This is a genomic window from Polynucleobacter sp. HIN9, from assembly GCF_030297635.1.
Taxonomy (GTDB): domain Bacteria; phylum Pseudomonadota; class Gammaproteobacteria; order Burkholderiales; family Burkholderiaceae; genus Polynucleobacter.
The window spans coordinates 682,251-738,779 of sequence record NZ_AP028140.1 but is presented as its reverse complement, the minus strand read 5'-3'; the positions used below and the strand labels follow the sequence as shown (position 1 = coordinate 738,779).

The 56,529-nt window shown below is 46.9% G+C and carries 61 protein-coding genes (1 of these 61 cut by a window edge); 18 read left to right on the top strand and 43 right to left on the bottom strand.

The window, feature by feature from the left end:
• A protein-coding gene (locus QUE62_RS03875; RefSeq protein ID WP_286224528.1) for a CoA transferase subunit A crosses the window boundary here: on the bottom strand, positions 1 to 655 show its 5' portion. It extends 41 nt beyond the left edge of the window; only the first 655 of its 696 coding nucleotides appear in the window; it begins with the start codon at positions 653 to 655; its stop codon lies beyond the left edge, outside the window.
• A gap of 103 nt (positions 656 to 758) precedes the next feature.
• Here QUE62_RS03875 and QUE62_RS03870 point away from each other — a divergent pair, with 103 nt between their 5' ends.
• Entirely contained in the window at positions 759 to 2,429 is a 1,671-nt protein-coding gene (locus QUE62_RS03870) for an electron transfer flavoprotein-ubiquinone oxidoreductase (protein WP_286262389.1), read from the top strand.
• Here QUE62_RS03870 and QUE62_RS03865 read toward each other — a convergent pair.
• From QUE62_RS03865 to QUE62_RS03855, 3 genes are read right to left on the bottom strand one after another with little or no spacing between them, the layout of a single operon-like run.
• Positions 2,418 to 3,578 (bottom strand): MFS transporter, encoded by a 1,161-nt coding sequence (locus QUE62_RS03865; protein ID WP_286262388.1) that lies wholly within the window; start codon positions 3,576 to 3,578, stop codon positions 2,418 to 2,420. The genes QUE62_RS03870 and QUE62_RS03865 overlap by 12 nt on opposite strands.
• Before the next feature lie 6 nt (positions 3,579 to 3,584).
• Positions 3,585 to 4,688: a chorismate synthase gene (gene aroC / locus QUE62_RS03860; RefSeq protein ID WP_286224525.1), complete on the bottom strand. Its 1,104-nt coding sequence runs from the start codon at positions 4,686 to 4,688 to the stop codon at positions 3,585 to 3,587.
• A gap of 15 nt (positions 4,689 to 4,703) precedes the next feature.
• On the bottom strand, positions 4,704 to 5,555 hold the full coding sequence (locus QUE62_RS03855) for a YihY family inner membrane protein (RefSeq protein ID WP_286224524.1): 852 nt from the start codon (positions 5,553 to 5,555) through the stop codon (positions 4,704 to 4,706).
• A gap of 47 nt (positions 5,556 to 5,602) precedes the next feature.
• On the opposite strand from QUE62_RS03855, the gene wrbA reads away from it, so the two are divergent.
• From wrbA to QUE62_RS03835, 4 genes are read left to right on the top strand one after another with little or no spacing between them, the layout of a single operon-like run.
• Positions 5,603 to 6,208: an NAD(P)H:quinone oxidoreductase gene (gene wrbA / locus QUE62_RS03850; protein WP_286262386.1), complete on the top strand. Its 606-nt coding sequence runs from the start codon at positions 5,603 to 5,605 to the stop codon at positions 6,206 to 6,208.
• 3 nt (positions 6,209 to 6,211) lie between these two features.
• Entirely contained in the window at positions 6,212 to 6,598 is a 387-nt protein-coding gene (locus QUE62_RS03845) for a DUF2069 domain-containing protein (RefSeq protein ID WP_286262384.1), read from the top strand.
• Between the two features lie 9 nt (positions 6,599 to 6,607).
• Positions 6,608 to 8,026 (top strand): FAD-binding oxidoreductase, encoded by a 1,419-nt coding sequence (locus QUE62_RS03840; protein ID WP_286262382.1) that lies wholly within the window; start codon positions 6,608 to 6,610, stop codon positions 8,024 to 8,026.
• 38 nt (positions 8,027 to 8,064) lie between these two features.
• The gene (locus QUE62_RS03835; protein WP_286262380.1) at positions 8,065 to 8,577 is read left to right on the top strand and encodes a histidine phosphatase family protein; all 513 of its coding nucleotides are present in this window, start codon (positions 8,065 to 8,067) and stop codon (positions 8,575 to 8,577) included.
• On the opposite strand, the gene QUE62_RS03830 is transcribed toward QUE62_RS03835, so the two are convergent.
• From QUE62_RS03830 to QUE62_RS03815, 4 genes are read right to left on the bottom strand one after another with little or no spacing between them, the layout of a single operon-like run.
• Positions 8,570 to 8,905 carry a P-II family nitrogen regulator gene (locus QUE62_RS03830; protein ID WP_286262379.1) on the bottom strand — a complete coding sequence of 112 codons (336 nt, stop codon included), beginning with the start codon at positions 8,903 to 8,905 and terminating at the stop codon, positions 8,570 to 8,572. The two genes, QUE62_RS03835 and QUE62_RS03830, sit on opposite strands and share 8 nt — an antisense overlap.
• Positions 8,902 to 11,997: an efflux RND transporter permease subunit gene (locus tag QUE62_RS03825; RefSeq protein WP_286262377.1), complete on the bottom strand. Its 3,096-nt coding sequence runs from the start codon at positions 11,995 to 11,997 to the stop codon at positions 8,902 to 8,904. Before QUE62_RS03825 ends, QUE62_RS03830 begins: the two co-directional genes overlap by 4 nt.
• A gap of 11 nt (positions 11,998 to 12,008) precedes the next feature.
• Positions 12,009 to 13,355: an efflux RND transporter periplasmic adaptor subunit gene (locus tag QUE62_RS03820; RefSeq protein WP_286262375.1), complete on the bottom strand. Its 1,347-nt coding sequence runs from the start codon at positions 13,353 to 13,355 to the stop codon at positions 12,009 to 12,011.
• Positions 13,355 to 14,623, bottom strand: a complete 1,269-nt coding sequence (locus QUE62_RS03815) for a TolC family protein (RefSeq protein ID WP_286262373.1) — start codon at positions 14,621 to 14,623, stop codon at positions 13,355 to 13,357. Before QUE62_RS03815 ends, QUE62_RS03820 begins: the two co-directional genes overlap by 1 nt.
• Before the next feature lie 279 nt (positions 14,624 to 14,902).
• Between QUE62_RS03815 and QUE62_RS03810 the strand changes: the two genes are divergently transcribed.
• From QUE62_RS03810 to QUE62_RS03800, 3 genes are all read left to right on the top strand, one after another.
• Positions 14,903 to 15,862: a sodium-dependent bicarbonate transport family permease gene (locus tag QUE62_RS03810; protein WP_286225994.1), complete on the top strand. Its 960-nt coding sequence runs from the start codon at positions 14,903 to 14,905 to the stop codon at positions 15,860 to 15,862.
• A gap of 89 nt (positions 15,863 to 15,951) precedes the next feature.
• Complete coding sequence (locus tag QUE62_RS03805; protein ID WP_286225993.1) at positions 15,952 to 16,959, top strand: MBL fold metallo-hydrolase; 1,008 nt, start codon at positions 15,952 to 15,954, stop codon at positions 16,957 to 16,959.
• 214 nt (positions 16,960 to 17,173) lie between these two features.
• Positions 17,174 to 18,427 (top strand): patatin-like phospholipase family protein, encoded by a 1,254-nt coding sequence (locus QUE62_RS03800; protein ID WP_286262371.1) that lies wholly within the window; start codon positions 17,174 to 17,176, stop codon positions 18,425 to 18,427.
• 2 nt (positions 18,428 to 18,429) lie between these two features.
• On the opposite strand, the gene QUE62_RS03795 is transcribed toward QUE62_RS03800, so the two are convergent.
• The 12 genes from QUE62_RS03795 to QUE62_RS03740 form a co-directional block, all read right to left on the bottom strand.
• Positions 18,430 to 18,675 (bottom strand): hypothetical protein, encoded by a 246-nt coding sequence (locus tag QUE62_RS03795; RefSeq protein WP_286262369.1) that lies wholly within the window; start codon positions 18,673 to 18,675, stop codon positions 18,430 to 18,432.
• A 7-nt stretch (positions 18,676 to 18,682) separates the two neighbouring features.
• Positions 18,683 to 20,032, bottom strand: coding sequence for an FAD/NAD(P)-binding protein (locus tag QUE62_RS03790; RefSeq protein WP_286262367.1), 1,350 nt, complete (start codon positions 20,030 to 20,032; stop codon positions 18,683 to 18,685).
• 22 nt (positions 20,033 to 20,054) lie between these two features.
• Positions 20,055 to 23,132, bottom strand: coding sequence for an efflux RND transporter permease subunit (locus QUE62_RS03785; protein ID WP_286262365.1), 3,078 nt, complete (start codon positions 23,130 to 23,132; stop codon positions 20,055 to 20,057).
• A gap of 3 nt (positions 23,133 to 23,135) precedes the next feature.
• On the bottom strand, positions 23,136 to 24,371 hold the full coding sequence (locus QUE62_RS03780) for an efflux RND transporter periplasmic adaptor subunit (protein ID WP_286262363.1): 1,236 nt from the start codon (positions 24,369 to 24,371) through the stop codon (positions 23,136 to 23,138).
• Between the two features lie 7 nt (positions 24,372 to 24,378).
• Entirely contained in the window at positions 24,379 to 25,584 is a 1,206-nt protein-coding gene (locus QUE62_RS03775) for a TolC family protein (RefSeq protein WP_286224505.1), read from the bottom strand.
• A 147-nt stretch (positions 25,585 to 25,731) separates the two neighbouring features.
• Positions 25,732 to 26,109, bottom strand: coding sequence for a hypothetical protein (locus QUE62_RS03770; protein WP_286225986.1), 378 nt, complete (start codon positions 26,107 to 26,109; stop codon positions 25,732 to 25,734).
• Between the two features lie 112 nt (positions 26,110 to 26,221).
• Positions 26,222 to 26,503, bottom strand: coding sequence for an HU family DNA-binding protein (locus QUE62_RS03765; protein ID WP_108508243.1), 282 nt, complete (start codon positions 26,501 to 26,503; stop codon positions 26,222 to 26,224).
• Positions 26,504 to 26,773: 270 nt separating this feature from the next.
• Positions 26,774 to 27,655, bottom strand: a complete 882-nt coding sequence (locus QUE62_RS03760; RefSeq protein ID WP_286262361.1) for a DMT family transporter — start codon at positions 27,653 to 27,655, stop codon at positions 26,774 to 26,776.
• Positions 27,656 to 27,716: 61 nt separating this feature from the next.
• On the bottom strand, positions 27,717 to 27,908 hold the full coding sequence (locus tag QUE62_RS03755) for a hypothetical protein (RefSeq protein WP_286224502.1): 192 nt from the start codon (positions 27,906 to 27,908) through the stop codon (positions 27,717 to 27,719).
• A gap of 94 nt (positions 27,909 to 28,002) precedes the next feature.
• Entirely contained in the window at positions 28,003 to 28,362 is a 360-nt protein-coding gene (locus QUE62_RS03750) for a Rap1a/Tai family immunity protein (protein WP_286262359.1), read from the bottom strand.
• 35 nt (positions 28,363 to 28,397) lie between these two features.
• Positions 28,398 to 29,498, bottom strand: a complete 1,101-nt coding sequence (locus QUE62_RS03745) for a DUF3300 domain-containing protein (RefSeq protein ID WP_286262357.1) — start codon at positions 29,496 to 29,498, stop codon at positions 28,398 to 28,400.
• A gap of 46 nt (positions 29,499 to 29,544) precedes the next feature.
• The gene (locus QUE62_RS03740) at positions 29,545 to 31,242 is read right to left on the bottom strand and encodes a cation:proton antiporter domain-containing protein (protein WP_286224499.1); all 1,698 of its coding nucleotides are present in this window, start codon (positions 31,240 to 31,242) and stop codon (positions 29,545 to 29,547) included.
• Positions 31,243 to 31,639: 397 nt separating this feature from the next.
• On the opposite strand from QUE62_RS03740, the gene QUE62_RS03735 reads away from it, so the two are divergent.
• Positions 31,640 to 32,188, top strand: a complete 549-nt coding sequence (locus QUE62_RS03735) for a GNAT family N-acetyltransferase (RefSeq protein WP_286262356.1) — start codon at positions 31,640 to 31,642, stop codon at positions 32,186 to 32,188.
• Between the two features lie 8 nt (positions 32,189 to 32,196).
• Here QUE62_RS03735 and QUE62_RS03730 read toward each other — a convergent pair whose 3' ends face one another.
• The 9 genes from QUE62_RS03730 to hemP all read right to left on the bottom strand — a co-directional run bounded on the left by QUE62_RS03730 (position 32,197) and on the right by hemP (position 40,128).
• Positions 32,197 to 32,589: a VOC family protein gene (locus QUE62_RS03730; RefSeq protein WP_286262353.1), complete on the bottom strand. Its 393-nt coding sequence runs from the start codon at positions 32,587 to 32,589 to the stop codon at positions 32,197 to 32,199.
• Positions 32,590 to 32,609: 20 nt separating this feature from the next.
• On the bottom strand, positions 32,610 to 33,107 hold the full coding sequence (locus QUE62_RS03725; RefSeq protein ID WP_286224496.1) for a Dps family protein: 498 nt from the start codon (positions 33,105 to 33,107) through the stop codon (positions 32,610 to 32,612).
• A 76-nt stretch (positions 33,108 to 33,183) separates the two neighbouring features.
• On the bottom strand, positions 33,184 to 33,942 hold the full coding sequence (locus QUE62_RS03720) for an ATP-binding cassette domain-containing protein (RefSeq protein WP_286262349.1): 759 nt from the start codon (positions 33,940 to 33,942) through the stop codon (positions 33,184 to 33,186).
• Position 33,943: 1 nt separating this feature from the next.
• On the bottom strand, positions 33,944 to 34,987 hold the full coding sequence (locus QUE62_RS03715; RefSeq protein ID WP_286262347.1) for a FecCD family ABC transporter permease: 1,044 nt from the start codon (positions 34,985 to 34,987) through the stop codon (positions 33,944 to 33,946).
• Positions 34,984 to 35,886: a heme/hemin ABC transporter substrate-binding protein gene (locus tag QUE62_RS03710; RefSeq protein ID WP_286262345.1), complete on the bottom strand. Its 903-nt coding sequence runs from the start codon at positions 35,884 to 35,886 to the stop codon at positions 34,984 to 34,986. Before QUE62_RS03710 ends, QUE62_RS03715 begins: the two co-directional genes overlap by 4 nt.
• Complete coding sequence (locus QUE62_RS03705; protein WP_286262343.1) at positions 35,883 to 36,965, bottom strand: hemin-degrading factor; 1,083 nt, start codon at positions 36,963 to 36,965, stop codon at positions 35,883 to 35,885. Before QUE62_RS03705 ends, QUE62_RS03710 begins: the two co-directional genes overlap by 4 nt.
• A 9-nt stretch (positions 36,966 to 36,974) precedes the next feature.
• A complete protein-coding gene (locus QUE62_RS03700; protein ID WP_286262341.1) occupies positions 36,975 to 39,278 on the bottom strand; it encodes a TonB-dependent hemoglobin/transferrin/lactoferrin family receptor in 2,304 nt (767 codons plus the stop codon).
• 141 nt (positions 39,279 to 39,419) lie between these two features.
• A complete protein-coding gene (locus QUE62_RS03695) occupies positions 39,420 to 39,923 on the bottom strand; it encodes an energy transducer TonB (RefSeq protein WP_286262339.1) in 504 nt (167 codons plus the stop codon).
• Positions 39,924 to 40,008: 85 nt separating this feature from the next.
• Positions 40,009 to 40,128, bottom strand: coding sequence for a hemin uptake protein HemP (hemP, locus tag QUE62_RS09130; protein ID WP_353506840.1), 120 nt, complete (start codon positions 40,126 to 40,128; stop codon positions 40,009 to 40,011).
• A 208-nt stretch (positions 40,129 to 40,336) separates the two neighbouring features.
• Between hemP and QUE62_RS03690 the strand changes: the two genes are divergently transcribed.
• The 4 genes from QUE62_RS03690 (at position 40,337) to QUE62_RS03675 (ending at position 43,309) form a co-directional block, all read left to right on the top strand.
• Positions 40,337 to 40,675: a hypothetical protein gene (locus QUE62_RS03690; RefSeq protein WP_286262337.1), complete on the top strand. Its 339-nt coding sequence runs from the start codon at positions 40,337 to 40,339 to the stop codon at positions 40,673 to 40,675.
• Between the two features lie 82 nt (positions 40,676 to 40,757).
• Entirely contained in the window at positions 40,758 to 41,951 is a 1,194-nt protein-coding gene (locus QUE62_RS03685; RefSeq protein ID WP_286262335.1) for an MFS transporter, read from the top strand.
• Positions 41,882 to 42,907 carry a selenoneine biosynthesis selenosugar synthase SenB gene (gene senB, locus QUE62_RS03680; RefSeq protein WP_286262333.1) on the top strand — a complete coding sequence of 342 codons (1,026 nt, stop codon included), beginning with the start codon at positions 41,882 to 41,884 and terminating at the stop codon, positions 42,905 to 42,907. Before QUE62_RS03685 ends, senB begins: the two co-directional genes overlap by 70 nt.
• A 30-nt stretch (positions 42,908 to 42,937) precedes the next feature.
• Positions 42,938 to 43,309 (top strand): DUF2784 domain-containing protein, encoded by a 372-nt coding sequence (locus QUE62_RS03675; protein WP_286262330.1) that lies wholly within the window; start codon positions 42,938 to 42,940, stop codon positions 43,307 to 43,309.
• 8 nt (positions 43,310 to 43,317) lie between these two features.
• Here the strand turns inward: QUE62_RS03675 and QUE62_RS03670 are convergent, their stop codons facing one another.
• From QUE62_RS03670 to QUE62_RS03620, 11 genes are all read right to left on the bottom strand, one after another.
• Complete coding sequence (locus tag QUE62_RS03670; protein WP_108508218.1) at positions 43,318 to 43,620, bottom strand: Na+/H+ antiporter subunit G; 303 nt, start codon at positions 43,618 to 43,620, stop codon at positions 43,318 to 43,320.
• Between the two features lie 14 nt (positions 43,621 to 43,634).
• Positions 43,635 to 43,904 carry a K+/H+ antiporter subunit F gene (locus QUE62_RS03665; protein WP_286225967.1) on the bottom strand — a complete coding sequence of 90 codons (270 nt, stop codon included), beginning with the start codon at positions 43,902 to 43,904 and terminating at the stop codon, positions 43,635 to 43,637.
• Positions 43,898 to 44,386 carry a Na+/H+ antiporter subunit E gene (locus QUE62_RS03660; RefSeq protein WP_286262328.1) on the bottom strand — a complete coding sequence of 163 codons (489 nt, stop codon included), beginning with the start codon at positions 44,384 to 44,386 and terminating at the stop codon, positions 43,898 to 43,900. The genes QUE62_RS03665 and QUE62_RS03660 overlap by 7 nt, the downstream gene beginning before the upstream one ends.
• A complete protein-coding gene (locus tag QUE62_RS03655) occupies positions 44,383 to 45,924 on the bottom strand; it encodes a monovalent cation/H+ antiporter subunit D (RefSeq protein WP_286262327.1) in 1,542 nt (513 codons plus the stop codon). Before QUE62_RS03655 ends, QUE62_RS03660 begins: the two co-directional genes overlap by 4 nt.
• Positions 45,921 to 46,313 carry a Na+/H+ antiporter subunit C gene (locus QUE62_RS03650; protein ID WP_286224474.1) on the bottom strand — a complete coding sequence of 131 codons (393 nt, stop codon included), beginning with the start codon at positions 46,311 to 46,313 and terminating at the stop codon, positions 45,921 to 45,923. Before QUE62_RS03650 ends, QUE62_RS03655 begins: the two co-directional genes overlap by 4 nt.
• Positions 46,314 to 49,091 (bottom strand): monovalent cation/H+ antiporter subunit A, encoded by a 2,778-nt coding sequence (locus tag QUE62_RS03645; RefSeq protein WP_286262324.1) that lies wholly within the window; start codon positions 49,089 to 49,091, stop codon positions 46,314 to 46,316.
• Between the two features lie 193 nt (positions 49,092 to 49,284).
• Positions 49,285 to 49,677 (bottom strand): hypothetical protein, encoded by a 393-nt coding sequence (locus QUE62_RS03640; RefSeq protein ID WP_286262322.1) that lies wholly within the window; start codon positions 49,675 to 49,677, stop codon positions 49,285 to 49,287.
• The gene (locus tag QUE62_RS03635; protein ID WP_286224471.1) at positions 49,674 to 50,003 is read right to left on the bottom strand and encodes a heavy-metal-associated domain-containing protein; all 330 of its coding nucleotides are present in this window, start codon (positions 50,001 to 50,003) and stop codon (positions 49,674 to 49,676) included. Before QUE62_RS03635 ends, QUE62_RS03640 begins: the two co-directional genes overlap by 4 nt.
• A gap of 7 nt (positions 50,004 to 50,010) precedes the next feature.
• Positions 50,011 to 50,655, bottom strand: a complete 645-nt coding sequence (locus QUE62_RS03630) for a hypothetical protein (protein ID WP_286262320.1) — start codon at positions 50,653 to 50,655, stop codon at positions 50,011 to 50,013.
• Complete coding sequence (locus QUE62_RS03625) at positions 50,652 to 50,933, bottom strand: copper-binding protein (protein ID WP_286224469.1); 282 nt, start codon at positions 50,931 to 50,933, stop codon at positions 50,652 to 50,654. Before QUE62_RS03625 ends, QUE62_RS03630 begins: the two co-directional genes overlap by 4 nt.
• 54 nt (positions 50,934 to 50,987) lie before the next feature.
• Positions 50,988 to 51,320 carry a hypothetical protein gene (locus QUE62_RS03620; protein ID WP_286262318.1) on the bottom strand — a complete coding sequence of 111 codons (333 nt, stop codon included), beginning with the start codon at positions 51,318 to 51,320 and terminating at the stop codon, positions 50,988 to 50,990.
• 80 nt (positions 51,321 to 51,400) lie between these two features.
• Between QUE62_RS03620 and trxC the strand changes: the two genes are divergently transcribed.
• On the top strand, positions 51,401 to 51,826 hold the full coding sequence (gene trxC, locus QUE62_RS03615; RefSeq protein ID WP_286225960.1) for a thioredoxin TrxC: 426 nt from the start codon (positions 51,401 to 51,403) through the stop codon (positions 51,824 to 51,826).
• A 4-nt stretch (positions 51,827 to 51,830) separates the two neighbouring features.
• Here trxC and QUE62_RS03610 read toward each other — a convergent pair whose 3' ends face one another.
• Positions 51,831 to 52,463: a class I SAM-dependent methyltransferase gene (locus QUE62_RS03610; protein ID WP_286262316.1), complete on the bottom strand. Its 633-nt coding sequence runs from the start codon at positions 52,461 to 52,463 to the stop codon at positions 51,831 to 51,833.
• Positions 52,464 to 52,545: 82 nt separating this feature from the next.
• Between QUE62_RS03610 and QUE62_RS03605 the strand changes: the two genes are divergently transcribed.
• Positions 52,546 to 54,093: a cryptochrome/photolyase family protein gene (locus QUE62_RS03605; protein WP_286262314.1), complete on the top strand. Its 1,548-nt coding sequence runs from the start codon at positions 52,546 to 52,548 to the stop codon at positions 54,091 to 54,093.
• Here the strand turns inward: QUE62_RS03605 and QUE62_RS03600 are convergent.
• Positions 54,078 to 54,560 carry an MEKHLA domain-containing protein gene (locus QUE62_RS03600; protein WP_286225957.1) on the bottom strand — a complete coding sequence of 161 codons (483 nt, stop codon included), beginning with the start codon at positions 54,558 to 54,560 and terminating at the stop codon, positions 54,078 to 54,080. The two genes, QUE62_RS03605 and QUE62_RS03600, sit on opposite strands and share 16 nt — an antisense overlap.
• Positions 54,561 to 54,842: 282 nt before the next feature.
• On the opposite strand from QUE62_RS03600, the gene QUE62_RS03595 reads away from it, so the two are divergent.
• Together QUE62_RS03595 and QUE62_RS03590 are read left to right on the top strand one after the other, a co-directional pair.
• Complete coding sequence (locus QUE62_RS03595; RefSeq protein WP_286262312.1) at positions 54,843 to 55,112, top strand: GNAT family N-acetyltransferase; 270 nt, start codon at positions 54,843 to 54,845, stop codon at positions 55,110 to 55,112.
• Positions 55,112 to 55,975 carry a ChaN family lipoprotein gene (locus tag QUE62_RS03590; RefSeq protein ID WP_286262310.1) on the top strand — a complete coding sequence of 288 codons (864 nt, stop codon included), beginning with the start codon at positions 55,112 to 55,114 and terminating at the stop codon, positions 55,973 to 55,975. Before QUE62_RS03595 ends, QUE62_RS03590 begins: the two co-directional genes overlap by 1 nt.
• Here QUE62_RS03590 and QUE62_RS03585 read toward each other — a convergent pair.
• The gene (locus QUE62_RS03585) at positions 55,945 to 56,256 is read right to left on the bottom strand and encodes a hypothetical protein (protein ID WP_286225954.1); all 312 of its coding nucleotides are present in this window, start codon (positions 56,254 to 56,256) and stop codon (positions 55,945 to 55,947) included. The genes QUE62_RS03590 and QUE62_RS03585 overlap by 31 nt on opposite strands.
• Before the next feature lie 104 nt (positions 56,257 to 56,360).
• On the opposite strand from QUE62_RS03585, the gene QUE62_RS03580 reads away from it, so the two are divergent.
• Complete coding sequence (locus tag QUE62_RS03580) at positions 56,361 to 56,498, top strand: hypothetical protein (RefSeq protein WP_286224460.1); 138 nt, start codon at positions 56,361 to 56,363, stop codon at positions 56,496 to 56,498.
• Positions 56,499 to 56,529 lie beyond the last annotated feature (31 nt).

Genomic DNA, 56,529 nt, shown 5'->3' with positions numbered 1-56,529 from the left:
GAGGGTTGAGCACAATCCGATGGGCATAAATACCAGGGGTATGAATTTGATCTGGAATGAGATCTCCGTTTTCCACGATCTCTTCGACTTCCACCACAGTGATCTTTCCTGCCATCGCGACAACTGGATTAAAGTTGCGTGCTGTTAAGCGATAAAGCAAGTTACCTGCTTTATCCGCTTTCCATGCTTTAACGAGCGAGACATCGGCAACCAATGAGCGCTCTAGGATGTACTTTTCTCCATCAAATTCACGCTCATCCTTACCTTCAGCCACAATCGTTCCAACGCCGGTCTTGGTATAAAACGCTGGGATACCGCAGCCGCCTGCACGCAACTTCTCTGCTAACGTACCTTGAGGGGTAAATTCCAATTCGAGTTCACCAGCTAAATATTGACGCTCAAACTCTTTGTTTTCTCCAACATAAGAGGCAATCATTTTTTTGATCTGCCGAGTCGCCAGCAAAATCCCCAAGCCAAAATCATCTACTCCAGCATTATTAGATATTGCTGTGAGATTTTTGGTACCCAAGTCTTTAACCGCAGCAATCAGTGCCTCTGGAATGCCACACAAACCAAAACCGCCAACCGCGATGGTTTGCCCATCTTTCATAATGTCCTCAAGAGCAGCGCGGGCATTGGGAAATATCTTGTTCATTCGCCTAACTTTCTTTCACGTTCTTTAATCAATACCGGATATCACCTAAATGATAACCGCTCTGCATGACCGATTCATGGCTTAAAAGCACTAAACTAGAGTGATGAATACCGAGGAATTACTTGCTCAATACGGCCCGCGCGAGGCCATGGACTATGACCTCGTGATCGTCGGGGGTGGCCCCGCTGGGCTATCGGCAGCAATCCACGCCAAACAAATTGCCCAGCGCGAGGGTCGTGAGATCTCCGTTTGCGTATTAGAAAAGGGTTCTGAGGTCGGCGCTCATATTTTGTCGGGCGCCATCATGGATCCACGCGCCCTCAAAGAATTATTTCCTGATTGGCAAGCACTGGGGGCTCCGCTCGAGACACCAGTTAGTAAAGATGAATTCATCTTTTTGACCGAATCGAGCTCGTTCACGGTACCCCATCTTTTGCTACCAGAGTGCTTTAACAACCACGGTAATTACATTTTGAGTTTAAGTAATTTCACGCGCTGGCTCGGTGGCCAAGCGGAGCAACTGGGCGTTGATATTTTTCCAGGGTTTGCTGCGGCAGAAATTTTGTTTAATTCCCAGGGTGCGGTTTGCGGAGTCGCTACCGGTAATTTAGGAATTCATAAAGATGGGCAGATCTCAGAACAGTTTCAGCTTGGCATGGAATTGCGAGCCAAGTACACCTTATTTGCTGAAGGCTCACGCGGTCATCTCGGCAGACAACTGATCACTAAATACCAACTCGATCGCCAATCCGATCCACAGAGTTACGGTATTGGCATTAAAGAACTCTGGGAAGTAACGCCCCAGAACCATCGCCCGGGTTTAGTGATTCATACGGCAGGATGGCCCTTAGATCGTCAGACCTATGGCGGATCTTTTTTGTATCACTTTGGTGAAAACAAGGTGGCCGTCGGCATGGTGGTTGGCCTCTCCTACCGCAACCCTTATCTCAGTCCCTTTGATGAGTTCCAACGCTATAAATTGCATCCTGCGATTCGTCCGACGTTCGAGGGTGGTAAGCGCTTGGCCTATGGTGCACGTGCCATTACCGCTGGCGGCTTAAATAGTTTGCCGCAAACGGTGTTCCCTGGCGGCGCCCTGATTGGCTGCGATGCGGGCTACCTCAACGCATCCCGCATTAAAGGCAGTCATGCAGCGATTAAATCCGGCATGTTAGCGGCCCAGGCAGCCATGTCTGCGCTCTCTGAAAATCGGGCCAATGATATTTTGAGCGCTTACCCCAGTGCCTTTAAAAATAGTTGGCTGTATACCGAACTCAAGCAGGCGCGTAACTTTAAAGCATGGATGTCTAAAGGTTTATATCTCGGCACCCTCATGGTTGGTATTGAACAAAAAGTGTTTGGTGGAAATGTGCCATGGACTATTCATCAGAAAAAAGCCGACTACGAATATCTTGAACCGGCGCGCTTACATCAGGTGATTGAATATCCAAAACCCGATGGCAAAATTACTTTTGATCGACTCTCCTCGGTATTTATCTCCAATACCAATCATGAGGAGAATCAACCAGCTCACTTAACCCTCAAGGATGAAAGTGTGCCGGTGGCCATTAACTTAGATATCTATGCGGGCCCTGAGCAACGCTACTGCCCAGCCGGTGTTTACGAATACATCGAGGTGGAAGGTAAGCCCAAGCTCCAAATCAATGCCCAAAACTGCGTGCATTGCAAAACCTGTGACATCAAAGATCCTACCCAGAATATTGTATGGGTCACCCCTGAAGGAGGCGGTGGTCCGAATTACTCAGGAATGTAAAGCAGTTTGTTTGGTTTTAACCTGCGCAATCGCAACACCGGCCAAGGCGCACGCCACCGCTGCCATACCAAACACTTGATTGGGGCCCCAATGATCCCAAATCCAGCCTGCGCATAAGCCACCCAAGGTTCCTCCAAAACCATAAGCAACCGTCGTAAAGAGTGCCTGACCGCGCGCTTGCAAGGGACCGCTGAACCAACCCTGAATTAATTTGGTACTTGCGCTATGGTGTGCTGCAAAGGTCGCGGCGTGCATTAGCTGCGCTAAGATTAATAGACTAGTACTGGCAAAGTAGCCGATTAATACAAAGCGGATCACCGCAATCATGAATGTTGCTTGCAACACACTCGTTGGTGAGTATCGCGACATGACCTTACTTTGAAAATAAAAGAAGATGACTTCTGCGGTCACTCCCAATGTCCAGAAAAACCCGATCTCGGATTTGCTGTAACCTAGATCTGCAAGGTAAAGGGAATAAAACACATAGAGTGCAGCATGGCCAAAGATCATGGCAAATGCGGAGACTAAAAACCAGCGCACCTCTACCCGCCGCAATACCGTACGAAGCTCCCCGCGCACCAAGGGGCGACGCTCAATCTTAGGCTCTCGAATTAAAAAGGTGTCGATCGCCAGTGCAATTAATACACCTAAGCCTAACCAAGGGAAGACTTCGATACCCCACCATTGAAATACTTCACCAGCGAGCAAAACCATGGCAATAAAGCCAATCGATCCCCATAGGCGCAGCCGTCCATAGCGATGGTCAAACGAGTTATCTTTAAATAAGGCGTGTACAGTCGCCGCCTCCCCTAAGGGCACCATGCTACTGAGAATAGTGTGCAGAATAAACATCCAGATTAAAAATGGGATGTACTGCTCCAAATAGAAAATGATCAAGAAACACAGAACCGCCAGGACTCCGCAAAAGCGCATGATGCCCACCCGGTTGGATAAATAATCCGATAGCCAACCCCAAGAGAACGGCCCCAAGATACGGGTCACCTGCAACATCGACATCAACGCGGCGATCTCAAGAGCACCAAAACCCAACTCTGAGAAGTACAAGCTTGCATACGGCGACATGAGGCCAATGTAGGCGAAGTACAAAAAGAAAAAGGCCCCGAAGGCCCAACGCGAAGACGCTGTCATGAATTCTTAGGTGCTACGAGAGGCAGCAATTGCGGGAGGACTCACCGCGACATCGCCGCATTGAGCACGATGACGCAAAGCATGATCCATTAGCACCAATGCCAACATCGCTTCAGCAATTGGCGCAGCACGAATTCCGACGCAGGGATCATGACGCCCTTTGGTCTGAATCGTTGCGGGCTTACCGTGCAAGTCAATGGTCTCTTTGGGACTCATGATGCTTGAGGTTGGCTTGATCGCAATTGATACACGAATATCTTGCCCAGTACTAATACCACCCAGAACACCACCGGCATTATTACTAGCAAAGCCATCCGGATGCATCTCGTCACCGTGTGCACTCCCCTTTTGGGCCACCACCCCAAATCCTTCGCCAATCTCCACGCCCTTAACGGCATTTATACCCATCATCACATGGGCAATATCGGCGTCTAACTTATCAAAAAGCGGCTCGCCCAAACCAATGGGTACTTGGTGAGCCACAACTTCAATTTTGGCTCCACACGAATCCCCGGCTTTACGGAGTTGATCCATATACTCTTCGAGCTTCGGAATGATGCTGGCATTCGGGGCAAAGAATGGATTGCGAGCAATTTCTTTTGCATCTTCGAATGGAATGGCAATTTCACCCAGTTGGCTCATATGTGCCACGATTTGAGTACCGTAGTGTTCCCGCAACCATTTTTTTGCGATTGCTGCGGCTGCAACCACGGGGGCGGTTAAACGTGCTGAGGAGCGCCCGCCACCGCGCGGGTCTCGAAAGCCATATTTATAGTGATAGGTGTAATCAGCGTGACCTGGCCGAAAGGTTTGTAGGATCTCGCTGTAATCTTGGCTGCGTTGATCGGTATTGCGAATCAACAAACAAATGGGGGTACCCGTGGTTTTGCCTTCAAAGACGCCAGACAAAATCTCGACCTTGTCCTCTTCTTTGCGTTGGGTTACATGGCGCGAGGTACCTGGCTTGCGACGATCCAGATCCACCTGAATATCATCGACCGATAGTTCCATTCCTGGGGGACAACCATCCACCACCGCACCAATTGCAGGACCGTGCGACTCACCAAAGGTGGTTACAGTAAATAGAAGACCTAACGTATTTCCAGACATACCATCATTATGGCATTAGGCAGGCGCCTGTTCCCGCTGACGGTTTTGCCGAATGGTTGGCAAGTTCGCCACAATCACAGCACCGGCAAGGGTAAGCCACCAGGTGATATAGATCCAAATCAACATGAGGGGCACGATCGCAAAGGTTCCATAAACGGTTTTATAAAAGGCCGCTTGGGTCACGAAATAGGCAAAACCAAACTTGGTGATCTCATAAGCAACGGCCACAAAAGCAGCCCCCACAAATGCATCACGCCAGGTCACTGGGGCATAAGGCAGGATTCGGTAGGCCAGAGCAAAAACGATGAGCGCCAATACGCTAGGAATAATCGTGCTGATGAATTTAAATCCTGCCGATAAGGTGGGGAACCAGCCACTAGCAGAACCTAACAATATACCGCTGAGATAAATTCCCAGACCTAAGAGGATGGGGCCGATCACGGTTGCTGCCAAATAGATGATGAGCTTTTTTAGAAAGGGTCGACGCTCTTTAACCTTCCAGATCTCATTAAAGGCACGCTCAATGACCACCATGGTCAAAATCGTCGTAATCACTAGCCCAAGCGAGCCCACAATCGTTAATCCCTTGGCTTTGGCAGAGAACTGGTTAAAGTAACTAAATACTTGTTGGCTGATGCCGCCTGGGAAATAGTTTTTTAATAGCCAGGTCTGAAAAGCATTACGTAGATTAATCACGGCCGGGAATTGGCTCAGCAAGATCGACCCAATGGTGAGCATCGGTACCAAGGACAAAATCGTGGTGAAGGCCAAACTAGCCGACACCTGGCTCAAGCGTAAATGTTGATTGCGATCCCAGAGCTCTTTGCCTAGGGGCAACCAACGCTCGATCGGAAAAGATAATGGCATGACCGTATCATAGGGGATCTGACTGAAATTCCATAGAAAGTGCCGTTATGCGTTCATCCGAGATCCTAGTGTTGTACTACTCCCGCTACGGCGCGACCGAGCAGCTCGCTCGACTGATTGGCCAAGGAATTGAGAGCGTGCCCGGAGTTGGCGCACGTCTGCGAACGGTGCCTGCAGTGTCAACCGTTTGTGAAGCTAGCGAACCGCCCGTACCGAAGGATGGGCCTCCGTATGTCGAGTACTCTGATTTGGAGGAATGCATTGGTCTAGCACTGGGATCACCGACCCGCTTTGGCAATATGGCTGCGCCGCTCAAGTATTTTTTGGACGGCAGTACATCACAATGGTTAAGCGGCGCACTGCAAGGGAAGCCCGCCTGTGTATTTACCAGTACCGGTAGTTTGCATGGCGGCCAGGAGACCACTCTTCTCTCCATGATGATTCCTCTTTTTCACCATGGCATGGTGTTGCTTGGTCTACCCTATAGCAATCCCGAACTCATGAACACCACGAGTGGTGGAACACCGTATGGTGTATCGCACCTTGCCCACGCTGATGGTAGCGCCCCGATTAGTGCAGATGAATCTCGCTTAGCCATTGCCCAAGGTAAGCGTTTGGCTGAAGTCGCTTTACGTCTTCAAGGTGGCAAATAAATCATGCTGAGTGGATTACTGAAAAAAGATAAGTATGTGCTGATTGCCAGTGCCGCAATTGTTGATTTAATTGTGTTGTGCGTTGCTTGGGAATGGATCATTTCACCGCTGCGTCCCGGGGGCTCATGGTTGGTGCTAAAGGCAGTGCCTTTAATCATCATGTTGCCAGGGGTATGGCGCGCGAATGTTTACACCATGCAATGGAGCAGCATGGCGATCCTGATTTACACCACCGAAGCCTTAACCCGGATTACCGAACCCGGTTGGAATATGTGGATGGCCATCCTGGAACTCATCCTATCGGTAACGGTTTTTATTACCTTACTGATGTATCTCAAACCCATTAAGGCGGCGGCTAAGGCAAAAGCGGCTGATGAAGCAAAGCACTAGAATCATTCCATGAATCACTCCGAATTCATTTCACATTGTCAGTCGATTGTTGGAAATGCTTATGTATTGGTCGACCCCAATGATCAAGCGCCCTATCTAAGTGATTGGCGCAATCGCTATCACGGCAAAGCACTCGCTGTTTTACTTCCCAAAACAACCGAAGAGGTTGCCAAGATCGTCAAAGCGTGCGATCAAGCGTCGATTTCCATTGTTCCGCAAGGCGGCAATACCAGCATGTGCGGAGCGGCAACCCCCAATGACTCGGGCCAGCAAATCGTTCTGAATCTCAAGCGGATGAATACGATCCGTGAAATTAATCCCAGTAACCAAACCATGGTGGTCGAGTCAGGTTGCATTTTGCAAACCTTACAAGAGGCTGCCAAGACACAGGGATTTTTGTTTCCGCTCAGTCTTGGCGCTCAGGGAAGCTGTCAAATTGGTGGCAATCTGGCCACCAATGCGGGTGGTACTAATGTGCTACGCTATGGCAATGCCCGCGAACTGTGTTTAGGCCTCGAAGTAGTCACTGCCCAAGGTGAGATCCTGCATGGTCTGCGGAGCTTACGCAAGGACAACACCGGATTTGATCTGCGTGATTTATATATTGGTTCCGAGGGGTGTCTTGGCATCATTACCGCCGCGGTGATGAAGCTATATCCCTTGCCAGTGACCCAATGGACTGCTTTAGTAGCTGTCCCAAATATTCCGGCGACGATTGAGTTGCTAAGTCTTTTTCAGAAACGTACTGCCGCCCTACTCACTGGCTTTGAAATGATGTCAAAGGACTCCTTGGACCTCACTGCCAAGCAATTTCCCCACATGAAAAACCCTCTTGCCAATGACCCTCTTTATACGGTCTTAGTCGAGTTATCGGATCATGAAGGTGAAGAACATGCGCGTAACTTGATGGAACAGGTTCTTGAGTCTGCGTTTGAAGCTGGTATTGCGAGTGATGCGGTGATTGCGAGCAATCTCTCCCAAGCCCAATCGTTTTGGACCATGCGTGAGCACATCACGATGGCACAAGCGCAAGAAGGCGCCAATCTAAAACACGATATCTCGCTACCAATCTCAGGTCTTGATGCCTTTATCACTGAGACTGATCGACTGATTCGGGATCAATTTGCTGGGGTGCGTATTATCAATTTTGGGCATTTGGGTGACGGTAATTTGCATTACAACATTGCTCCGCCACTTGGGACTAATGCCAGCGAGTTCAATCGTGCTCATGAAGCAGCCATTCATGACGTGGTCTATTCTCAGGTCGAGAAACACCATGGCTCCATTTCGGCAGAGCATGGCATTGGGCAACTCAAACTCCCCGACCTAGAGGCTCATCGTGGATCGGTGGCGCACCAACTGATGCGCTCTATTAAATCCGCTCTAGACCCCAAGAACATCATGAACCCGGGTAAGGTATTGCCTTGATCCGAATCCTTGTCGCACTCTGGGTGTGGCTGGTGTTCATGCCAATGGCAAATGCCAACCTGCTCTCTGAACTTCAATCAGGCTCAAGTCTCATCATCATGCGTCATGCCGATGCCCCTGGGATCGGCGATCCCCCAGGTTATCGGATTGGCGATTGCTCGACCCAACGCAATCTTGGTGAGTATGGACGTCAGCAAGCCAAAGAGATTGGTGCATGGTTAAGTAAGCAAGGCATTAGTGAGGCTCGTATGTTCAGTAGCCCCTGGTGCCGATGCCTCGATACGGCAGTGTTACTTAATAAAGGTCCAGTTACAACGGAGCGTTCACTCGGTTCCTTCTTTAATGAAATGAGCGAGAGCAGTAAACAGACCCGAGAGTTAGAGGCATTTGTGCGGCAGCAACTATCCAAGTCAAACAAATTACCGCTGATTTTGGTGACCCACCAAGTAAATACGTATGCCTATACTGGAATGTCGGTTGGCGTAGGTCAAATGCTGCTTGTGAAAGTGAATTCCCAAGGCAAGGCCATTAGTAGCCGTGCACTCAATTAATTGGGTTTGGATAGTTCTTCGCAATAAAGAAGGCACGCTCAACATTCACCTTCCAGACAATTCCATCGCCCACCTGCCCAGTCTGGCACGCTTGGACTAAGCGATCCATGATCGTATCAGCCACTTCATCATTGCAAACGATCTCAATCCGAACTTTTGCTGAGTAATCGGTTAACTCATCTTTAATGGTGGTTTTTTCGACTCGGTTCGGTGCGCTGCAACCCTCGACTTTTGTTACTGTCATTCCAGGAAAACCGGGGGTGTCCATCAGTGCGGCCCGCACCATGGGTAATTTATTCGGACGAATCACTGCCTTTATTTCAATCACGCTTCAACCTTTTTCTCTTCAAACCAACCGTATAGAACCGGCAATACCAATAATGTTAAGCCCGTTGAAGTAATTAGACCTGAAATAACCACAATAGCAAGAGGTCTTGTGACCTCCGATCCCGGGCCGCCGGAGAACAGCATGGGAATCAAGGCCAACATCGCCACCGATGCGGTCATCATCACAGGTCTAAAGCGATGTGCACACCCATCAATGAGAGCCTCATGCAAAGGCATGCCGTCATCGCGCAATTGTTTGATAAAGGAGATCAGCACCACGCCGTTTAGTACCGCAATACCCCAAAGATTGATAAATCCGACAGCAGCTGGTACCGATAAATACTCGCCGGTAATAAAGAGGCCGAAGATACCTCCAATCGATGCAAACGGCAGAACCAAAATAATGAGTCCAGCCAAACGAATCGATTGGAATAGCATAAAGAGCAAGAAGAAAATCGCGGCAATCGTGAGCGGAATGATGATCATGAGTCGTGCCATGGCGCGCTCCATGTTCTCAAACTGACCGCCCCAAACCAGGGTATAGCCCTCGGGTAATTTCACATCCTGGGCAATTTTCTTTTGGGCTTCATCGACAAAACCACCCAAATCACGACCCTGCACATTGACACCAATCACGAGGCGACGCTTACCGGACTCGCGCGAGATTTGCGGTGGACCATCAAGTAACTCAATCTTCGCCAGATCCTTCATGAGCACCTGGGCGCCATTAGGCGATAGCAGGATGATGTTCTCGATGGCATCGATCTTGTCACGGTAAGGGGCTGGATAGCGCAACACCATGGGGAAGCGGCGCTCACCCTCGTAGACCGTGGAGGCCTGTTTACCACCGATTGCGGTTTCGATTACGTCATTGACATCGGCCACATTAATACCGTAGCGCGCAATCGCATCGCGATCGATCTTGATATTGAGGTAGTTTTGGCCAGAGGCTTGCTCGATCCGCAGATCAGTACTGCCCTTCATGCGCGATAAGATTTGACTAATCTGAGTGCCCAGTTTGATGAGCGTCTCAATATCGTCGCCAAAGATCTTGATCGCTACTTGTGAACGTACACCCGAGACCATTTCGTCAACACGGGCTGCAATCGGTTGAGAGATCACCAACTCCACACCGGGCAAGGTCTTTAATTTCTCACGAATTTGATTGGCAATTTCCTCTTGGCTTAGATCTCGATCGCCTAAGGGCTTCAAGGTCACGATCGGATCGGACTCGAATGGTTGACCAGGGTCGGCCGGGGACTCACCGCGTCCTAAACGGGATACCGCCATTTCCACACCGGGAATAGTCATGATTCGTTTGAGAGCCTCAAACTCCAACTTAATCGACTCATCGAGCGCAATATTGGCGGAGCGCACAATCACTGGAGTGATAGAACCCTCTTGCATCACCGGGATAAATGATTTACCCAAAAAGATAAACAGAACCACACTAGCGCCTAGCGCAATCAGAGCGCGTTTTACGACTAAACGCGGATGCTTTAAGCTCCAATCGAGCATAAAGTTATAGGGTTTACGCAACTTTGCCACAATCTTCGTGTCGTCCTCGCTACCGCCTTTGAGGATGTATGAGCATAGGACGGGAGATAGTACAAACGAGAGAATTAATGAAATCGTTAGCGCAATCGCAATCGTGATCGCCATCGGGGCAAACATCTTGCCTTCCATGCCCTCGAGAGCAAGCAAAGGCATAAATACCAAGATGATGATGCCCACACCAAAGAGCACAGGTTTACCAACTTCGGTAGCGGCCTCCAAGATAATACGGTTACGGGACTCACCCATTTTTAGGCGAGCGCCTAACTTAGCAAAAGTGTTTTCAACCACCACGACTGAGCCGTCGACCATAATGCCAATGGCGATTGCGAGACCACCCAATGACATCAAGTTCGCAGAGATGCCATAGCGGTTCATGACAAAGAATGTGAGTAGTGGGGTCAAGATCAGAGTGGCCACCACAATGATCGATGAACGCACATCGCCCAAGAACAAGAAGAGCAACACGATCACCAAAATGATGCCCTCAACCAAGACCTTGGCAACGTTGAACATCGCTGCATTGACCAGATCGGTTCGGTCATAGAACGGCACAATCTGCAAACCCTCAGGCAATAACTTACGCTCGTTAATCTCAGCGACCTTGGTCTTAATGCGATTAACTACCTCTCGAGCATTCGCGCCGCGGTTCATCTGAATAATGCCAGCCACACTCTCGGTAACACCATTTTTAATAATGGCGCCCTGCCGAATCTCATTACCAATCATGACCTCAGCAACATTGCGCACATAAACTGGGGTTCCCTTCACTTCTTTCAGAATAATCTTGCCAATGTCCTCAGGCTTTGCCACAAGACCAACCCCACGAATCAAATACCGCTCTGCATAGGTCGGTAATTGGCCGCCACCAGAATTGGCGTTATTGCGAGCCAGTGCCACATACACATCTTGCAAGGTAATACCGTAGTGCCGCAAGCGCTCAGGATTAACCAACACTTGATACTCTTTAGCGAAACCACCTTGGGTATTAATCTCAGCAACACCTGGAATCGAGCGCAACATCGGCCGCACCACCCAATCCTGAATCGTGCGGCGCTCTTGTAACTCGTCTTCGGTTAACTCCCGATTACCATCAGATGGATGCTCGAGGGTGTACTGATAAACCTCCCCGAGTCCCGTAGTCGGTGGCGCCAAGACGGGAGTGATCCCATCGGGCATACGGGACGCAACCTCAATGAGACGCTCTAGAACAAGTTGGCGGGCAAAGTAGATACTGGTCTTATCAGTGAAGACCAGGGTCACAATGGAAATACCGTTACGGTTGAGCGAACGCATCTCTACGAGGCCGGGTAAGCCGGTCATGCCTAACTCAATCGGGATCGTGACAAAACGTTCGACTTCTTCGGGTGATTTACCAGGGGCCTCAGTCGCGATTTGCACCTGAATGTTTGTCACATCCGGAAAGGCATCAACTGATAAGCGCTTGGTGGCAAATAAGCCTACGAAGAATAAGCAAACGGAGATCACCACCACCAGTAGGCGTTGCTGAAGAGCAAAACGGACAATACGCTCAATCATATTAAATGGTCTTAGCCGCCACCACTAAGCTGACGCTTGCGTTCTGCATTTAAATGAAATGCGCCTTCAATCGCAATTTCGTCACCCTCTTTGAGGCCAGAAAGAATTGCGCGCATGCCTTTACCTTCAGGTCCGGCTTTGACGGGAACCATTTTGTATTGATCGTCCTCGCCTCGTACAAATACGTAATCTTGGTTATCCTCCCGGATCACCGCAGAATTTGGCACAACTAGGCGCTCTACCGGTTCACTATCAATCAACATCGTAGCTAACATACCGGGACGTATTTGCCCTGTTGGATTCGAAATGTCCATCCGCACCACAACGGTACGCGTTTGTGGGTTAACGATGGCATCGACGTGCGAGATCACGCCTTCAATCACCCGATTACGCAGCGCAGGAATAATCACCGACGATTTTTGCCCCTTTTGTAACAACGACGAATTTCCCTCAGGAACTTCAGCGACTGCCCATAAGGTACTTAAATCTGCGATCGTGAAGAGTGATTCGGCTGGTTGAACAACTTGTCCACGATTGATTTTGCGCTCTACAATTTGACCGGGGATCGTTGCTACGACATTATTAATGGACTCAATCACACCCGATTTAGCAAGTCGATCAATACTCTTCTGATCCATGCCCTGCACTCGCAATTGATCGTTCGCAGCACGTAACTCGGCTTTTGCGCTCATCGCCTCAGCCTCACGGCGTTGTAACTCAGCTAATGCGATCACATCTTCCTTATAGAGAATGCGTGCGCGATTCGCGGCTTGCTCGGCTAACTGGCTAGCGGTTCGTGCTTTTAAATAAGCAAGCTGTGACTGAGTCAGTTCAGTAGAGGTGATCTTTGCCAAGACCTCCCCCTGCTGAACCTCTTGACCAGGCACGCCTAAGATCTCGGATACGCGTCCGGTCACATTAGCACCAATGCGCGCTAAGAAACGCTCATTGAAATCAATTCGGCCAGAAACTCGTAACTCCTCTACGAAGGGAGCTAATTCAACCTTCCCATTTTTGATCAACTTACCAAGATCATCGTTCACATACACAATGCTTGGGTCTTGTACTAAGCGAGGTGTTGGCTTGGAATCAAATACGTCGAAGTAATACAGAGTTAATAAAAGAACCACCACCCAAGGCAGAATAAAGAAACCGGTCTTGACCCAGGCTGGGCTGGCATCGTACTTTTGTAAAACTGCAGGGGCTTTTTGATTTGCAAACTCGCGAATTTGGCCGTAGCCTTGCTTCTGCCAATCCCGTATTGCATGAATTGCGGCGACGGTTTGCTCCAGAATTAGGGCACGCCCCTTCTGAATTTGATCAGCTATTTTTTTAGTGAGTTTAGGTTCGGCACTCATTATTTTTTACCTTCAATCATGGCCACCCATTCTGGCGAGGCACTCAAACGTTCAATCTCATTCACAATCGATGCCAACTCAAAGCGGGCTCGAATTAAATCATTCCGAGCGGCCCGAAAGGTCCGCTGCGCATCCAAGAACTCCAACATGCCACGCTCACCAAAGCGATACGAGGTCTCGGCAATCTTGCGAGCACTGGCCGCAAGTTGTACGACCCGCTCGTCCAAAGTTTTGACCTGAAAGCTCGTGATCTCAAAGAGTTTGTATGCTGACTCGAGCTGGGTCTCGAGGCTTTGCATCTGAGCATTCAATTGATTACGGGCTTTCGAGGCATTGGCCTCCGCTTCTGTAATTTGGCCTTGGCGGAAATCCCAAATCGGGATACTGACCACCAAACCATAGAGGCGATCGGTAAAGTTCGGGTCGTTGTATTGCTGAGCCTTAATTGCCAATTGCGGTAAGCGCGAGTTTTGCTCAAAACTTAGGCGTGACTCGCTGGCTTCAACCTCGGCCTTGGCGCGCTTTAGCTCAGGGCTCTGATTGCGTAGGTTATCCAATAAGACTTTGAGTTCGGGTAATTTGGGGATGGAATCTACTTTGGCTGCAATCTCAAAGTTTGCAGGAAGATTAAAGCCCACGACTTTACGCAATTGACTGCGGGCTTGCTCAATCCGTAGTTTGCTTCCTTGGGCCACGATCTCAGCATTGAGAAACTCGGTTTGCGCCCGAATTAACTCAAAGCGAGCGGTCTCACCAACGTCGTAGCGCAATTGCATGCGATCGCGGATTTGTTTGGTGAGATCCAAATCTTCATCTGCAGCGCGTGATTCAGCTTCGCGGCGCACGAGCTCATAGAAACTTTGGCGAACACGCGCAATGGTCTCAACCTCAAATGCAACCCGATTTGCTTCAGCGGCACGCATGCTGGCCTCAGCAGCATTGACCCGTGGGAAACGGGTATACGGCATATCGAGTGGCTGAGTAACAACCCATTGCGAGAGGTTGCCGGTGTTTAATCCGCCCGAGGTACCACGTTGCTGACCGGTATTGACCTCAAACTCGGGGTTTGGAATCGCTCTCGCGCTTCGCAATTGACCACTAACCGCCCGGGTCTGATCGCGAGCGGCCATCACCTGCGGATTACTTTCTAAGGCAAGCTGGATAAGCTGATCAAGAGTAAAAACGGTTTTGGTAGATTGCGTTTGCGCCCAGGTAGGGGATGCAGCACATGCCCAAATTAGGGCAATATGAACTACTCGGCGAATCACGCTTAAATAGGGGTCCACAGTTTTCCAATACTTAAAACTGGTCTGGCCAAGGACTTATTCCCCTCGCGCACCGGGTTGGCTCTTAACGGCTTTCCGGAATGTCGATGCGCAAGACCCATTACTAGGCAGGCTACTCCCCAAAATCGATAGGTGAATTTGACCATAGATCGCGAATTAGTGATTTCCCTAATAAATATGGGTCTATTCTACTCAAGCACTTTTTAGGGGGGAGTAGCTCTTTTTCTGAGGAGCTCTCTAAAAATGAGAAAATAAGAACTCATGAGTACCATTATTGATCCCGCCATCCTGTTTTTTATCTTTGGCGTGTTTGCAGGATTGGTTCGTTCCAACCTCGAGATCCCGCAACCCATCACCCGGTTTCTATCTCTTTACCTTTTAATGGCTTTAGGCCTCAAGGGTGGGTTCGCTTTGCACCAATCTGGGCTTACCTTCGCAATTACTACCAGCTTGATCATTGCGATTGCCCTAGCCTGCATTATTCCGCTCGTCAGTTATTACTTTCTAAAGACCAAACTCAACGCTCTTGATTCAGCAGCGATTGCCGCGACGTATGGGTCGGTTAGCGCAGTGACCTTTATTACCGCCACTCAATACCTCAACCATGTTCAGATCGAATATGGTGGCCATATGGCTGCTGCCATGGCACTAATGGAATCCCCAGCAATTATTTTGGCGATCTTCCTCGCCAATCGTGCGAAATCCTCTGTATCGCAAACTAAGCAACCCATGCGAGTTGGCAAACTGCTGCACGAGTCATTTACGGACGGCGCGCAACTATTGCTACTTGGTGCGATGTTAATTGGCATTATCTCGGGACCCGATGGGCAAAAGGTAATGGCGCCATTCTCCGTGGATTTATTCAAAGGGATGTTGGCATTCTTCTTACTAGATATGGGCTTAATGAGCGCCAAGAGTTTTGTGGATCTCAAGGGCAAGCCCAGACGTTTGATTGTGTATGCCTTTGTAGCGCCCCTTTGCCATTCCCTCTTTGCGCTTTTACTCTGCTACATCTTCAAGGTGGAATTGGGTAATACGATTTTGTTGATGGTGCTAGCTGCTAGCGCGTCTTATATTGCGGTGCCAGCAGTATTGCGACATGCTTTGCCCGAGGTGAGCCCTGCTTTGTACATGGGTATGTCTTTGGGTATCACATTCCCACTCAATTTAATCCTTGGGATCCCGCTCTACACCCAGATTGCTAAATTGGTCATGGGATAGCGATTGATGAACAAATTACTCAAGTAATCATTGAAATTGATAGGCAGGGCAAATATTCGCTAAACTGAATATATCAATGGGGGTATTCAATGGTTGCTGATACACGTCGTCAGGCACTCAAATGGATCGCAGGAGCCGGGGGAATCATGCTTGCCCCGCAAGCCATGCAGTTTGCCAGTGCGGCGGAGGATTTTTTCAAAGGGCCGCCAGTCAAGGATATTCCTGCCAAGCAGATTAGTAAGCACGTTTGGTTAATCTACTCGCCCGACGGCTTTCCAACACCTGAAAACCGGGGCATGATGGCTAATGTGACCTTCGTGGTCACTAGCAAAGGGGTCGTCATATTAGATTCCGGCGCCTCCTTGCAAATTGGTGAGATGGCAATCCGGATGATTAAGAGGGTCACCAATAAACCGGTGATTGCAATTTTTAATTCGCATTACCACGGCGATCATTTTTTAGGTAATCAAGCATTTGTGGAAACCTACAGTAAGGACATGCCCATTTATGCGCATCCCTACTCCATCAAACAGATCAAAGGTATCGAAGGTAATGCCTGGCGCAGTTTAATGGAGCGCTGGACCAATCAAGCGACCGCGGGTACTAAGGTGATTCCGCCGACTCACGACGCTAATCAGGGTGATATCTTTAACTTTGGCGATGTGCGCATCAAAGTGCATCACCATGGCACTGCGCACACCCCTGGTGATATATGCATGCAGGTGATTGAAGATAAGGTGACTTACGTAGGCGATATTGCAATGGGTAATCGGATTGCCAATATTGATGATGGCTCCTATGTCGGCACCTTTAAGACCTATCAGAATTTACAATCGACCGAAGGTGATCAGCTCTGGGTACCAGGGCATGGTGAACCGAGTAAACAGCTCCTCAATGAATACGGCGAGTTCTTGGCAGGCATTTACGATACCTGCGTCAAAGCCGTCAAAGATGGTCAGGACTTAAGTGTGGCCAAATCATTGGTGTTGAAAGATCCGCGCGTTAGTAAGCGGGCTAAAACCATGCAGGGGTTCGATGGCAATATTGGTAAGTACACGAGCCTTGCCTATTTAGAGGCTGAGAAAGAGGCGTTCTAATCAATATTAGCTATATAGCTAGTACCCTTACCCCAAACTACCGACAATACTATTGGCAATATATGATTTGCCTTACCCAATTCATGCCAACTTAAGGAATTGCCAATGAATACTCGCGCCCTCCTTTTTGCGATGATAGTTGCATTACTCGTACCCCTTAAGCTATAGGCCCCTTTTTCTCAGAATTCTTTATTCATTTTTTTTTAAATCAACCATGCGCATACCACTCATCCGTTATACCTTTTTCATTCTTGGCGCTTTAGCGCTTAGCGCTTGCGGCACCTTAGAGCGCAAAGCTGCCGTACCGGCCTCCGATTTGACCCGCGCACAAATCGCTGGCATGCAAAGCTCGCGCTATTTGATCGCCACCTCTGCTGGTATTAATAGCTTTGTTGATGATGTCAATCAACTCAATAAACGCTTGGGCAAAACGGTTCTCGATGGCAAGAGCAATTACCTATCCTTATCTGGTGGTGGTGATAACGGAGCATTTGGTGCAGGCCTTTTGGTTGGTTGGACTGAACAAGGCACTCGTCCTGAGTTCAATTTGGTCACTGGAATTAGTACCGGAGCCCTAATTGCGCCCTTTGCCTATTTAGGTAAAGACTATGATCCTGTTCTCACAGAGGTCTATACCAAGGTTAAGCCCAGTGATATTTTTAAGTCGCGCGGCTTTTTGTCCGGGTTTTTTGGCGATGGCTTAGCGGACACCTCCCCTTTGTTTCAGCTGATATCCAAACATGTCACCGCCGACTTTTTGAAAAAAGTGGCGCATGAGTACAACAACCGCGGTCGCTGGCTTTTAATTGGCACAACCAATATTGATGCAGGCACTCCAGTGATCTGGAATATGGGGCAAATCGCCAGCATCGGCACCCCAGAATCCCTAGAGCTCTTTCGTAAGATCTTATTAGCTTCCGCTTCAATTCCAGCAGCTTTTCCACCTGTGATGTTTGATTTCATCATCGATGGTAAGGAGTTCCAGGAGATGCACGTCGATGGTGGTGCAACCACTCAGGTTTTTCTCTATCCCGGGGCAGCAGCAAACCGTGCGAAGGAAATTGGTGTGAAGCGCAATACGAATCGCCAGGCCTACATCATTCGCAATGCGCGCCTAGATGTCGATTGGCAACAAACCGAGCGTCGCACCCTGAGTATCGCGGGTCGGGCGATCTCGCAATTGATTCAATCGCAAGGTCTCGGTGACCTTTATCGTATTTACAACATCACCCAGGATGACCGAGTCGGTTTCAATCTAGCCTATATCGGCTCAGACTTTACTTTCCCGCGTATTGAAGAATTTGATACCAAATACATGCAAGCGCTGTATGACTATGGCTATCAGCGAGCCCGCAAAGGCTATGACTGGAGCAAGTACCCACCGGGCTATCGCAAATCAATCGAGGAGGATACAACGATGCAGCCTGAGCTCTTGAATACTAAACCCACCCCCAAGAAAACAAAATAAGCTTAACGGCAGTCAAATACAGCAACCAGTAAATTATCGCCTTTGCGATATACGGCTTTCTTACCGTACTGTTGGCAATAAGCATTTGCCTTCTCTGTTAATTGAGGAAGTGACTCGTCGGCGCTATTCAAAAAGGTGACATGATTAGCGTCCGATGCATCTGTAAAGACAGCGGCACAGCCCTGCAGCGTTATTAAGGCGGCCAAAATAATGAATTTGCACTGAGAGTGTTTAGGGAATCGTTTCATAATCGTTTTATTGAACGGATGAACTAGGCATCCAGTTTAATCGGATTGCTTTGGCGAGTTGCTCGGCTTGCTTAGCAATCGCACTTGCTGCGATTACATCCCCCAAACTACCCATGGTCGCTGGTCCAATCATCCAAAGGCTTTGATGAGCCCTGCCTTTTGGATCAAGAACACTAAGCTGTGAATCGATTGCAATCGAACTCTTGAGTGCATCAGGGCTTGCAATAGCGTCGCTTATCAACTGATCAACTAATCGGTCACGTGCTACCCCAGTGCAATTAATTAAATGATGGCCATGTGTCACTTCTCCATGGTGAAGTGACACATGAATCGCTCCGTTCCGAACAGCTATCTCCTTGGCGCGTCCACATCGAAACTCAATTTGTTGCCGATCGCGCAATTGATGGTAAGCCGCAATAGTTTGCGGTGAAGCCCGAAAGCGATAGAGGTTCCAGAGCCAACCAAAGCGTTTCATCAAGATTCTTCTCTGATAAGCATTAAATCCCTGCCAAATACGATTGAGATCGGGTCGCAGCTCTTCCCAGGCACATTGCCATTCCGATTGATCGGTTGGGGTATTCGGGAGATAGTGGCGCATGAAGCGTACCAATCGTGCAGGTGTGATGGGATTAGGCCATTGCGGTTGCCTCATTCTGGTCCACGGCGCCTGAGATGGGGGAAAAAGTGCTCGTGGAGAAATCACTAAGACTTTTCCTTGGTGACCCTGCTCTACCAAACCATTAATGGCATCCAATGCCGTTAACCCACCACCGAGTAAAAGGACATGATCATTTGCGGGTATCCGATGGAGGTAATCACCCGGCCATGGGTTCTCAGTCAGGGTGCAATGGTTCGAGAATTGATCGATATGAACCGGGCATGGCCAGATCGGGGTCGCATTACCTGTCGCCAGAATCATTGCCTTTGCATCAATATGTTCACCAGTCTTGAGCTCCACCTGCCATTGCCCATCAGACCCAGTGATGCGCTCTGCCTCACCTTGGATATGATTGAGGGCTCTACCGTCAAGTTGGTCATTAACCAATTGATTTATATAAGCGCCAAAATCACTACGGCGATAGAAGTAACCTGCGCTTGTTTTGGCTTGGGGATCCTTAATATGCTCATTTGCCCACCTGGCAAAATGCAGCGGGTCTTCGGCGAAAATGATTGGGAGATCTTCTCGGACATTTAGCCGAAATGCTGGGCTTGAGCAGCTATATGCATTGCCACGTCCCGGAGAATACTTGCCAAGAATCGTAATTGACTGTGCATCAATCCCTTGACGCAGTAGATGAATCAAGGAAACGGCAGCCGAGAAACCATCCCCGATGATTAGTAAATCCCTAGTCGCCACTTTCTATACTCAATTAATTATTTCATACAGTATAGAGATTACTTCCTTTTCGAGACCGTAACCATGCATAAAAGACCGGCAAAACAAACAACGTCAATATTGTGGCCGTAATCATACCGCCCACAATGACAAGCGCTAATGGCCTCTGAGCCTCTGAACCAATTGCATGCGACAAGGCTGCGGGCAATAAACCCAATCCAGATAGTAAGGCAGTCATCAGAACTGGGCGCACTCGCAAGCTTGCGCCCTCGACGATCGCATCCTTCATTTGTGATTCATCTTCGGTGCTCACTTTATTAATGAATGAAATTAAGATGACACCATCTAAAACTGCGATACCAAATAAGGACAAAAAGCCGAATAACGCTGAAATACTTAGAGTCTCACCCGCTAGATGTAGGGCAATAATCCCTCCAATGGCTGCAAACGGAACATTGATCAGCACAATCGATGCGTCACGAAGGTTACCAAATACACTAAGTAATAAAAAGAAAATAGCAAGAAGCGCCAAAGGCACGATGATCATTAAGCGACGTTGCGCTTCTTTCATTTGATTAAATTGACCATCCCAGGCAATTGAGTAGTTTGGTGGTAATCGAAGTGATTTATCAACCAAAAATTTTGCGTCCTCAATAGCACTTCCAAGATCTCGTCCGCGAACACTAAATTTGATTGCTATATACCGCTTACCATACTCACGATAAATGAAAAAAGGGCCATCTCCTATTTTTACTTTAGCAACCATCGATAAGGGAATTCGTCCGCCTCCGGGAACATCGATTAATAGGGTTGCAATATCTGAGATATCGTTCCTATGATCTTCTTGTAACCGTATCGCAATACCAAAACTTTTTTCATCCTCTAACAATTGGGTAATGGGCGTACCACCAATTGCATTCGCAACTAATGATTGAATTGAGTCCATTTCAATGTTGTAGCGTGCAGCACGCTCACGATCAATCTCAATATTTAGAGTTGGCTGCCCCAACTCTTTCAAAATACCTTCGTCCGCAATACCACGAACCTTTTTAAGCAACCTCAAGACCTCGTGAGCCTTTTGATCTAAAACCTCTAAGTCGGGACCATAGATTTTGATGGAATTTTCACCTTTTACACCAGATAAAGCCTCATTCACATTATCTTGAATATACTGAGAGAAGCTGTAGCTTAAGCCCGGGATTTTCTGAAGCTCTTCCTCTAAATTGGCAATTAGTAATTTTTTACTACTGCCAGTAGGCATATTCTCTGGGGATTTTAGATACAAACCATATTCTTGATTAAATACACCAGTTGGATCAGTACCATCATCTGGCCGACCGATTTGTACTGCAACTTTTTCAATCTCAGGTTGCTTTCTGAATAACTCACGTAGTTTGTTAGCTATATTCACTGAATAATCAAGATCCACCGTATTCGGTAAAGTAACACGCAGCCAGATATTATTTTCTTCAAGAGTAGGCAAAAAGGCTGTTCCCAGGCGAGTGGTGCTCAAAAGTGCAAGTCCCAAGATAAATACTGAGACAGCGGCAATAGTTCGAGGTTTATCCATCCAACGCCGCAAAAGAGGTCGATACCAAATTAATAAGGATGTAATAAAACGAGGTGGACGATGATGAAACGTTTCACCAAAAATTAAAGACATGATGGCAGGCAAGAAAGTAAGGCTCAAAATCATCGCCGCAATGAGTGCAAATCCCATCGTAAATGCCATCGGTTTGAAGATAATTCCCTCCACCCCTCCCATTAAAAATAATGGCGAATAAGCCACAATAATGATGCAAACAGAATAGATCATGGCGCGCTGTACTTCGCTAATTGCGACAACAATACTCTGATTGAGGCGCTTTTTCCCATCCTCAAGATGTCGCATCACATTTTCAGTCACAATGACAGCGGCATCTACGATCACGCCAAAATCAATCGCCCCCAGAGAAATTAAATTAGCTGGTACGTTGAACAGATCCATTTGGATGAATGAAAAACAGAGCGCTAACGGGATCACGGCAGCAACGACAGCAGCCGCACGAAAGTTACCTAAAAATACATAAAGTACGACTAAAACTAAAGAGATCCCAAAAAATAATGTGTGCTTAACTGTGCCAACAGTTATATCTAATAAATTTTGGCGATCATAGAATGGTCTGATCTCAATTCCAGGAGGTAATACATGACTATTGATATGATTGATTTTTTCGCGCACTCGACCTAATACCTCGGTAGCATTTTCTCCACGACGCAAGAAAATAATTCCCTCTACTTCGTCCGGCTTGTCATCGAATTGGAAAATTCCTAAGCGTGGTGCATGACTAATCCTGACATCAGAAATATCTCCGATACGAATAGGAATACCATTATTGGTAGCAATCACTACTTGCTTGATATCTTGCACATTCTTTAATAATCCAACCCCACGAACCACAAACTGTTGTTCGCCGCTAGGTAATAGGCCTCCACCAGTATTGGCATTGGCAGCTGCTAGAGCCGAAACCAGCTGCTCAAGCGTAACGCCCTTGGCTTGCATTTTTTCCGGCATGATCACAATTTGGTACTGTCGAACCTTGCCGCCAAATGAGGTGACTTCAGCAACACCTGGAGTTTGTTTCAACTCTTTATAAATTTCGTAATTTTGAAGTGTTTTGAGTTTTGAGGAATCAGCATGCTCTGAAGCAACCTGGTAACGCATGATTTCTCCAGTTGCATCTGAATCAGGACTAACGCTTGTTATTACCCCAGGTGGAAAATCAACTTTAGAGAGATTACTAATGAATATTTGTCGTGCCCTAAAGGGATCAGTTGAATTATTAAACTTTAAGGTGACAACAGACAGACCAAAAAGAGATACGGAACGAAAGGTTTGCACACCCGGAATGCCGGCTAGAGCATTCTCGACCGGTATGGTGATTTGCTGTTCTACTTCCGTCGTTCCCCTGCCCGGCCATTGCGTGATCGCCTGGATTGTTAATGGGGCCACTCCTGGATAAGGCTGAATGGGTAATGACCGCAATGCGAGGATGCCAAGTATTAAAAGCAATCCACAGCATCCTAAAACAATAATGCGTTTTTGAATAACGCTACGAACAAATGAACTAACGAGACTCACGCACTACTCCTGTTTTATAAAACGCTCATTAAGTAGTACAGCACCTTTAATCAGAATTTCACTATTTGGCTCAACACCGTCCGTGATCGCAAAACGCTTACCATCAAAATCAAACCCCTTAACCACGAGGCGGCGATAGTTATCGGGTGACGTGCGAACAAAGGCATATAGCATCTCTTTGTCACGCACAATAGCAGCTTGCGGGACCACAATTGCCTGCATCGTACCAATCTGTAATTTACCGTTTGCATACATATCAGGACGCAAACTACCATCAGAATTATCAATATCTGCGCGAATTAAAATACCTCGCGATTGGGCATCTACTGTTGGAGCAACATAATTCACCTTTGCAGTAATTTCTCGATTTGGAAATGCCTCAAGTGAAACTCGAATCTGCTGACCTCTTTCGATTAGACGCGCATCTTGCTCAAAAATATTACCGGCAAACCAAAGAGCTTTGGGATCCGCTAAGAAAACTAATGGATCACCACTGTTCACAATTGAACCGGGTTCCACATTGCGCTTTACAACAACCCCCTTCAACGGTGAGCGCAATAACAAGTTCGGATTAGATTTGCCTGTTTTCTCCAATAATTTGATATCAGAATCAGCAAACCCTAAATTTCGAAGTCGATTAGCTGCCGCTTCCTGAGTAATCCTTGCATCGGCTAACAGATTAGTCAATGAATTAGATTCACTGAGGATTTTCACTGTTTGGTATGTTAATAAAAATTCTTGTTGAGCAGAATTAAATTCGGGGCTATAAAGCTCAATGATTGGGCTACCAATATCAATTGGTGATCCTTCAAATGTAAAAATTCGCTCGACCCGCCCGGGCACTCGAGCGCTTAATAATTTTCCTTTTTCAGCATTAAAAATTAATCGCCCAGGAACTCTGATTTCTTGAGGAACAGACTGGATGGATACTTTCTCAAATTGATAAATTTCAGAATTTAGTTCCACTCCGGCCATTGTTAATGAAATCATTCCGGATTTATCAACCACCATCTCTTTTTCTTGCTGCTCAGTTTTAACAACCCGATGAACGGTTGTCAGGCGACCTCCAATAAATCCAATAACTAAAATTGCAAATGCAAATGAGGCTAAACGAATACGGTATCGTTGATTTGGGCTTAATTGCCAATAAGCATCTGAAATAATTTGTAATCGTTGCTTAATAATTACAAAGATCCCATTCAAAAAGTTAAGCAATTTGGGGTTGAAATGATGTTTCATAGAATTCCTAAAAGGGCTCCCGGCCAGCAGAGACCATCAAGACTGCAAAAGCTTGCAATAAATCACTTTCGGTGACCGTTAATTGGTTTTGAATATGTCTTAGTTGATTTTGGGCTGTTAGCAAATCATTAAATCCCTGGCCATTATTTGAATATTGTGTAAGGGCAACCTTATAGGCAGCATCAGCCTGGGGTAATTGACTGTCGCGTATAAATTGCATTCGATTTTTAGTTTGCTCAAATACTGTATAGGCATTAGCCACGCCCAAGATAATTTGCTGACGATTTGCAATGTTTGTTGCCTCGACTGCTGACTGCTTACGGATAGCCTGCTCAACACCGTATTTTTCTTTCATGAAAAAATACAATGGAATCACGATATCAAATTCAAATTGATAAAAAAGTGCACCATTATTTGATGCAAATGGGCCTCTTGGAGTGTAAGAAGATCCGATAATTTGAAAGTCAGGTAAGTATGCTTTTTTAGCTAAGCTGACACCCTTTCGGGCAGCATCAAGATCCAATTGGGAGCTTCGCAACAAGGGATGGCTGGTTTCAGCATAGTTCTCTAACTCAATTAATGTAGGTACAGAACGAAGTGCTTGCTGAATATCTCCTGATAAAGCAATTTTTTCTCTCGGATCCCGCCCAATAAGTTGATTGATACTACGATATGCCAGTTGCAACTGCTTCTCTAGATTAAATTGCTCTGCCATTGCTGCGCTCTGAGCAACTTGAGTATTTAGATACTCAACATATGCTGCAGAATTATTGGCATAGCGTGAACGTGATACGTTTTTAATTAACTCTAAACGCGCCACCATCTCTTTAGATATTTGTAGCTGCTTTTGAGCAGATAATGCGTTGTAATACAGGGTTGATAGTTGTGCCCCAAGCTGAAGGTAATTTGATTCGCTTTGAGCCAATAATGACTCGGCTGAATTATCGGCAATTTCGGAGGCTAGACTCTTTTTTCCAGGGAACTGGAAAGGCTGCGCAAATGAAATTGAATTATTTGTAGGCCCTACATTACCAGCGTTTCCTAACCCCAATGGCGTATTGGGGGGAATTCCAGACCATACAAGTCCTAACTGGGGATTCGATGGCGCCGCAATCTGCGGTACAGTCGCTTTTGCTGCTAAATAATTCTCTCGAAGCGCAGTTAGCTGTGGATTATTAAGTCGCAACTCCGACCACAATTGCCGCAAATCCATAGCGCGATTTGGATTTTGCGCATGAGCAAGCCCAATACTAAAAGAAAGGACAAAAAAACTGATTGACAGTCTAATAAAATACACCGATGAACCCCAAGCAAGGGTTGATACAACGTAGAAATTGCTTCTACCCCAAAAAAATATTCATCAAATGATGATTGGGGGTGCTCGGGCCTGGTGAAAGTTTGGTGTTTGCCGTTCAAAAAGAACTGGTCGAACGGAGCAAAGAGAATACTCTAAATGTTGCAGAATAAATGCGGGATTTGTTTTAAGTATAAGTTTTTCAAAATCATCAACTGCGCCATGGGCTGTCAATACAGTTTGTGAGAGATCTTCGTTTTGCCAAAGAATTACTGGCGCATCAAGAACAGCGGGGGCAGAATGTTGATTGGATAGGAGATAAATTTCTTCAAAATCATCTAAATCTTCTTTAAATGATGGTGTGGCAGCCTGCACCGAGCATCCAAAAATGATGGAGGCAATAACAAAGCAATGGACAAATCTTTTGCCGATGTATTGAAGCATTCTTGGATTCTAGTCCTTTGATTCCGAAACACAAGTGTTTAATCAGTCATAAATGCTGCGTAGCAACAAAAAACCGCCTCGTGGGCGGCTTTTTGGAAATACCTAATTGGTATTACTTGCGCTTGTTAACAGCGTCTTTGAACGCCTTACCAGCAGAGAACTTTGCGGTCTTAGATGCAGCAATCTTAATTGCTTCACCAGTCTTTGGATTGCGACCAGTACGTGCTGAGCGCTTACCTTGGCTAAAGGTTCCAAAACCAACTAACTGAACAGAGTCACCTTTCGTTACTGCTTTGATAATATTTTCAATCGCAGAGTTCAGAGCACGCTCTGCACTAGCTTTTGAAAGTTCAGCATCATCAGCAATTTTTTCTACGAGTTCAGCTTTATTCATATTTTTCCTTTAAACAAACAATTAATAAACTTTACAAAAATGGACTGCATCAGCAGCCCAAAATAGAAGTCTCCTAAATCTTTATTACCAATTACCTAGTGAATTGCAACTGATAACGATTAGAGTTTGCAACACAGATCCCATGAACACAAGGGGATTACTCTAGGGATAATCCCGCATTTTTTTGGGATCTTGACCGCCATCAGACCCTTTACTGGCTTGATTCTGCGGTTAATTTCATAATCTGAATCCATTTATCCGTCAATCCAATTAGACAGCCGGTCCCCGACGGACCAACATCTGGCGCCCGATCATGACCGTCGTAATCACCAGACCAGCAAATAGGATGTTCATCCATGTAATGGGCTCGGAGACCAAAATAGCAGAGGCTAGTAAGGTACAAAAGGGTTGCAATAATTGAACCTGACTCACGCGTGAGATTCCGCCAATCGCCATACCGCCATACCAAAAAAAGAATCCAATAAACATTGAAAAGATCCCGAGGTATAAAAAGCTAATCCAGATACTGGCACTCGCTACTAAGTAAGACTCTTGGAAAGTGAAAACGCTTCCAATGAAGTTGATCGGCAATGAGAGAACTAAGGTCCATGAAATCACTTGTTTAGCATTCATCGTACGCGACAAGTTGCCACCAATCGCATAGGCAATTCCATTGGCTGCACAAGCAATTAATAATAAGAAATCGGTGTACCGAAATCCCCCTTCACTATTTAAATATGCGTAGGTGCAAACTAAGAAGCAGCCTGTTAAAGCGCTTATCCAAAAGCCCAAGGACGGGCGCTCTTGAAAAAGTAGCACTCCTGCAACGACCGTAGCTAATGGCATGATTCCCAAAATAACTCCGGCATGAGAGGCTTCACCCGTGGTCATCGCGATATTAATGAATAGCGGGAAGATAAAGACAACGCCAAGCGCCACAATCGCAAATTGACGAATTTGTTTCGCGTCTGGAATGGGTGCTTTGGTATAGATTAGATAGCCCCCCGCCAAGATTCCAGCGAGTAATGCGCGCGCAAAGCACAAAAAATAGGGATTAAGACTCTCAACGGTTATTTTGGTAACTGGTAGGGTCAGGCTGAATATAAAAATACCAATGAAACCAATCAGCATGCCTTTGGTTTCATTTTTCATTGAGTGCTCTTAAAAATAAAATGGCTCCGCAATGGAGCCATCAAGGATTGATTCTATTTAATTAGTTTCGAGATTTTTGTTTAATCGCAAATGACAAATAACCAAGGGCAAGACCAGAGCCTAGAGAGAATATAAATACAGCGGTTTTGGAGTCAGGGGCACTTGCGGAGAAGATCAAGTAAAACGCAACCGTAATACTAACCACCATACCAATAAAACCAGCGATTTTCATGATCTTGTCAGTGGTACTCATTGAATCATTAATCAGCATCTGGAGCATGTTTTTTCCTTTCAGCAAAGAGAATCGGCGGGACTCAAAACGATTGTATAACGATTGCCTAAATTAGCTACGATTTACAGGGGTAGCGTTGTTTAAAAAAGCGGACCAGGGTTTTGGCAGCCTGCTCTTGATTAAATTGAGGATTTTGCTGATTCCATTTCAGAAAATCCTCTAGCACTTGCTCGCGCGTGTGGTTGCTAGATCCAAAGCAGATATTAGGCTTTGCGCCCGCTGGGCGACTGGCTAAATAAGCCTGATATACCCCCTCACCAAATCCAAAACAAAAGTTCTGAGCATCAATATCGTTTCGCGCTTTGCAAAGTTCCACCATGGCAGCAGTCGACGCATCATGGGGCTTTACTTGGCCATAACTGATTGCCGGAATGATTGCCAAATATCCCAATACCAATCCCAAAAGTATCTTCATTGTTTTCATTGATCGTATTTTGCTTGATAGCATGATTAGCGCCTAAATCCACCCATGCGACCACCCCCAAAGCCCCCTCCACGGAAGCCCCCGAAACGATCCCGATTCTCATCAAAGCGCGCCTGTTCTCGCATCGCATTTTCTTGGGCGGCCTCTCGAGTTGCATTGGGGTTTGCTCGATCCGCTGCAATTGCGGAGCGCCCTTCTTGATCAAGACGGCTAGCTTGTGCCTTCTCTTGGGCTGTAGCATTTTTCTCAAATGAACTATCGGCGCGCTGCGCAGCACTACGCGCATCCTGACGCTCTTGTGGAGTGGCGTTATTTTTCCAATCGTTTAAGAGGCGTTGCTGATTGGCAATACTGCTCGGACCAATTAAGCCTCGGGTAGGACGTTGCTCATTATTGTTCACATTAATTGTGCCACTTGACCAAGCTGGCGTTGCCCATAAAGCCCCTCCAACCGCTAAACCCACACCAAATGACATTGCGCCCCACGCTGGGTCGTACGCTGGGTATGGCGGGTAATCGGGATAGGGCCAAGGACCATAAACCTGGGTTGGGTTGTAGGTTGGTACATACACAATTTGTGTATTGGGCGGCGCGATGATGATATTCCCGCTGGCATCAGTACTCACGGCCATTTGGGCATTGCTTTTTAAGGTACCGGCGGTTTGTGCTTTCTTGCGCAGTACTTGCACGGCTTTCATCGTATCTGCCGGTTGCAATTTATAAGCATTTCCAAGATTTTGTGTCCACTGCAATTGCTTACCCATCATGTTTAAAGCCTGAGGAAATGAAATCAATGACTTAACGCTATCGTTCCACGATTGAGCATTGAGTGCATTTGTAAGCGCACTGCCCTGCAAACTCGCATTGCTCGAGCGCCAGTTATAGGCTTCAGCAACCTCAAGCGGGTAGGTTGAGGCCAACAACATAATTGATAGTAGTGAATCAGGATACAAGGCAATGGGAGAAACTAAAGACTCCAGCTGTGCATTCGATAGCATTTGGGGGCTCGCACTCACGGTTGCAGCATTCCCAAAGTTATTATTGGACTGACCTCCCGCACAAGCACCTAGCAATAAGGTCGCCGCAATACTTACTGCAATACAAATGGGCTTTTTGGGTTTAGCCATCAAGGTCTTGTGGTCCATTATTTTCGGTACTAAACAAATAGATAAATTATTTTGCCATCTCCGCGATGACCTCACCGGCTATGCGTGCTGCCAACTCATCTTCGGGTGTAAAGGATTTACCCCAGCCCTCTTTCTCATAGAGCTCGATCTCTTCAGGACTTCGCGCCCGGATAAAGATTTTGACCTCGGGATTAAGGGTCCGCGCAGTTTCCACCATCTTACTAATATCAATTGAATCCTTGGTTGCAATAACCAAGATTGCTGCACGGGCGATATGTGCCTGAATCAAAACAAAGGGGTCGGCTGCATCACCAGTTACTGCTGGTATGTTTTGCTTGCGCAATTCTTCAACAGTACCGCGGTCTTTCTCGGCGATCACGCAATTAATGTTTTGCGCTTTGAGGTTTTCAAAAACTTTCTTACCAACCCGGCCATAGCCAACAATCACTACTTGCTTATGCAAGAGCGATTCATTAACGGTGGTGGGCAACAATGATAGAGGGTCCAGGCGCTCATCCAGCTTGCGCGCCAGATGTGAGCGCTTTCTGGCCCATACTAAGGCTGGTTCGATCCCATTAAATAAGAAGGAGTTAAAGGCAATCGACAAAATTGCTCCTGCCAAGATCAAGCTGTATGCCTCATTCGGAATTAGATTCATGGCAAGGCCCATGCCGGCGAGAATAAATGAGAACTCTCCGATCTGAGCCAAACTAACGCCAACCGTTAAGGCAGTACCCAAGGGGTAGTTGAATAGCAATACCAGCAAAATTGCCGCCAATGTTTTACCAACCATGATGATGGCAATCACAATCAGTAATTTGATGGGCTCTTGCCAGATGATCTCAGGGTTAAAAAGCATGCCGACGGATACAAAGAACAAGACCGCAAATGCATCACGAAGAGGCAATGACTCATCGGCTGCTCGCTTACTGAGCTCAGACTCACCAAGCATCATGCCAGCAAAGAAAGCGCCCAGAGCAAACGAGACGTCAAATAGTTCTGCGGCTAAGAAAGCAATCCCGATTGCTGCTGCAATCACCGCTAAGGTAAAGAGCTCGCGTGAACCACTCTTTGCAACGATCCACAGCATTTTAGGAAGCAAGCGTTTGCCCACGACCAACATCAAAACAATAAACGCAGTCACTTTGGCCAAGGTTATTCCGACTAAGCTCAGTAATTCACTAGGGCTGGTGGAGTGTGCAGCCGATCCATCATTGCCATAAATCTCAGCCATGACCGGTACCAACACTAAGGCTAGAACCATCATCAAGTCCTCAACTACCAACCAGCCGACTGCAATCTGGCCATTCACCGTCTCTAAAAGCCCCTTTGACTCGAGGGCTCGCAGTAAAACAACGGTACTAGCTACCGATAGACTTAAGCCAAAGATGATGGAGCCAATTAAGGACCAGCCCCAGTAATGTGCTACCAAATAGCCAAGTGCAGTGGCAACTGCCATTTGGAAAAGCGCACCAGGAACCGCAATTTTTTTGACAGCCAGTAGATCATTAATTGAGAAATGAAGTCCGACCCCAAACATTAGCAACATCACACCAATTTCTGCAAGCTGAGTCGATAAACCAATGTCGGCAACAAAGCCTGGCGTTGCAGGGCCAATCACGACACCTGCAATTAGATAGCCTAATAACGGTGGCATCTTTAGGTAAGAGACCGCAAGCCCAAAAACAAGAGCGAGCCCAAAGCCTCCAGCCAAAATTGCAATTAAGGTAACGTCATGCGGCATCGATCGGTCTTATTATTTTTAATGAATTGAACCATTCGATGGTATCAGTTTTGATTTTGCACTGCCCTGCACTGATAACCCCAAGTTGCAATTTGTTCCTCATTTGGTGAACAAGTGATGAACTTAGCCAATCAACCATGGCCAACCCTTTGGCATCTGTGAGCATGGGTTTGGATTTCTCTTTTTTTTGCTGTCATGCAGCATTCTGAAAAAGAGCGTATAGTAGTTTAGGGTTAACCCTTAAAAAGAGTTAATTCCTATTGAAATCAGGCCTTTACAAGAGGATAGAAAATGAAAAACCTAATGAAATACCTTAAAAGCATCGTTGAAGCCTGGTCTGAGGCTCGTTTAGCGTACATCGCAAGAAACCGAAAAAGTTACCCCATGGGGTCCTAAGATGACGGTCTTTACCCACTTTCTGCCCAATACCCAAATCAATCGGTATGGATCGTGGCTGAAAACCTTGGATCCGCAGACACTTAGAAACTACTTTGGGATTAGCTTAAGCGCTGAGGGCATCAATCGCCTCGTCGGTAAATTTAAACAGGACAAAGCAAATCATCATTTTCTGATTGCTCATCATGATGGTCATTGGGCTGGCGTGATTCATATTGCCTGTCTCAATGATGCAGTTGAATTTGGGGTGATTGTGAAAAAAGAGTTTCGTCGCCAAGGAATAGCTGATCAGCTACTCAGTGAAGCAATCACCTGGGCGCAAAACCGTGGATATCGCTCCCTCTACATGCATTGCGTGCTTGAAAATCAAGCGATCCGACATTTATGCGCTAAGCATGGTTTGCAATCGAGGAATATCTACGGCGATGTCAAGGGACAAATGCGCCTACCCAAAGCAAACTGGCGTTCATTATGGAAGGAGTATTGGCAACGACAGACCAATTGGTATTTCTTTGTTCAAGAGCGACTAAAGAACTCCAAAACAACTTAAAGGCACCCCTAAATGAGTTCGCTAATTTCGATTAGATTTTGGTCAGGATCGCGCACATAGACTGAATTGATTTTGGTCGTTGCGCCAGTGCGAACCACCGGTCCCTCGATAATCGGCCAGTTTTTAGCATTCAATTGCTCAATCACCTCTCTCAAGGGACGATCTGCAATAAAACACAGATCCAACGAACCGGGTGTTGGAAGATCCGCCTTGGGTTCAAATTCTTTACCCTTGATGTGAAGATTGATCTTTTGCTGACCGAACTTAAATGCTTTGCGCTCAACCGGTGGTGTGCCACCAATAAATGATTCAAGAGTCATGCCAAGAACGCGGGTATAGAAATCAATACACTCCTTCTCATGAGAGGTAGTGAGCACCAAGTGATCGAGATGATGAATCATCAGAGTCTTTTAAATTTGAGTTAATCGGTTTCGAGCAGGCTACGTAACATCCAAGCGGTTTTCTCGTGTATATCAATCCGTTGCGTTAATAGGTCTGCTGTTGGTTGGTCATTGGCTTTCTCAACCACTGGGAAGAGACTGCGAGCCGTTTTCGCGGTTGCCTCTTGCGCATTCACCAAATAACGCACCATCTCCATTGCCTTTGGAGTGCCTTCTGCCTCCCGGATCGAAGCTAAGCTTGCAAACTCTTTATAGGTTCCCGGTGCATGATGTCCAAGCGCCCGAATACGTTCGGCAATCAGATCCAATGCAGCCCATTGCTCGGTATATTGGGTCATGAACATTGTGTGTAAGGTATTAAAGTGCGGTCCCGTGACATTCCAATGAAAATTATGGGTCATTAAATATAGAGTGTAGCTATCGGCCAGAAATTTGGAGAGACCCTGCGCAATTTTTTGGCGATTGGCATCAGTAATACCGATATTGATGCTGGGTGTAGCTGGTTTTTTGTTAGCCATCATGACTCCTGGTATTTAATCAATAGTTAATCATATGCCAAATTAGGTAAGGAGTGCAGCCAATTCTTAACAGAGTCTATCGAACTTGTACCAGCACGCTAGCCCCTTGGCTATCCTGAAGATGTTCTAACTGAATACCATATAAACGCTCTAGGTCTGCTCGTGCATGATGATCAGCCGGACAATCTTGAATAATGCGCCCATGCTCAATGAGGAGTAAACGCTCAAAAACAAGGGCATGATTAATATCATGCAAAACTGCTAGCACCGCGTGGTTTCTTTCTCTCGCAAAACGGTCAATCGTATCCAGCAAGTGATACTGCAGGCCAGGGTCTAGTGCTGCCACTGGTTCATCGACCAAAATCAGACCATCGCGGACATCCCATAGCTGGGCGAATACCCTTGCCAGATGAATTCGTGCTTGCTCACCGCCAGACAGAGTATTAAATGCACGCCCCAAAAGATGGTCTGCGCAGGCCATCTTGGCTGCATGCACAACAATCGTTTCTTGGTTTATCTTATCAATGGCACTCACTCGTCCTATCTCAATCACGAGATCAGTCATCAGCCCAAAGGCAATCTGAGTGTTCTGAGGTAAAACCCCTCGTATCCGACTTAGTTGCGCCGATGAGTACTGCTCAATCGAGGTGCCATTCATCAAAATTGAGCCGCTTTTAATTTGATACTCTCGCGCAATCAGTCGAATAATCGTTGACTTACCGGCACCGCTTTTACCCAGGATCGCAATCCGCTCACCTGGCTTGATCATGAAATCAAATGGCCCAAAGAGTTTTTTTCCAAGCTGTAAAGAGGCATGATGGAGTTGTAATTTCATATCAATCAAGCCTTGATCGGTATTGCCGCAATAAGATCAAAAATAATGGGCCACCTAACAGGGCAGTGAAAATACCGACAGGCACCTCTGCAGGGATTGCAATGGTTCTGGCAATGGTGTCGGCAATGAGTAGCAGAATAGCCCCCACCCCTGCGGAATATGGAACTACCCTCTTTTGATCAGACCCCAAGCAAATACGCACAAGGTTTGGTGCCATTAAACCAATAAAGCCAATCATGCCGCACCATGCAACAGCTAATCCAGAAAGAGTGGCAACCAAAACGATGACCTTAGTTCGAAGGCGTGAAACATCTACCCCGAGATGATTTGCAATGTTCTCACCCAATGTCAAGGCATTGAGATCTTGTAAAAGAGTTCGGATCCAGACCCATCCAATGACTATGGCTCCAACCAAAACCCCGACCATCATCCAGCGTGCGCTTGCGAGAGACCCAAGGGTCCAAAAGGTAAAGCTGCGCAATTGTTCATCGTTGGCTAAATAAGTACATAGACCGATCACCGCACCCGCTAGGGCATTCAATGAAATGCCGGTTAATAGCAGACCAGCAATCGATCCCGGAGATACAACACGGGCGACATAATCAAGGCAGAAACAAACCGCTATAGAACCCAAGAATGCAAAAACTGGGATAGCCCAGACCCGTAGCTCTTCCGGGGAGATAAAACGAAAGCCATCCAACATCACAATACCAATCGCCACACTGCAACTGGCACCCGCAGAAACTCCCAAGAGACCTGGGTCAGCTAAGGGGTTGCGAAATAAGCTTTGTGCGAGAGCGCCTGCAACGCCCAGTGCTGCTCCAACCGTAATGGCCAATAAGGCACGCGGGATCCGAATGTTCCAAAGCACATAACTAGCACCCTCATAACCATTCTGTGGATTAAAAACTTGCAACCAGTCCAAACCATGAATATCCACAGCACCTAAGTTCACTGCGATTAGAAATGCAGTTACCCCTATAAGAAGTAACCCAAGCCTCGCACCCCAGGCTGAGTAGTCAAGTGGACTGACGGCCTGTCTCATCCCAACAAGATGCGTGCCTGACGATGAAGCGTTAATACTGCATCCGGCATTCGTGGACCAAATCCCAATAAATAAACAGCATCCATTGAAATAACTTTCTGACGAATAATCGCTTTCGTTCTTTCCATACCGGGCAGTTGCGCAAGCTGACTACGTCCGCCAATCGCTTGCAGTCCTTGATCTGTGACCAGAATTAAATCGGGATTGGCTGCAATAACAGCCTCTGGGGTCAGCGGTTTATAGCCTTTGAATCCATAGAGTGCATTTCGTAAGCCAGCGTAAGTGATCATGGCATTGGCATTCGTATCTTGACCTGAGACCATGACCTGGGATGGATTCATGGAATGAATGTAAAGCACCCGTGGGGCAGGATTTACAAAGGGTTTTGCTTTCAACTCGCGCTCCAAAGTGATCCACTGCTGCTCCAACTGGAACTTCAATTGATCCGCTTGAGCTTGCCGATGGATTGTTTGACCAATCGCAATCACACGATCACAGACACCGTAAAAGGTGTGATGAGCGGGCAAAAGCCGTATCGGAATCCCGGCATCTTGAATCTGGCGAATAACTACCGGAGGTCCGGCATCCTCGGTACATAAGATTTGGGTTGGGGATAGCGATAAAACGCCCTCTGCCGATAAGGTTCTTGAATAGCCAACACTGGGTAACGTGCGTGCGGCATCCGGATAAATCGAGGTCGTATCAACTCCCACAATCAAATTACTAGCATTTAGTGCATACACAATTTCTGTAACTGCCGATCCAATGCAAATTAGACGTTGGCGACCTAGGGTAGCTTGAGTTAGCTCTGCCCAAGCCGGCTTCCCAAGCCATGCCATCTGGATGGCTGCCATTGCGCACAGAAAACGACGGCGCCCTGTATGACTAAGATCATTCATTGGCAGACCTCCATTAATCCATGTTCACCCTCAATCTGGGTTACCAGATCTCGCCAGGATGCAAGTTCAGCTTTACCGGGCTTGCGCTCTCCAAAAAACATTGCAATGGCCTCACCGCTCTGATCAAAAAACTCAATGGAGGTAACAATGCCATCGACAGTTGGCTTACGAACAATCCAGGCACGCTCAATCAGATCCTGACGAAGGTGCAAATTAAAGCGGGGATCCATCACATTGATCCAAGACCCTTGTTCAATAATCCGATCAATGGGTCCCGAATGTATCTGAATCATTCCAGGATTGCCAACAAAAACCATGATGGGGGTTTTAGTCTGTGCTGCACCCTGCAACATTGATCGTAGGCAGTCTTTAGAAAGCTCCCGAACAAACTCTGGCTCTGCCAAACGAAGTGCCTGAGTACGTGTGAGTGTGTATTTTCGTAAGAGCGAATAAAAATCATGGGTATCCTTGAGATCTCTCCATGCCTGCCAAAATCCGGCGCGATCGATCTCTGTGTCTGGAGCTGGGGTTGGCTTTGCCTTGAGCTTTGATGCCTCAAGACCAGGCTCTTGTTGGGCGACTGCAAATAATGAAACGATTCGATCAAAAGCCGACACATCACTCTGTGGCTTCAGATGAACCTTATGAATCGCCTGTCCCTGCGCATCAAAGAATTGCAAGCTACGCCGCTCCCCCTGAGAACCACTCTCAATGACTGCAAACCCAGCAAACCAATGTTGATAAAAGATCCGCAAGTCAATCTCACCCACGACTAGACCTACCGACCCCTCCTGACTCACGTGACGGTATTGACCAATTTTTTCATGGACGCAGGCTTCGTTACGGGTGAGCGCCATGACCTCCCCAATCGACTCAATCGAGGCTATCAGCGCAGGCCAATTAGCATCCAGACGAATTGCTCTTAAGCCTTTAGCTGCCGTAGCACCAAGTCCAACGTGAGCGGCAATCAACTCTCCCTCAGAAATAGTCAGCTTCTCAGCAATTTCTCGATGCCGTAAGCGTCCCTCTTTGCGCAAGGTGATAAACGATTGACGAATACGATGAATAGTCGGTTTCATGATGCCTCCTTAAAAGTCATAACGAGCTGAGATTTGCCAGTTCCGCGGCGCTGCCGTGGCTGATTGTTGAGCAGCTTGGGCGTTGTACCCCGAAAATCCGCCAGCCGATGCTCGGTTTTGGGTTAAGACTGAGCCCTGTACATCAGACCAGTTCCAATAGGTGGTGTTAAAGACATTATTGAGATTGGCATTAATCGTGAGTTTTTTAAGGGGCTTCCAGTAGCCTGTCAGATTTAGAACGGTCGATGTGGGCGACAAAAATTGATTAGCTGTACCACCGGTAGCGTTATTAAAGTTCACACGATCAGCCGATTTACCCTGATTCCAAATAACATTGGCAAACGCTCCCCAAGTACTAGCGCCATACCGCAATCCTGCAATGGCGCGCAAAGGTTGAATCGTATTTAGCGGTGCTGAAATCCCATTTTGGGTTTGCTCACCATAGCTATAGGCCATTGCTGCATTCGCCTGCCAACCCTGTGCAAACGCCCAATCCGTTCGAACATCCCATCCCCAAATATTGACCTTGGATAAGTTCTGAAATTGATACAAGGTCTGAGGTGCACTACCGTTATACGAACCTAAGTAATTAACCTGAGAGATAAAGTCTTTGTAATAGTTTGCGTACCCCGATGCCTGATAACGAAACTGATGAAGCTGACCGCGAGCACCGACTTCAAAGCCATTACCAGTTTGCGGTTTTAGATTGGGATTTGGGATGTTGGTATATCCGCTACCCGCAAAATAAGATAATGTCTGATCCGGCGTAGGCGCTGTAAATCCAGTTCCCCAGTTTGCAAATGGACGAAACTCCCGAGCTATATTCCAAATAGCCCCAATTCGAGGAGATACTGCTGATCCGGAGTTCGATGGTAATGAACCAGTAACTGGTGTAATCGAGTAACTATCATAGCGAAGTGCTGGAATCACACTCACTTGATTGAACTCCATTTCACTTTGCAAAAACACGCCGCCTAGGTTGTAAGTTGATTTGGGTGCGGGTGTAATTGAACTTCCATTGCCCGCCGCATTGAGTTGACTCGAGATGCGTGAAGAACTCCAATCAAATCCATAGGTCAGTCGCTGATTGACGATACTGGTGGTATTACTCTCTAGGGTCGTATTGATGCCGTAGGTGTCTTGGCTATAGGTGTTGTTGCGGCTGCGCCATGATGAGAGACGTGAATTACCAACTTGCTGCTGATAGGCATTTTGAGTGACATCTGCATCCTGGTAATACACCATGACATTAGCTTTTTGAACATACAGCGCCCCACTGTCCTTAAAGTCGTATTCACCCGAGACACGATTACGAGTTGTTTTATCTTGCGTGGTGGATGTCACGACATTGTTATAGGTAAATCCGCCAGGCCCTCCAAAGGAAATCCAGCCTCCGCCGGTTCCCAAATCCGATAAGTTATTCATGTTTTGCGTGACGTTTTGAGACTCATAGGTAATGCCCAGTTTTTGGTTGCGATCGATTTGGGCAAATCCCTTAGTCAGAACATACCAATTGCTGTAATCCGCTGGATTGGGCGCTGTTCTGGTGATACCGGTTGAGTTATTGGATCCTTGATTTTGATATTGGTGGCCGGCCTGAAAGTTTCCAAGCACCATCCCTTGCAAATGGTCCTGAATACCGCCATAGCCAAACGTCGTATTCGAAGATGTATCGACGCTCGAGTAGCCGGTACGAGCAAATCCGCCTTGAGTCTCACCTTTTTTGATGAAATCACTTGGATTAAAGGTCTGAAAGTTCACAATCCCAGCAAGGCCATCACTACCATACTGAGTTGACGATGGGCCGCGTACTACCTCGACACGACGAAACCCATCAACATCCAGAAAGTTTCCTCGCCCGACCGATAGGGCCCCAAACGAGAAGGTATTGGGTACCCGAATCCCATCCACAAGTAGTAAAACATTATTGCCCTGCAGACCACGAATATTGATACTCTCATTTCCTGCCCGACCCTGGGCTCCGATCGCCAGACTAAATCGTTGTGTTTGCTGGGGAACCGTAACATCGACCGAGTTATTAAATAGGTCTTTAATATTCCGGTCGCCCTTTTCTTGGATTTCTTCGGCCGTTGTTACGGTGACGACATTGGGTACGTTATCCACCTTCCGAGAGGACCGAGTCGATGTCACGGTAACCTCTTTCAGAATAATATCCACCTCGCCCAGCTCACCACGGGACTGTTCAATTGGTCTTCCATCTTCGGTGGTCACTACCTTACTATGGGCACTCATGGCAATACCCGCCATGGTGATGGCTGCAATAGCCGCAAATGGGTGTTTTCTTAGATTCATGCTCGCTAGAATTTGATGACACTAGCTAGCGACGGCGGGCTGTGACGTTTACATAATCGTTTTTTGGTTTAAACGATTCATTACTTTAATGAGAATGATTCTCATTGTCAAGTGCTATTGACAATATTACGTATATGGAAATTAAGTCAATACAAAGATGATAGGCAATCGATAACAGTAAGGAATGGCGGCACCATTTTGGCGAGCCGGATGAAATTTCCAGTGAGTCACCGTATTCAAGGCCGAACGATCGAGCGCTGAATGACCAGATGATTGAGCTAATTGCAAGCGACTGATAGCGCCATGCTCAGATACGCATAATGAAAGCCATACCCTGCCCTCCTCGCCGTTTTCTCGACTAGCGATCGGATACGGCGGCTTTGGGTTATTGAACCTAGGGTCAGCAGCGGATGGTAAGGATATGGGTGCAGATGAAACATTTGGGCTTCTGCTATCTGACTGTTGACTGGTTGTGATCCCCTGGCTACTCTCAACAGTCGGTGCACTCGCTTGATTAATGGGATCTTGGTTTGCATGAATAAGCGAAGTTACTGTTTTTTGAATCGTATTCGACTCGCGCTCAACCAAGTGCCCATAAAGGATGGTAGGCGACTCAGGCTGATGATTAGCTATGGCAGTCATCATCCATCCGATTAGTATGGCATGGCACATGCAAACCGCTAGAGTAATTTTGAATGAAGACGAACGCAGCAACTGTCCTGAATTCATATCACTTGGTTAAGATCAATTTACCTAATTGGGTAATTCGTAAGATGTAAATCACACCATGATGGTTAATCTGAATCGCGCTCGTCGAACCAAACAGCTCTTCGCTGCGGTATACCCACATATCATTTCTTGATAGTTGCGCAGATAGTTTTGATGTTTCTTCTTCTCGTGTCATATCAAAAGCTATTCAGTCTAGATCGCAATCCATAAGAGAACGCTTCCAGTAATTGTTAGTAGGCCCATGGCCAAAATTGCCCGATCTTTTGGCTGAATACTATTTTTTTCAATCATTCTTGTATTCCTTTCTATCTATTCATATGATACTATAAATGAGAATGATTATCAATAAGGATACGATGATGAATACCCAGCATACTGTTTTACTCATGGGCGCGCTTGCAAAGGTAATGGAACTCTCTAGAACACGCTGCTCTGTGCTTGCCGAGCAAACCACTATTTCCTTGCACGCTCTCAATCAATGTCCGGAACTGCCTCTCAGCTTAAAAGCCCAGATTGAGGAAATGCTCGATGCCCTAGAAGAACAATATCAACTGGATCGCATTTATCAGGAACGAGCCAAATCAAATAACCCATCAGTCAATGCATTCTGTATCAAGCCAGCGGGGATTCACAAGGCTCTGCTTTATGCTGATACAAGTCTCGTATGAGTTATGTGATCTAGATAGTTTCTATTCAGAATTACGCAGTACCATATTGGGGTGGCTTTGCTACCCCAATTTTTTAACTCAATTGAATATTACGAAATCGTCTCGATCGATTAGCCCCAATTTAGCCTCACTATTGATTGTGATTGCTGAGCTAATGGGAACTTCTTTGTGGTTCTCCATCAATGGAGTGGCTGATAACTTAATTGATTCATGGAATATTAATCTTGCCGGCATCGGCATATTGACCAATGCCGTGCAATTTGGTTTTGTAGCCGGTACCCTAGTATTCGCCCTCAGTGGTATCGCGGATCGGTTTAGGCCAAGCCATCTTTTTGCTGCTTGTGCCCTGCTTGGGGCATTGTTTAATACCGCATTTGCGGTATTAGCTGATAGCATTTGGATAGGTTCTGCACTGCGTTTCTTAGTTGGGATTTGTTTAGCAGGTATCTACCCTATCGGTATGAAACTCATCATGACCTGGGATCCCCAGAAGGCATCATCACGCATTGCTCAACTAGTTGGCATGCTAACGCTGGGAACGGCCATCCCGCATGCCACACGCTACTTCGGTGTGGATTGGCCTTGGCAAGAAGTGATTTTGTTTTCCTCCTTCCTAGCCGTCATTGCGATGGGGATTATTTTTTGGCTTGGCGATGGCCCTCATCTCAAATTGGGCAATTCCTCACGAGTGAAACTCAGTGGCTTTCGTCAGCTCTTTGCAATCCCCGAATACCGTCGCTCCGCCTTTGGTTATTTTGGTCATATGTGGGAGCTCTATGCCTTTTGGGCGCTGGTACCATTTCTGATTGCCAGCACTTATCCAATTCAAAACCCCCTGGATTTATCTGGGTTAGCATTTTCGGTGATCGGTGTTGGAGCACTTGGCTGTTTCCTTGGAGGGCAGCTTAGCAAATCGATGGGTGGCATAAAGGTTGCCTCAACTGCCCTGGCACTGTCCGGTCTCTGTTGTCTGCTATATCCATGGATCACTGGGCTACCGTTATGGCTACAAATTCTGTTTTGGCTTGTTTGGGGGATGAGCGTCGTCGCTGACTCGCCACAGTTCTCTGCCCTATCAGCTCAAGCATGTCCTCCTGAAATCGTCGGCACTGCGCTGACGATTCAAAATGCGATTGGCTTCACCATCACGATGATCTCTATTCAAATTAGTACCCTGGTGTTACCCATCATGGATCACTACATTACATGGCTATTGCTACCGGGTCCTGTATTGGGGCTTATTTTTCTGAATCGTATTTCAAAGGGCAGCTCTTAAATATGCGTCGTATCGAAATCGTTACCCCAGCTCCACCTGGGAGCTTGCACGGTAATCGTGTGACCGCCAAACGATGGCAAGGTTTTTTAAGACAGCTTGGCTACCGCGTCCCTATTACTGAATCTTGGTCTGGAAAAGATACCGACCTCTTGATTGCCTTACATGCCTACCGAAGTCATGCATCAATTGATGCGTTTAAGCTCGCATACCCTAATCGCCCTTTAATTCTGATTCTGACAGGCACCGATCTGCACCGGGATATGGCAAACCACTCAGAGGTTCATGAGTCGCTGGCATTAGCAGATGGATTGGTGGTTTTACAAACAGAGGCATTACGAATCATCCCCGCAAAATGGCGTCATAAAGCAACAGTCATTCATCAGTCGGCGCCGCAGATACCTAAGCAGCAGAAGCCCAATGATGAATTCAGTGTGAGTGTGATTGGGCATCTTCGCCCTGAGAAAGATCCCTTTTGCATCGTACGTGCGCTACCCTACTTACATAGTGATAGTCAAATTACCATTCAACACTTAGGGATGGCCATGAGTGGGGAGATGGAAAAAATCGCATTGCAAGCTACCAAACAACATGATCGCTATACCTGGCAAGGCATGGTGAGTCATCAGACAACACTAAGAACCCTGGCGCGCAGTCACGTCATTGTTATCTCCAGTCGCATGGAGGGTGGTGCTCATGTAGTTTCTGAGGCAATTGCAGCAGGTATTCCAATACTTGCCTCCAAGATAGCAGGCAATTGCGGGCTGCTTGGGAAAGATTATTTAGGATATTTTCCGGTTGGCAATGAAAAAGCCCTAGCCAGACTTCTGCTTCGCGCAGAAACAGATCAATTGTTCTACAAGAAACTTCGAGAGCAAGTTAAACAGCTACGAAAATTGATACGGCCAAGTCAAGAAAAGTCTGCAATTCAAAAGCTAATCTCTAAGTTAATCTATTAAAAACGATTGAACAAGTAAGCATTTTTATTGATGACATCGCTTGCAGATATTGTTTTAGTTCTTCACTTTTTCATAGCCCTCTTTATTACCCTGGGCTTGCTGCTCATTCCGCTTGGATTTATTTATTCCTGGTCATGGATTCGTAATCGTCGCTTTCGGCAGATTCATGCGGGTCTCATGCTCTTTGTTGCGATTGAGGCAGTGTTTGCCATCACCTGCCCTTTAACCGTTTTGGAAGCCTGGCTTCGAGAAACAAACGCCCCAGAGTCTTTCTGGGCTTACCAACTTAATCAACTGCTCTACTGGGATTTACCGCCCGCATTCTTTTTGGGGCTCTACCTACTCTGTAGTATCTGGGTGATCTATCTGTGGCGTCGGATTCCGCCACGGTCTACCAATTAATTCGATTATTAATCTGGTAGCTTTGCTTTCGAGTAGAGACGCAGGCGTAATGCAGCCTGTGCCAGGAGATGAGCGCTTACAGGGGCAGTCAGAAATACAAACAAGGTGATGATCAACTCGTGAATAAGCAGACCGTCTTTTAGGGCATAGGCCATGGATGCAAGCAGAACTCCACCCACCCCAAGGGTTGATGCTTTAGTGGGTGCATGCAAGCGCATAAAGAAATCGGGCAAACGCAATAATCCTAAGGAGCCAACAAAAATAAAGAAGGCACCGATAAGTAATAAGACCGAAGTAATTAGTTCAAGCATGGTATGCACCCCGATTAGTCCATCACATCGCCACGGGCTAGATAGCGCGATAGCGCAACCGTACCCACAAAACCCATTAAGGCAATTAATAATGCGGCTTCAAAATAAATAGGGCTATCGTCATAAATACCCAGAACGATTAAAAGCGCTACAGCCGAGACATACAAGGTATCGAGTGCCAAAATACGATCCGGTGCATCCGGCCCCTTAATCAGACGATACACCGTAATGCCCATCGATAGAGCAATGACAACCAAGGTAATTTTGATGGAAAGATCTAGCATCCAAAAATCTCCATAAGAGGTTTTTCGTATCGATTCTGAATATCGGCAATCAGTGCACTTGGGTCTGCACAGTCAAGAGCATGAATAATTAAGACACGATTGTCATCCGTGAGCTCAGCAGATACCGTACCCGGGGTCATGGTAATAATGCTTGCCAGCAGTGAAATCGACATGGGCTGGGTCAGTACAATTGGCATTTCTACAAAGACCGGTCTGAGTTTTTTTGGGGATCCCAATATGAGCCGCGCCACCACCACATTTGCCACCACAATATCGTAAGTCACCACAAAAAGAAGACGTAACGCTGCCAAAGGATTTTTAATGGGGGGCAGCCCCGCTAAAAATGACCTGCATAGGTAAGGAATAGCCCACGCCAAGATGGCTGCCAACACAATATGCGCTAACGATAGATCAGCAGATAAAAGTAGCCATGTAATAAAAAGCAGGATCGATAGAACTGGGTGGGGTAACCAACGCTTCATGGTCTTGACTCCCGTGGTAACGCTCGAGGTGCGCGATCGGCAGTTTGGCCAATTACTGCTTCAATGTAGGTTTGAGGCGCCTTCATTTGCGCAGCTGTTTGATCGGTTATTTGCTTTAAGGGAGCCGCATAAACCACCATCAATAAACTTGCGCCGAGCAAGAAAAGAATCGGCAACCACTGGCCAAAACCTGGAGAACGTGCGTCAGCGGCATATTCATGGGATGTTTTCCAGAACAAGGTGCTGCCGGCCCGAGATAAACCAATTAAGCCAATAAAACTTGCTAACAAGATGATTGTCCAGATCATCGGCATGTGTGTATTCAGTGTTGCGCTTTGCAAAATCATTAGCTTTGCTAAGAAGCCAGATGACAGGGGTAGGCCAATTGCAATTGCACCAGTAATCAGAACGGCAATTCCCAAGGCAACTCCCTGCTTCATGAGTGGCCCTGTTTGAAGTTTTTCCTCAATAGATCCCCTCGCCTGTCCGATCATCTCTGCTAGCAAAAAGAGTGTCGCTGAAATTAAGGTACTGTGGACCATATAAAACAAGGCCCCTGAGAATGATGCTTGATTACCAATTGAATAGGCCATCAAGATCATGCCAACGGATGCCACTGTTAAGTAAGAAATCAGCTCTAAAAGACGCTTTGCAGCCAATGCGCCCAATCCCCCAAGAATCAGGGTCAACATGGCCACAGGCATCAGCCAAGGGCTGGTGATATCAGCCGTCACACCCTCCGACCCACTAAAGATCAAACTATTGAAGCGGAAAATGGCATAGATACCAATCTTCGTCATGATGGCAAATAAGGCAGCTACCGGTGCTGATGCACTGGAGTAGGCATTGGGAAGCCAGAAATACAAAGGAAATAGCGCTGCTTTAATTCCGAAGACAGCGATTAGCAATAAACTAGCTGAACGAATCAAGGCGATGTCGTCCGCGGATGAGCTAGCAATCCGCTCTGCCAACTGAGCCATATTTAAGGTGCCAGTCAGGCCATACAGAATGCTGACACCAATTAAGAATAAGGCCGAACCTGTCAGGTTAATCACAACATAGTGAACTGCTGCACGCAAACGGCGCTCACCAAATCCATAAACCAACAAGCAATAGGAGGCGATTAATAAGACTTCAAAGAAAACGAATAGGTTAAATAAGTCGCCGGTTAAGAACGCCCCATTGATGCCCATCAATTGAAACTGAAACAAGGCATGAAAGTACTTACCACGCTGGTCCCAGCCCTGCATCGCATAAAACAGTGCAGCAATTGCCACAATCGAGGTCAGCAATACCATTAATCCTGATAAACGATCCAGAACTAGCACGATGCCAAATGGTGCAGCCCAATCACCTAATACATACGTCTGAATTACCCCGCTATTGGCATCCTGAAATAATTGAATTCCGATAAGGACTAATAATGCACTAGCAATAAAACTAATCACACGACTAATTGCGAGTTGGCGTCCCATGAGAAGAAGCAAAGCTGCAGTAAGTGCGGGTAGAACAATCGGTAGTACAAGAAGGTGGCTCATGATTCCTGCCCTTCTTTATTCTTAACACTTGAATCTTGATCTGACTCTGAGTTTGAGCCTTTACCCGGCTCCTCACCATCCACGTGATCGGATTTAGTGTCGTTCCGAGCCCGTAAGGCTAGTTCCACAATAAAACCAGTCATTCCAAAACCAATGACAATGGCCGTTAATACAAGTGCCTGAGGAATCGGATCGGCATAAGACGATACTGCTTGATCAATCACAGGAGGCTTACCACTGGTGAGACGACCCATCGCAAAGATAAAGAGATTGATGGCATAACCGAGCAGAGACAAGCCAAGCACTACGGAGAAGGTTCGTCCTCGCAGCATCAGGTATACCGCGCAAGCAGTCACAATGCCTAAGGCGGATGCAAGTAGCAGTTCCATCTAGGCAACCCCTTTTAATTTGGAATCCCGTTGGCTTGCACCTGAGAGCGCAGAGATAGTTAGCAGGGTTGCCCCAACGACGGTGAGATAGACCCCTAGGTCAAAAGCTGCCGCACTCGCAAGTGGAATCTTTCCAATGAGGGGCAAGACCGGGTAACCGTAGGTGCTCGTCAAGAATCCTGCCCCAAAGATAAAGCTTCCGAGTCCAGTGATTCCGGCAATCAGCACACCACTACCAATCAGCTTGGGGAAATCCATTTTGAGCTTGGCGGATGTTGCAACTAGTCCGCCGGCCATGTACTGCATCACTAAAGCAACCGATGTAATCAATCCCGCAATGAATCCTCCACCTGGCAGATTATGGCCACGCAAGAAGATATAAACACTAACCAGTACCGCAAAGGGTAAGAGAGTTCGGGCTGCAACCGAGAGCATCACGGAATTTAATGAACCCGGTAACAGTTGACGCTCGATTTTTAATCCATCCATCAAACTCAAGGCACCAATTGCCGCAATCCCAAGAACGATGATCTCGCCAAAGGTATCAAAGCCTCGGAAGTCGACCAGGATTACGTTCACCACGTTGCTACCACCGCCCAATGGCACACTTTGTGCCAAGTAATACCAGGCAATTGATTCATGGGGTCGAGTTAATACTGTCCACAGTAAAGCGGATACACCAGCACCCGCCAGAATCGATAAAACGATGTCACGCGTCCTGCGGCTTGAGCTAGACTCCTTGGGACCATTTCGTGGAATCAAGGCTAAGGCCATTAGCATGAGCGCGGTGCTTACCACTTCCACCGATAACTGCGTTAGGGCTAAATCCGGTGCCGAGAAATACGCAAAGGTCAGCGCGGTTGCCAAACCCACCACCCCAACTAGGATCACTGCCGTTAAGCGGTGACGATGAACCACGGCAGTTGCAATCGCAGCCAAGACGGCAATGGCCCAAATCACAATAGCCACTGGATTAGCTGGGGTCAGAGAAGCGCCACCAGTGGTGTAACCGTATTGCATGAATGGCCACAATCCAATTAGGAGAACCGCAGCAATCAAGACTGCAAGGTAACGTTGCAAAGAACCATTCTGAATGGTCCGAGTGATCCAACGAGCAGTTCCCAATAAGGACTCAATAAAGTGCACAAAAATCCGTGTACCGTTTAACTCTTTGGGGGCATGCAAGTGCAAATTAAAGCGATTCTGTAATAACCAGAACATCACCACCCCACCCAATAGAGCGATGATGCTCATCATGAGCGGCGTATTAAATCCATGCCAAATCGCAATCGTATAGGGAGGAATCGGGCCACCAAACACGTCGTAAGCAGCCAGAAATACAAGGGGTGCTACAGTGATAGCGGGCAGAACGCCAACCGCAATACAAATAACCACTAGTAACTCAACAGGGATCTTCATGAAACGTGGCGGCTCATGGGGCGTATGAGGCAAATCCTTGGCTGTGCCATTAAAGAACACGTTGTGCACAAAGCGTGCGGAGTAGGCAACGCTGCACATCCCACCGAAGGTCACAACGATTGGTGCAATCACTCCAAACCAACCAAGATGAGAGAGGGTTAAGGACTCTGTGAAGAACATCTCTTTGGATAAGAATCCATTAAATAACGGGATACCCGCCATGGAGGCTGCAGCCACCATCGCCAGTGTTGCGGTGTAAGGCATGAACTTATAGAGTCCACGCAAACGGCGCATATCGCGCGTTCCGCACTCGTGATCAATGATCCCCGCCACCATGAATAGCGACGCCTTGAAGGTCGCATGGTTGATGATATGAAAGACCGCTGCCGCAGCTGAGAGCGGCGAACTTAAGCCAATTAAAAAGATAATGAGCCCAAGATGACTAATCGTGGAATATGCCAAGAGCCCTTTTAAATCATGCTTGAAGATAGCCACATAGGCAGCAAATGCCATCGTGGTTAAGCCAATCACAGAAACAATGATCTCAAAATCGTAGGAACCACCCAGGGCTGGGTATAAACGGGCCAGCATGAAGACCCCTGCCTTCACCATCGTAGCCGAGTGCAGATAAGCCGAGACAGGGGTTGGGGCTGCCATGGCCTGCGGTAACCAGAAGTGGAATGGAAATTGCGCTGATTTTGTAAATACACCCAACAAAATTAAGATCAAGATCGGTAGATAGAGAGGGCTCGATTGAATGGTCTCGCGAGCGGCAAAGATCCCGGATAGCTCATAGGTACCAGCTACATGTCCAAGTAACAAGAAACCGGCAAGCATTGCTAAGCCTCCACCACCGGTCACTGTTAAAGCCATGCGAGCCCCACGTCGAGACTCGGACTTAAAGTTCCAATACCCAATCAATAAGAACGATGAAATACTAGTGAGCTCCCAAAAGACAATCGTGAGCAAAATGTTCTCGGTCAGAACAATCCCTAACATCGCTGCCATAAAAAGCATGAGGTAGGCATAAAACTTACCAATCGGATCGGTATCTGCTAGATAGTATTTGGCGTACAAAATAATCAGTAAGCCAATACACAGAATCAGAAGAGCAAATAAATAGGCAAGTCCATCGAGACGAAAGGCAAAATCAATACCAAGCTCTGGAAGCCAAGAATACTTGGCAATGATCTTTTCACCAGCAAAGATACGACTGCTATAACTAAGCAGCAGTGTAAGACTAGTCGCTGTCACCCCCGCCACGGCCCAAGCAGAGGCCACTCGACTAAAGCGAGCAGCCAATAGCGCCAAGGTTGTTCCAACAAGCAGTGGCAATAAAATAATCGTCAATAAGGTCATAAAGCAAATGTCACTGTTGGGGTGATCAAAGCACGCATCACAAGCCGGCAATCAATGCCTGACCTACGATAAAACCATCCTGGATGATAACAAAGATCAGGCCTTACAAAGACCGAATCCTTGTAGGTCTTTCTTACGATTCAGTAGTCTTTCTCAAAAATTGACCCAAATCAATCAAATGAATTGGGTCAATCTATCCGATCAAGGGTTGGATGAATGCAAACCAAGCCCCAACCAATAACAGAATTACGCTAAACCAGTAAATCCGCAAAGAATTTTTTCGGGTTTTCAGGCAAGCGTTACGGAGTACCGGGTCGATGGGACAAGGTGCATTACGATTCCGCCATTGCAGAATTCCACCGAGGACCATTAACAAAGTGCTGATCGCAAAGATAGCTTCTTTATGTTCACTAATCCATACGATTTGAGGAAAAACAGCAACCAATGAGGCCAGCGCAGCCCCAGCACCCAAACTAACCAGTAGCGCAGGAATCGCGCAGCAGATGAGCGTGCTGGAGCTTGCCAGTAAAGTAATGACCGAGCTAATAAATCCCGATTTTGATTCCTGTAAACCATCGGTGCTCATTTCTTCTCTTTCTGCTGAGCTCTAAATTGCGCAACGGTCTGCGGAATGGTCTCAATCTTCACCACATCGTAGCCCGCATCTTTAATCTCGGCAGAAATTTCTTTCTCATTGAGTGTTTTTCCTTCTTTGGGCTCAATGACGACGACCTTATTCTTGAGGTCTACAAACACTGCCTTAGTTTCACCCATCTTCGAAATGCTCTTCTCAATTCCTTGGGCACAGAAGGAGCACACCATACCGTTCACCGTCACCTTCATACTGGCATGTGCTACAGACCCCAAACCCATGAGTGCAATAAATAGAATGGAATAAATTGATTTCATCATGATTCTCCTAATAGTTGTACATAAAGTTAAAGCGCCACTGTCCTGATAAATTGGCACCTGCTTCTACGAAATAACGGTTATGAATCACTCGTAACATCGGGGTGAATTCATACTGCTTTGAGACAAAGGTCATTCGCCGTGCTTCAATGATTAACCACGGCTGAGCTTCGTCATAATCAACTTCATAGAATGACGCGCCCAATCGTGCAACCGTGATATTGCTAGTTGCCCCCTCCGCGGCATACACTCGGGCCGAAGCCATGGAATAAAACCGGGTGGTTTCATAATCGACCTGAATACCTGGGGAAGCCATGGCCTTTGTGCCCACAAAGGTATTGCCTGTTGTAGCACCCAACCCGCCAATAAACCAAATATTGGCTTGTGCTTCGGGCATATTCCAGCGCGCTAGCTTACGGGTATAGACTGCCTCAGCATTTTGCTGTTTAGATACAGAGTTATCGGTCTGCATCGCGCTGGTTGAAAACCCAAATGCATCGTTCGCTGTAGCTGCATAGTTCACAGCAAACTCTTGGTAGGTCTTCGAGAAGTCCCCCATGATCATCCAGCTGTTCTTAAACCCCATAGGGGCAGCACTTACCTGACTAGCCAACACAGATATCCCAAGCAATAGGAGTTGGGAGAATCGATTCATTTGAGCTTCTCCAACGCGGTGACATCTAGACTACCGCCGGCTTCCCTAAACTGAAATTGCACACGATCTCCTGGCCGATATGAATCCAGCGCAACATCTTTGGCCACATCAAAGCGCATCGTCATGGCCGGCATTTTGATGCTGGGAATGGGCTCATGCTTAAGAACGATCCGCTGCTTTGCGGTATCCACACGAACGACTTCTGCCCTAACCCACTCTGAGGCTGCAGCAGCCGATAAGGAAAAGATGCTAACGATTAGTAATAAAAGGTATTTCATTTAACTCTCCAAAGTAAAAGGTGCCCAAAATTTGGGCGGACTTATCCTAGGGAGTTAAAGAATCGGGGGCTTATTTCCTAAAACCAGATCTTCACTACTAAATCTTTGAAGATCGGTAAATAAACTTTGCGTTAGAGATTCAAAGCGCAAAATAGGATTAGTGATCAGGGTGGCACCGAAAGCCATACATAAACTGCAAGCATAACAACTAGTCTGCTTACTTTCAGTGCCCTGATCATCAGAATTTATTGCCGCCTCTTGATGGCAAGGATGATGGGCGTCTTGGGCGGAGATCGATGCACTGCCAAACTTTAAAGCCTCTTTTTGCAGACTCATATCCACCACTGCCCAAGATTGAATGGGCAGAATGGCGACCAAAAGAGTCAATAGGAGTTGCTTTACCATAGAATAATCCTAGCACTCTTTAGAAAAATTTGCCGATTCTTTCTGGTTGGGGAGCAAACTAAATGCTGATTCAATGCCCGTCGTGTAACAAATTAAACCGCTTATCCCCTGAAAAAGTGGCTAGCAAGCCGATTTGCGGTAGCTGCCAGCATGACCTCCTCTCTGCACCGATCGAGGCGAATACAGGTGACTTTGGGGAGCTAATTCAACAAACTCAGATACCCGTTATCGTCGATTTCTGGGCGCCATGGTGTGGGCCTTGCAAAATGTTTGCGCCCACCTTCAATCAGCTTGCTAAGCAATATACCAATCGGGTTTTATTTGTGAAACTCAATACCGAGGAGGAACAAGGTATTGCTGCTCAGTTTGGGATCCGATCTATCCCCACCCTCGCATTCTTTAAGGGCGGAAAAGAAACTAATCGAGTCAGTGGCGCACTGGGGTCCGGTGACCTGGATCGCTATATCCAACAGCAGTTATCTATCTGAGACCTTAGAGTTTGCGAGCAACCACACCCATGAGAGCAGACATTCCATGATGCCCATCACCCTCATGGATTTCTGCTTCATATTCTTGCCAATCGCAGATTTCCATTCCTCTTAAGAGGTCCTGAATTAATTCAGTGGTGTAGAGATGATCGATGCTTGGTGGGCCACCGGTCTTGTAATCCAATTGCTTCGGCGTATAGCCCTGGAGGATTAAATATCCGCCGGGTTTTAAGGAATCGCGTATTTGGGCAAATAGATCAATGCGCATATTGGGGGTTGCAAACTGAATAAAAATGGCTGCGATCAGATCGTAGTGATTGGGTTTCCAAACCCAAGAATGGGTACTGGCAACACTGAAGGTAACCGATACCTGCTCTTCTTTTGCTAACTGCTTTGCCTTTTCTACGGCTACTGGCGATATATCAAAGGCCTCGACAGCCATCCCCTGCTTTGCTAGCCACACACTATTGCGCCCCTCACCGTCAGCGACACAGAGGGCGTTGGCGCCGGGCCTCATATACTTTGCTACTTGATTCTTTAAATAGGCATTTGGCTCTTTACCAAAGACATACTCCGCCTCTGAAAAACGTTTATCCCAGAATTGGGCTGCATCTTTACTGAAATCAATACTTGTCATCGCATTAACAATAAATTATCAATCTTTCAAGGATAATTGATCTCATGATCAATCGCGTCCCAATATCTGTGGTTTACAGTCCATGCGTAACCTAATCCTCGTTCTCGGCGACCAGCTCAATCGGGATTCGAGCGCGTTTGATGGATTTGATCCTAAGCAAGATGCAGTCTGGATGGCAGAAGTGGATGAAGAATCCACCCACATTTGGTCCTCAAAGCAGCGGATTGCTTTGTTTATTAGTGCGATGCGACATTTTGCGCATTCACTGCGCAAGGCAAAGATTAGCCTGCATTACAGCAAACTCGATGATCCTAGTAATACCCAAACACTTGAGGGTGAGCTTGCAAGAACCATTTCTTTGTGCAATCCAAGCAGACTCATTATGACTGACCCGGGGGATTGGCGTGTTCTCGAGAAAATCAAACAGCTGTCATTACAAACTAGTATTGAACTAGAAATCCGTGAGGATCGGTATTTTTTCGCAACCGTAAAGGAGTTTTTTGAACATGCCAAAGGGCGCAAGCAACTACGGTTGGAGTATTGGTATCGCGAGCTTCGCAAAAAGCATAGCGTGCTGATGAATGGCGATGCGCCTGTTGGGGGGGAGTGGAACTTTGATTCCGAGAATCGCTCCTCCTTTGGCAAGGATGGCCCCCCACCCACCCCACCGCCATTACGCTTGAAGCCCGATAGCATTACCCAAGAGGTTATCCAACTGGTCGAGAGTCGCTTTACATCTCATCCGGGTTCGGTTGCGGCAAGTACCTCCGGCTTTGGCTGGCCAATCGATCGGCAAGAAGCCCTCCAGGCGCTAAATGACTTTATTCTTAATCGCCTTCCCCAATTTGGTGTGTATCAAGATGCGATGTGGACCGATGAGCCATGGTTATTCCATTCACATATTGCAAGCGCTCTGAATCTTAAGTTGCTATCGGCTCAAGAGGTAGTGATGGCCGCAGAGAAAGCCTATCTTCAGGGTCGTGCACCGATTGCAGCAGTGGAGGGCTTTATTCGTCAAATCTTAGGCTGGCGCGAATATGTTCGCGGCATCTATTGGATGAATATGCCAAAGTATCTTGAACTCAATGCATTGAAAGCGAATCAAGCCCTACCAGCATTCTTCTGGGACGGTAACACCCCAATGCAGTGTTTATCGCAAACCATTACTCAGAGTTTACGCACCGGCTATGCGCACCATATTCAACGCTTAATGGTCACCGGTCTCTACGCCCTACTTCTTGGAGTCAAGCCAAAGGAGATTCATGCGTGGTATTTGAGTATGTATGTGGATGCCGTTGAGTGGGTCGAACTCCCCAATGTAATTGGTATGAGCCAATTTGCGGATGGAGGGTTAATGGCAAGTAAGCCCTATATCGCAACCGGCAAATACATTGATCGCATGAGCAACTATTGCAAGCACTGCGTCTTTAAGCCTGATCAATCCACTGGTCCTGATGCCTGTCCATTTACCACGCTGTATTGGGATTTTCTGATTCGCCACGAGAGCGCCATGAGCAAGAATCCACGCATGCTGATGCAGGTGCGCAATCTTGGGCGCATGAGTGATCAAGCCAAGCAGGCAATTCAAGATAAAGCCGCAGAACTTCGCGATCCTCAGGCTGGTAAATAATCCCAGCAATCAAATCGGGCAGCTTGACCCACCCTTACTCCATTTGGATTGATTAAGTTCCAGACAGTGGCATTACGAATCCAAAACCGTTTGCCAGTTTTGGATATCCGAATTCCGGAATAATCATCGATAAAGCCAAACTGTTGCACGCGCTGCAGCAAGGCTTGGCGCTCATCTTGCAAAACAGGTTCTGCTGATTGTCGCGATGGAATTGAGGTGATTTCAGCCCAATTCATTTCAAATGCATTCTGGGCCATGCGATTAGCGTAACCAAAGATTGGATCAGCCTGCGTATCGTGTGCTACCACTGCAAAAGGAGCTTCATAGAGCATTTGTGCCGTGTTTATTAAGCTGACAGATTCAAAACAAGGCTTACCTAGAAAATGCTGATAGCTATCCAATATCAACCGAGCCTCGATGGGCAAAAATTGATTATCCGGATCTGGTTCAATGCGTGAGAACAGCATGCCGGTCGCTATCGACCAAGCAGTGAAATAATTTTGTAGCGGCCGTCACTACTCATCACTTTTAAAGTGTATTCCTCAATGAAAACCGCATCACTTAGTTTTGGAAAGTAAAACTCAAAAGACTTCCCTTTTGGTTCGTCTGCAACGTAGACCAATTCTTTGACAGGATCGATTTTTATTATTCGGTACATAAATGCTAGGTCATACAAAAAACTTGCAATACTAGAATTCAAAACTAAACATAAAATATCTAGATTCATTCTACAGGCGATTTAGGAAATAATGCAATTAGTCAATCCCATGGATTACACAATCGAAATCGAGCAGCAAACAATCTGGATTAAGAACCAAAATACCACGATCGCATACTGCCGATACTCCGATAACGGTGATATTGAGTACATCTATGTCCAACCCATGTATCGGCTGATGGGGTTTGGTCGCAAGCTAATCCAAGAGGCCCAACGCATTACAGGTAAGATCGGCGTCCCGCAAGAACCGGTTTCACCGATGGGTCAACGTTTTTTTGCTGCCCTCAAGAACGATTCTTAATGAATGCTATTAAAAATATTTATCTGGGCTATTGCCTTCTATTGGCGAGCATTACTGCGACGGCAAGTCCAATCATTGATCTTCGTAGTCAGGCCACCGTTAATCAAGAGCAGTTGATTGCGGAGCTAATCAGCGCCGACTATATTTTGCTCGGCGAGCTCCACGATAACCCCTATCACCATGAGGCACGCAGTCGATTAATTACTGCAATGGCTAACAAAAAATATGCAGCGGTTGTTGAATATCTTCCCTCTGGTCCATTAGTCCCCTGGTCTGGATCGACCCTCCAATCCCTTGAGCAAGCAGGATTCTCTGCTAAAGCGTGGCCTTGGAAGCTCTATCAACCTCTATTTGAAGCCATTCGGGTATCTGGATTCCCGCTCTATGGCTCCAATCTCGATCGCTCTATCTCAAAAACCATCTTCTCAGGCGGGCCCATCCCGGCTGTGATGGAATCGGATTACCAAAAAAGTGTTCTATCAATTGAAGCAAAACGCAGCCTTGAGAAGGATTTGATCGACGGACATTGCGGCAAGCTTCCCGCCCAGTATTTAGAACCCATGTTTCGGGTGCAACGCCTAACCGATATTTCAATGGCGCAGACCATGATGCGCCATTCTCCTGCGATTCTGTTTGCCGGCAATGGCCATGTTCGCAATGATTATGGAGTTCCTCAAGCTTTAAGATCCCTTGATCCCTCTAAGAAACGCATGAGTGTTGGTTTTGTTGAAGAGGATCGGCGTAACCCTAAAGCACTGGCGGAGCTAGCCAAACTCTATGATTTTGTTTGGATTACCCCCGGCATCGAGCGCCCCGACCCTTGCGCTACTCTTCATTTTGGTAAATCCGAATCCTCTAAGTAGTACGCATCAGCAACAAATGCCGGACCTTTCATTAAATACACAATGAAAGCACATAAAGCGGCAGTGAAAAGCATCGTCCAGAAGAAAATAAGTCCGGCTATTAAATAGAGCTCCCAAAGTCTGGATGATCCACTGGGCTCTATTCCGTATTGCAAAATGGCAAGCGGTACAACAAATATGCTGGTGCCATAGAACATTAGCTTCGGCGTATGGCGCAAGATGACCCACTCAAAGCCAGGGGGCTCTCGACGCGTTGAGGGAAGCCTCTTTAACCAGTTCATCGTTTCATCTTAATCGATCGCCCTTGAATTTTCTTGGACTGAGCCCTATATTTCTTTCGCAGGACTTTTCCTGACCTTTTTTAATAAATCAATAAGGAGTCTATATGTCAAATTACAGTCAAGCGAACGTACGCTACTCCATCGCCGATTGCAAAGCATCGCTGGATAAAAATAATCACCATAAGCGCTATAACCACAGTATTCGCGAGTGCGATCAATCGATTCGCGCTGAGAAGAAATAAATCAATCCCAAGAGCCCCAAGTTTAAGCTTG

Excerpts from the sequence above, each read along its gene's own strand:
- QUE62_RS03870 (WP_286262389.1), top strand. The coding sequence starts at position 759 with ATGAATACCGAGGAATTACTTGCTCAATACGGCCCGCGCGAGGCCATG.
- QUE62_RS03865 (WP_286262388.1), bottom strand. The coding sequence starts at position 3,578 with ATGACAGCGTCTTCGCGTTGGGCCTTCGGGGCCTTTTTCTTTTTGTAC.
- aroC (WP_286224525.1), bottom strand. The coding sequence starts at position 4,688 with ATGTCTGGAAATACGTTAGGTCTTCTATTTACTGTAACCACCTTTGGT.
- QUE62_RS03855 (WP_286224524.1), bottom strand. The coding sequence starts at position 5,555 with ATGCCATTATCTTTTCCGATCGAGCGTTGGTTGCCCCTAGGCAAAGAG.
- wrbA (WP_286262386.1), top strand. The coding sequence starts at position 5,603 with ATGCGTTCATCCGAGATCCTAGTGTTGTACTACTCCCGCTACGGCGCG.
- QUE62_RS03845 (WP_286262384.1), top strand. The coding sequence starts at position 6,212 with ATGCTGAGTGGATTACTGAAAAAAGATAAGTATGTGCTGATTGCCAGT.
- QUE62_RS03840 (WP_286262382.1), top strand. The coding sequence starts at position 6,608 with ATGAATCACTCCGAATTCATTTCACATTGTCAGTCGATTGTTGGAAAT.
- QUE62_RS03835 (WP_286262380.1), top strand. The coding sequence starts at position 8,065 with ATGCCAATGGCAAATGCCAACCTGCTCTCTGAACTTCAATCAGGCTCA.
- QUE62_RS03825 (WP_286262377.1), bottom strand. The coding sequence starts at position 11,997 with ATGATTGAGCGTATTGTCCGTTTTGCTCTTCAGCAACGCCTACTGGTG.
- QUE62_RS03820 (WP_286262375.1), bottom strand. The coding sequence starts at position 13,355 with ATGAGTGCCGAACCTAAACTCACTAAAAAAATAGCTGATCAAATTCAG.
- QUE62_RS03810 (WP_286225994.1), top strand. The coding sequence starts at position 14,903 with ATGAGTACCATTATTGATCCCGCCATCCTGTTTTTTATCTTTGGCGTG.
- QUE62_RS03805 (WP_286225993.1), top strand. The coding sequence starts at position 15,952 with ATGGTTGCTGATACACGTCGTCAGGCACTCAAATGGATCGCAGGAGCC.
- QUE62_RS03800 (WP_286262371.1), top strand. The coding sequence starts at position 17,174 with ATGCGCATACCACTCATCCGTTATACCTTTTTCATTCTTGGCGCTTTA.
- QUE62_RS03795 (WP_286262369.1), bottom strand. The coding sequence starts at position 18,675 with ATGAAACGATTCCCTAAACACTCTCAGTGCAAATTCATTATTTTGGCC.
- QUE62_RS03780 (WP_286262363.1), bottom strand. The coding sequence starts at position 24,371 with ATGAAACATCATTTCAACCCCAAATTGCTTAACTTTTTGAATGGGATC.
- QUE62_RS03775 (WP_286224505.1), bottom strand. The coding sequence starts at position 25,584 with ATGGATTTGCGGCAATTGTGGTCGGAGTTGCGACTTAATAATCCACAG.
- QUE62_RS03770 (WP_286225986.1), bottom strand. The coding sequence starts at position 26,109 with ATGCTTCAATACATCGGCAAAAGATTTGTCCATTGCTTTGTTATTGCC.
- QUE62_RS03765 (WP_108508243.1), bottom strand. The coding sequence starts at position 26,503 with ATGAATAAAGCTGAACTCGTAGAAAAAATTGCTGATGATGCTGAACTT.
- QUE62_RS03760 (WP_286262361.1), bottom strand. The coding sequence starts at position 27,655 with ATGAAAAATGAAACCAAAGGCATGCTGATTGGTTTCATTGGTATTTTT.
- QUE62_RS03755 (WP_286224502.1), bottom strand. The coding sequence starts at position 27,908 with ATGAGTACCACTGACAAGATCATGAAAATCGCTGGTTTTATTGGTATG.
- QUE62_RS03750 (WP_286262359.1), bottom strand. The coding sequence starts at position 28,362 with ATGAAGATACTTTTGGGATTGGTATTGGGATATTTGGCAATCATTCCG.
- QUE62_RS03745 (WP_286262357.1), bottom strand. The coding sequence starts at position 29,498 with ATGGCTAAACCCAAAAAGCCCATTTGTATTGCAGTAAGTATTGCGGCG.
- QUE62_RS03740 (WP_286224499.1), bottom strand. The coding sequence starts at position 31,242 with ATGCCGCATGACGTTACCTTAATTGCAATTTTGGCTGGAGGCTTTGGG.
- QUE62_RS03735 (WP_286262356.1), top strand. The coding sequence starts at position 31,640 with ATGACGGTCTTTACCCACTTTCTGCCCAATACCCAAATCAATCGGTAT.
- QUE62_RS03730 (WP_286262353.1), bottom strand. The coding sequence starts at position 32,589 with ATGATTCATCATCTCGATCACTTGGTGCTCACTACCTCTCATGAGAAG.
- QUE62_RS03725 (WP_286224496.1), bottom strand. The coding sequence starts at position 33,107 with ATGGCTAACAAAAAACCAGCTACACCCAGCATCAATATCGGTATTACT.
- QUE62_RS03720 (WP_286262349.1), bottom strand. The coding sequence starts at position 33,942 with ATGAAATTACAACTCCATCATGCCTCTTTACAGCTTGGAAAAAAACTC.
- QUE62_RS03715 (WP_286262347.1), bottom strand. The coding sequence starts at position 34,987 with ATGAGACAGGCCGTCAGTCCACTTGACTACTCAGCCTGGGGTGCGAGG.
- QUE62_RS03710 (WP_286262345.1), bottom strand. The coding sequence starts at position 35,886 with ATGAATGATCTTAGTCATACAGGGCGCCGTCGTTTTCTGTGCGCAATG.
- QUE62_RS03705 (WP_286262343.1), bottom strand. The coding sequence starts at position 36,965 with ATGAAACCGACTATTCATCGTATTCGTCAATCGTTTATCACCTTGCGC.
- QUE62_RS03700 (WP_286262341.1), bottom strand. The coding sequence starts at position 39,278 with ATGAATCTAAGAAAACACCCATTTGCGGCTATTGCAGCCATCACCATG.
- QUE62_RS03695 (WP_286262339.1), bottom strand. The coding sequence starts at position 39,923 with ATGATGACTGCCATAGCTAATCATCAGCCTGAGTCGCCTACCATCCTT.
- hemP (WP_353506840.1), bottom strand. The coding sequence starts at position 40,128 with ATGTGGGTATACCGCAGCGAAGAGCTGTTTGGTTCGACGAGCGCGATT.
- QUE62_RS03690 (WP_286262337.1), top strand. The coding sequence starts at position 40,337 with ATGAGAATGATTATCAATAAGGATACGATGATGAATACCCAGCATACT.
- senB (WP_286262333.1), top strand. The coding sequence starts at position 41,882 with ATGGCTATTGCTACCGGGTCCTGTATTGGGGCTTATTTTTCTGAATCG.
- QUE62_RS03675 (WP_286262330.1), top strand. The coding sequence starts at position 42,938 with ATGACATCGCTTGCAGATATTGTTTTAGTTCTTCACTTTTTCATAGCC.
- QUE62_RS03670 (WP_108508218.1), bottom strand. The coding sequence starts at position 43,620 with ATGCTTGAACTAATTACTTCGGTCTTATTACTTATCGGTGCCTTCTTT.
- QUE62_RS03665 (WP_286225967.1), bottom strand. The coding sequence starts at position 43,904 with ATGCTAGATCTTTCCATCAAAATTACCTTGGTTGTCATTGCTCTATCG.
- QUE62_RS03660 (WP_286262328.1), bottom strand. The coding sequence starts at position 44,386 with ATGAAGCGTTGGTTACCCCACCCAGTTCTATCGATCCTGCTTTTTATT.
- QUE62_RS03655 (WP_286262327.1), bottom strand. The coding sequence starts at position 45,924 with ATGAGCCACCTTCTTGTACTACCGATTGTTCTACCCGCACTTACTGCA.
- QUE62_RS03650 (WP_286224474.1), bottom strand. The coding sequence starts at position 46,313 with ATGGAACTGCTACTTGCATCCGCCTTAGGCATTGTGACTGCTTGCGCG.
- QUE62_RS03645 (WP_286262324.1), bottom strand. The coding sequence starts at position 49,091 with ATGACCTTATTGACGATTATTTTATTGCCACTGCTTGTTGGAACAACC.
- QUE62_RS03640 (WP_286262322.1), bottom strand. The coding sequence starts at position 49,677 with ATGAGCACCGATGGTTTACAGGAATCAAAATCGGGATTTATTAGCTCG.
- QUE62_RS03635 (WP_286224471.1), bottom strand. The coding sequence starts at position 50,003 with ATGATGAAATCAATTTATTCCATTCTATTTATTGCACTCATGGGTTTG.
- QUE62_RS03630 (WP_286262320.1), bottom strand. The coding sequence starts at position 50,655 with ATGAATCGATTCTCCCAACTCCTATTGCTTGGGATATCTGTGTTGGCT.
- QUE62_RS03625 (WP_286224469.1), bottom strand. The coding sequence starts at position 50,933 with ATGAAATACCTTTTATTACTAATCGTTAGCATCTTTTCCTTATCGGCT.
- trxC (WP_286225960.1), top strand. The coding sequence starts at position 51,401 with ATGCTGATTCAATGCCCGTCGTGTAACAAATTAAACCGCTTATCCCCT.
- QUE62_RS03610 (WP_286262316.1), bottom strand. The coding sequence starts at position 52,463 with ATGACAAGTATTGATTTCAGTAAAGATGCAGCCCAATTCTGGGATAAA.
- QUE62_RS03605 (WP_286262314.1), top strand. The coding sequence starts at position 52,546 with ATGCGTAACCTAATCCTCGTTCTCGGCGACCAGCTCAATCGGGATTCG.
- QUE62_RS03600 (WP_286225957.1), bottom strand. The coding sequence starts at position 54,560 with ATGCTGTTCTCACGCATTGAACCAGATCCGGATAATCAATTTTTGCCC.
- QUE62_RS03595 (WP_286262312.1), top strand. The coding sequence starts at position 54,843 with ATGCAATTAGTCAATCCCATGGATTACACAATCGAAATCGAGCAGCAA.
- QUE62_RS03590 (WP_286262310.1), top strand. The coding sequence starts at position 55,112 with ATGAATGCTATTAAAAATATTTATCTGGGCTATTGCCTTCTATTGGCG.
- QUE62_RS03585 (WP_286225954.1), bottom strand. The coding sequence starts at position 56,256 with ATGAACTGGTTAAAGAGGCTTCCCTCAACGCGTCGAGAGCCCCCTGGC.
- QUE62_RS03580 (WP_286224460.1), top strand. The coding sequence starts at position 56,361 with ATGTCAAATTACAGTCAAGCGAACGTACGCTACTCCATCGCCGATTGC.